Annotated in this window: 51 protein-coding genes and 1 tRNA gene (2 of these 52 running past the window's edge); 23 read left to right on the top strand and 29 right to left on the bottom strand. The window is 68.0% G+C overall.

The window, feature by feature from the left end; all coding sequences use genetic code 11:
• The 3 genes from NX774_RS17310 to NX774_RS17300 all read left to right on the top strand — a co-directional run.
• Nucleotides 1-568, top strand: partial view of a DMT family transporter gene (locus NX774_RS17310; RefSeq protein ID WP_258823510.1) — the 3' portion only. It extends 371 nt beyond the left edge of the window; only the last 568 of its 939 coding nucleotides appear in the window; its start codon lies off the left edge, out of view; the stop codon is at nt 566-568.
• Nucleotides 565-1,053 (top strand): GNAT family N-acetyltransferase, encoded by a 489-nt coding sequence (locus NX774_RS17305; RefSeq protein ID WP_258823509.1) that lies wholly within the window; start codon nt 565-567, stop codon nt 1,051-1,053. The genes NX774_RS17310 and NX774_RS17305 overlap by 4 nt, the downstream gene beginning before the upstream one ends.
• Before the next feature lie 361 nt (nt 1,054-1,414).
• Nucleotides 1,415-1,606, top strand: coding sequence for a hypothetical protein (locus NX774_RS17300; protein ID WP_258823508.1), 192 nt, complete (start codon nt 1,415-1,417; stop codon nt 1,604-1,606).
• Between the two features lie 49 nt (nt 1,607-1,655).
• Here the strand turns inward: NX774_RS17300 and hutI are convergent, their stop codons facing one another.
• The 9 genes from hutI to ada form a co-directional block, all read right to left on the bottom strand.
• A complete protein-coding gene (gene hutI, locus NX774_RS17295; protein WP_258823507.1) occupies nt 1,656-2,906 on the bottom strand; it encodes an imidazolonepropionase in 1,251 nt (416 codons plus the stop codon).
• Nucleotides 2,899-3,477 carry a HutD/Ves family protein gene (locus NX774_RS17290; RefSeq protein WP_258823506.1) on the bottom strand — a complete coding sequence of 193 codons (579 nt, stop codon included), beginning with the start codon at nt 3,475-3,477 and terminating at the stop codon, nt 2,899-2,901. Before NX774_RS17290 ends, hutI begins: the two co-directional genes overlap by 8 nt.
• On the bottom strand, nt 3,474-4,841 hold the full coding sequence (locus tag NX774_RS17285; RefSeq protein ID WP_258823505.1) for a formimidoylglutamate deiminase: 1,368 nt from the start codon (nt 4,839-4,841) through the stop codon (nt 3,474-3,476). The genes NX774_RS17290 and NX774_RS17285 overlap by 4 nt, the downstream gene beginning before the upstream one ends.
• A complete protein-coding gene (gene hutG / locus NX774_RS17280; protein WP_258823504.1) occupies nt 4,838-5,626 on the bottom strand; it encodes an N-formylglutamate deformylase in 789 nt (262 codons plus the stop codon). The genes NX774_RS17285 and hutG overlap by 4 nt, the downstream gene beginning before the upstream one ends.
• A gap of 30 nt (nt 5,627-5,656) precedes the next feature.
• Nucleotides 5,657-7,219 carry a histidine ammonia-lyase gene (gene hutH / locus NX774_RS17275; protein ID WP_258823503.1) on the bottom strand — a complete coding sequence of 521 codons (1,563 nt, stop codon included), beginning with the start codon at nt 7,217-7,219 and terminating at the stop codon, nt 5,657-5,659.
• A gap of 7 nt (nt 7,220-7,226) precedes the next feature.
• Nucleotides 7,227-8,939 (bottom strand): urocanate hydratase, encoded by a 1,713-nt coding sequence (gene hutU / locus NX774_RS17270; protein WP_258823502.1) that lies wholly within the window; start codon nt 8,937-8,939, stop codon nt 7,227-7,229.
• 117 nt (nt 8,940-9,056) lie between these two features.
• Nucleotides 9,057-10,733 carry an amidohydrolase gene (locus NX774_RS17265; RefSeq protein ID WP_258823501.1) on the bottom strand — a complete coding sequence of 559 codons (1,677 nt, stop codon included), beginning with the start codon at nt 10,731-10,733 and terminating at the stop codon, nt 9,057-9,059.
• A gap of 105 nt (nt 10,734-10,838) precedes the next feature.
• Nucleotides 10,839-11,528 (bottom strand): 2OG-Fe(II) oxygenase, encoded by a 690-nt coding sequence (locus NX774_RS17260; protein WP_258823500.1) that lies wholly within the window; start codon nt 11,526-11,528, stop codon nt 10,839-10,841.
• Nucleotides 11,525-12,592: a bifunctional DNA-binding transcriptional regulator/O6-methylguanine-DNA methyltransferase Ada gene (ada, locus tag NX774_RS17255; RefSeq protein ID WP_258823499.1), complete on the bottom strand. Its 1,068-nt coding sequence runs from the start codon at nt 12,590-12,592 to the stop codon at nt 11,525-11,527. Before ada ends, NX774_RS17260 begins: the two co-directional genes overlap by 4 nt.
• Before the next feature lie 133 nt (nt 12,593-12,725).
• On the opposite strand from ada, the gene hutC reads away from it, so the two are divergent.
• The 8 genes from hutC to NX774_RS17215 all read left to right on the top strand — a co-directional run bounded on the left by hutC (nt 12,726) and on the right by NX774_RS17215 (nt 19,293).
• Nucleotides 12,726-13,445 (top strand): histidine utilization transcriptional repressor HutC, encoded by a 720-nt coding sequence (gene hutC / locus NX774_RS17250; protein WP_258823498.1) that lies wholly within the window; start codon nt 12,726-12,728, stop codon nt 13,443-13,445.
• A 254-nt stretch (nt 13,446-13,699) separates the two neighbouring features.
• A complete protein-coding gene (trxA, locus tag NX774_RS17245) occupies nt 13,700-14,026 on the top strand; it encodes a thioredoxin TrxA (RefSeq protein WP_258823497.1) in 327 nt (108 codons plus the stop codon).
• A gap of 138 nt (nt 14,027-14,164) precedes the next feature.
• Nucleotides 14,165-15,427, top strand: coding sequence for a transcription termination factor Rho (gene rho, locus NX774_RS17240; RefSeq protein ID WP_258823496.1), 1,263 nt, complete (start codon nt 14,165-14,167; stop codon nt 15,425-15,427).
• A 349-nt stretch (nt 15,428-15,776) separates the two neighbouring features.
• Nucleotides 15,777-16,010, top strand: coding sequence for a hypothetical protein (locus NX774_RS17235; RefSeq protein ID WP_258823495.1), 234 nt, complete (start codon nt 15,777-15,779; stop codon nt 16,008-16,010).
• Nucleotides 16,011-16,132: 122 nt separating this feature from the next.
• A complete protein-coding gene (locus NX774_RS17230; RefSeq protein WP_258823494.1) occupies nt 16,133-16,390 on the top strand; it encodes a hypothetical protein in 258 nt (85 codons plus the stop codon).
• A gap of 136 nt (nt 16,391-16,526) precedes the next feature.
• Nucleotides 16,527-16,796 carry a type B 50S ribosomal protein L31 gene (locus NX774_RS17225; protein WP_091665976.1) on the top strand — a complete coding sequence of 90 codons (270 nt, stop codon included), beginning with the start codon at nt 16,527-16,529 and terminating at the stop codon, nt 16,794-16,796.
• A 118-nt stretch (nt 16,797-16,914) separates the two neighbouring features.
• Nucleotides 16,915-18,636, top strand: a complete 1,722-nt coding sequence (locus tag NX774_RS17220; protein ID WP_258823493.1) for a glycosyltransferase family protein — start codon at nt 16,915-16,917, stop codon at nt 18,634-18,636.
• A 180-nt stretch (nt 18,637-18,816) separates the two neighbouring features.
• Complete coding sequence (locus tag NX774_RS17215) at nt 18,817-19,293, top strand: hypothetical protein (RefSeq protein ID WP_258823492.1); 477 nt, start codon at nt 18,817-18,819, stop codon at nt 19,291-19,293.
• 8 nt (nt 19,294-19,301) lie between these two features.
• Here the strand turns inward: NX774_RS17215 and NX774_RS17210 are convergent, their stop codons facing one another.
• Both NX774_RS17210 and NX774_RS17205 read right to left on the bottom strand, forming a co-directional pair.
• Entirely contained in the window at nt 19,302-21,545 is a 2,244-nt protein-coding gene (locus tag NX774_RS17210; RefSeq protein ID WP_258823491.1) for a hybrid sensor histidine kinase/response regulator, read from the bottom strand.
• Between the two features lie 106 nt (nt 21,546-21,651).
• The gene (locus tag NX774_RS17205; protein WP_258823490.1) at nt 21,652-23,619 is read right to left on the bottom strand and encodes an APC family permease; all 1,968 of its coding nucleotides are present in this window, start codon (nt 23,617-23,619) and stop codon (nt 21,652-21,654) included.
• 224 nt (nt 23,620-23,843) lie between these two features.
• Here NX774_RS17205 and NX774_RS17200 point away from each other — a divergent pair.
• Nucleotides 23,844-23,928 (top strand) — tRNA-Leu (locus NX774_RS17200).
• A gap of 172 nt (nt 23,929-24,100) precedes the next feature.
• Here NX774_RS17200 and NX774_RS17195 read toward each other — a convergent pair.
• On the bottom strand, nt 24,101-24,817 hold the full coding sequence (locus NX774_RS17195; RefSeq protein ID WP_258823489.1) for a hypothetical protein: 717 nt from the start codon (nt 24,815-24,817) through the stop codon (nt 24,101-24,103).
• Between the two features lie 159 nt (nt 24,818-24,976).
• On the opposite strand from NX774_RS17195, the gene NX774_RS17190 reads away from it, so the two are divergent.
• Nucleotides 24,977-25,660: a response regulator transcription factor gene (locus NX774_RS17190; protein WP_258823488.1), complete on the top strand. Its 684-nt coding sequence runs from the start codon at nt 24,977-24,979 to the stop codon at nt 25,658-25,660.
• A 1-nt stretch (nt 25,661) separates the two neighbouring features.
• Nucleotides 25,662-27,032 (top strand): ATP-binding protein, encoded by a 1,371-nt coding sequence (locus NX774_RS17185; protein WP_258823487.1) that lies wholly within the window; start codon nt 25,662-25,664, stop codon nt 27,030-27,032.
• Here NX774_RS17185 and NX774_RS17180 read toward each other — a convergent pair.
• From NX774_RS17180 to NX774_RS17125, 12 genes are all read right to left on the bottom strand, one after another.
• Nucleotides 27,029-27,811 (bottom strand): c-type cytochrome, encoded by a 783-nt coding sequence (locus NX774_RS17180; RefSeq protein ID WP_258823486.1) that lies wholly within the window; start codon nt 27,809-27,811, stop codon nt 27,029-27,031. The genes NX774_RS17185 and NX774_RS17180 overlap by 4 nt on opposite strands.
• Nucleotides 27,808-29,412 carry a cbb3-type cytochrome c oxidase subunit I gene (locus NX774_RS17175; RefSeq protein WP_370660451.1) on the bottom strand — a complete coding sequence of 535 codons (1,605 nt, stop codon included), beginning with the start codon at nt 29,410-29,412 and terminating at the stop codon, nt 27,808-27,810. Before NX774_RS17175 ends, NX774_RS17180 begins: the two co-directional genes overlap by 4 nt.
• Before the next feature lie 16 nt (nt 29,413-29,428).
• Nucleotides 29,429-29,992: a cupredoxin domain-containing protein gene (locus NX774_RS17170; protein WP_258823481.1), complete on the bottom strand. Its 564-nt coding sequence runs from the start codon at nt 29,990-29,992 to the stop codon at nt 29,429-29,431.
• Nucleotide 29,993: 1 nt separating this feature from the next.
• Nucleotides 29,994-30,176, bottom strand: coding sequence for a hypothetical protein (locus NX774_RS17165; RefSeq protein ID WP_258823479.1), 183 nt, complete (start codon nt 30,174-30,176; stop codon nt 29,994-29,996).
• A gap of 18 nt (nt 30,177-30,194) precedes the next feature.
• Entirely contained in the window at nt 30,195-31,460 is a 1,266-nt protein-coding gene (locus NX774_RS17160) for a c-type cytochrome (protein ID WP_258823477.1), read from the bottom strand.
• Nucleotides 31,461-31,473: 13 nt separating this feature from the next.
• Nucleotides 31,474-32,151, bottom strand: a complete 678-nt coding sequence (locus NX774_RS17155) for a c-type cytochrome (RefSeq protein WP_258823773.1) — start codon at nt 32,149-32,151, stop codon at nt 31,474-31,476.
• 163 nt (nt 32,152-32,314) lie between these two features.
• Nucleotides 32,315-33,064, bottom strand: coding sequence for a substrate-binding periplasmic protein (locus NX774_RS17150; RefSeq protein WP_258823476.1), 750 nt, complete (start codon nt 33,062-33,064; stop codon nt 32,315-32,317).
• Between the two features lie 132 nt (nt 33,065-33,196).
• Entirely contained in the window at nt 33,197-34,342 is a 1,146-nt protein-coding gene (locus NX774_RS17145; protein WP_258823475.1) for a glycosyltransferase family 4 protein, read from the bottom strand.
• Between the two features lie 17 nt (nt 34,343-34,359).
• Entirely contained in the window at nt 34,360-35,493 is a 1,134-nt protein-coding gene (locus NX774_RS17140) for a glycosyltransferase family 4 protein (RefSeq protein ID WP_258823473.1), read from the bottom strand.
• A gap of 8 nt (nt 35,494-35,501) precedes the next feature.
• The gene (locus tag NX774_RS17135; protein ID WP_258823472.1) at nt 35,502-36,428 is read right to left on the bottom strand and encodes an NAD-dependent epimerase/dehydratase family protein; all 927 of its coding nucleotides are present in this window, start codon (nt 36,426-36,428) and stop codon (nt 35,502-35,504) included.
• 1 nt (nt 36,429) lies between these two features.
• A complete protein-coding gene (gene gmd, locus NX774_RS17130; protein WP_258823471.1) occupies nt 36,430-37,473 on the bottom strand; it encodes a GDP-mannose 4,6-dehydratase in 1,044 nt (347 codons plus the stop codon).
• Nucleotides 37,474-37,757: 284 nt separating this feature from the next.
• Entirely contained in the window at nt 37,758-40,070 is a 2,313-nt protein-coding gene (locus tag NX774_RS17125; RefSeq protein ID WP_307731325.1) for an NADP-dependent malic enzyme, read from the bottom strand.
• Between the two features lie 204 nt (nt 40,071-40,274).
• Here NX774_RS17125 and NX774_RS17120 point away from each other — a divergent pair, with 204 nt between their 5' ends.
• The 3 genes from NX774_RS17120 to NX774_RS17110 are packed head-to-tail and all read left to right on the top strand — an operon-like array spanning nt 40,275 to nt 42,125.
• Nucleotides 40,275-40,754 (top strand): rubrerythrin family protein, encoded by a 480-nt coding sequence (locus NX774_RS17120; RefSeq protein WP_258823469.1) that lies wholly within the window; start codon nt 40,275-40,277, stop codon nt 40,752-40,754.
• 38 nt (nt 40,755-40,792) lie between these two features.
• Nucleotides 40,793-40,957, top strand: coding sequence for a rubredoxin (locus NX774_RS17115; RefSeq protein WP_258823468.1), 165 nt, complete (start codon nt 40,793-40,795; stop codon nt 40,955-40,957).
• 1 nt (nt 40,958) lies between these two features.
• On the top strand, nt 40,959-42,125 hold the full coding sequence (locus NX774_RS17110) for an FAD-dependent oxidoreductase (protein WP_258823467.1): 1,167 nt from the start codon (nt 40,959-40,961) through the stop codon (nt 42,123-42,125).
• On the opposite strand, the gene NX774_RS17105 is transcribed toward NX774_RS17110, so the two are convergent.
• Complete coding sequence (locus NX774_RS17105) at nt 42,126-42,968, bottom strand: NHL repeat-containing protein (RefSeq protein WP_258823466.1); 843 nt, start codon at nt 42,966-42,968, stop codon at nt 42,126-42,128.
• A 131-nt stretch (nt 42,969-43,099) separates the two neighbouring features.
• Between NX774_RS17105 and thiL the strand changes: the two genes are divergently transcribed.
• Entirely contained in the window at nt 43,100-44,065 is a 966-nt protein-coding gene (gene thiL / locus NX774_RS17100) for a thiamine-phosphate kinase (RefSeq protein ID WP_258823464.1), read from the top strand.
• Nucleotides 44,066-44,155: 90 nt separating this feature from the next.
• Here thiL and NX774_RS17095 read toward each other — a convergent pair whose 3' ends face one another.
• Together NX774_RS17095 and NX774_RS17090 are read right to left on the bottom strand one after the other, a co-directional pair.
• Nucleotides 44,156-46,741: an EAL domain-containing protein gene (locus NX774_RS17095; protein ID WP_258823463.1), complete on the bottom strand. Its 2,586-nt coding sequence runs from the start codon at nt 46,739-46,741 to the stop codon at nt 44,156-44,158.
• Entirely contained in the window at nt 46,738-48,780 is a 2,043-nt protein-coding gene (locus tag NX774_RS17090) for a sensor histidine kinase, YfiR-like protein-associated (protein ID WP_258823462.1), read from the bottom strand. The genes NX774_RS17095 and NX774_RS17090 overlap by 4 nt, the downstream gene beginning before the upstream one ends.
• Before the next feature lie 282 nt (nt 48,781-49,062).
• On the opposite strand from NX774_RS17090, the gene NX774_RS17085 reads away from it, so the two are divergent.
• Genes NX774_RS17085 through NX774_RS17065 form a run of 5 tightly spaced genes read left to right on the top strand, consistent with a single transcriptional unit; the run spans nt 49,063 to nt 54,495 of the window.
• Nucleotides 49,063-49,533, top strand: coding sequence for a CinA family protein (locus NX774_RS17085; RefSeq protein ID WP_258823771.1), 471 nt, complete (start codon nt 49,063-49,065; stop codon nt 49,531-49,533).
• Between the two features lie 19 nt (nt 49,534-49,552).
• Nucleotides 49,553-50,428, top strand: a complete 876-nt coding sequence (locus tag NX774_RS17080) for a metallophosphoesterase family protein (protein ID WP_258823461.1) — start codon at nt 49,553-49,555, stop codon at nt 50,426-50,428.
• A gap of 32 nt (nt 50,429-50,460) precedes the next feature.
• Nucleotides 50,461-51,189 (top strand): P-loop NTPase family protein, encoded by a 729-nt coding sequence (locus tag NX774_RS17075; RefSeq protein ID WP_258823460.1) that lies wholly within the window; start codon nt 50,461-50,463, stop codon nt 51,187-51,189.
• Between the two features lie 6 nt (nt 51,190-51,195).
• Nucleotides 51,196-51,657 (top strand): conjugal transfer transcriptional regulator TraM, encoded by a 462-nt coding sequence (gene traM, locus NX774_RS17070; protein WP_258823459.1) that lies wholly within the window; start codon nt 51,196-51,198, stop codon nt 51,655-51,657.
• 30 nt (nt 51,658-51,687) lie between these two features.
• Nucleotides 51,688-54,495: a M16 family metallopeptidase gene (locus NX774_RS17065; protein WP_258823458.1), complete on the top strand. Its 2,808-nt coding sequence runs from the start codon at nt 51,688-51,690 to the stop codon at nt 54,493-54,495.
• Between the two features lie 16 nt (nt 54,496-54,511).
• On the opposite strand, the gene NX774_RS17060 is transcribed toward NX774_RS17065, so the two are convergent.
• On the bottom strand, nt 54,512-55,612 hold the full coding sequence (locus tag NX774_RS17060; protein WP_258823457.1) for an alpha/beta fold hydrolase: 1,101 nt from the start codon (nt 55,610-55,612) through the stop codon (nt 54,512-54,514).
• Between the two features lie 154 nt (nt 55,613-55,766).
• Nucleotides 55,767-55,804, bottom strand: the 3' end of a protein-coding gene (locus tag NX774_RS17055; protein WP_258823456.1) for a glutathione S-transferase family protein. The gene runs 571 nt beyond the window's last position; only the last 38 of its 609 coding nucleotides appear in the window; its start codon lies beyond the right edge, outside the window — the gene reads right to left on this strand; the stop codon is at nt 55,767-55,769.

Genomic DNA, 55,804 nt, shown 5'->3' with positions numbered 1-55,804 from the left:
CATAGCTGCGATCGCCGGTGTGACCATGTTGTTCTGGCAGTCGATCGGCGAAGCGCTGCACGAACTGACGCACGGCGGCACCGGCGGCTTTTTGCTGGGCGCGGCGCTGGCGGTGGTGGCCTCCATTGCCAGCTCCGCCGGCAGCGTGGTGGTGACCAAGGTGCGCGAGCAGTCGTCCAACCTGATGCTGACGATGGGCTGGTCGATGCTGTGGGGGACGATATTCGTGGCCCTCTGGTGCGTCGCCACCGGCCAGCCGTTCGTGCTGCCCGCCAAGCCGAGCTACTACGCGGGCCTGATCTACCTGTCGCTGTTCGGCTCGGTGATCGCGTTCTTCGCCTACTTCACCCTCATCAACCGGATCGGCTCGCAAAAGGCCGTGTACACCACCGTGATTTCGCCGGTGATTTCGGTGCTGCTGTCGATCCGCCTCGAACATTTCCGTCCCGGCCTCATCGAGTGGCTGGGCATCGCCGTGTGCCTGGGCAGCGTGGCCTGGGCCTTGCGCGCGCCGGCCGCCAAGCCGGTATCCATCCGTTTAGACAACGCAATCGAAACCACACCATGACCACGAACAAGTTTTCCATCCGCCCGGCCACCCCTTCCGACGTCGCCCACATTTACTCGATGATCCTCGAGCTGGCCGTGTTCGAAAAGCTCGAGCACCTGGTGGTGGCCACCGAGGCGCTGCTGCACGAGGGCCTGTTCGGCGCCAACCCGTCGTGCGAGGCGATCGTCGGCGAGGAGAACGGCCAGGTGGTGACCTTCGCCCTGTTCTTCCATAATTTCTCGACCTTCCTGACCAAGAAGGGCCTGTACCTGGAGGATCTGTACGTGCGCGAATCGCACCGCGGCAAGGGCTACGGCACGGCCATGCTCAAGCACCTGGCGCAGATTGCGGTGGAACGCCATTGCGGCCGCTTCGAGTGGTCGGTGCTGGACTGGAACGAGCCGGCGATTAATTTTTACAAGGCGATGGGCGCGGCGATCCTGCCGGATTGGCGCATCTGCCGGGTGACGGGCGAGTCGCTGACCGCGCTGGCTGCCGCCTGAGGGCTGCGCAGTCGCGCGTTGAACGCGTGGGCAGGATCTGCCCACCCTACCCGTCCGCGGATGCGGGCAAAAGAAAAGCCCACGGCGCTGTTGCTGCCGTGGGCGAACCCATTTTTTAGATGGGGAGGGGAGACTGGAATCAACAACAAGTTGTACTTTAACTGTTGGGGTCAAGCCATTCCGCTCTCTTTACATCTGGTTACCGCTTTCGCCACTACCCTTGGTTCAATAATTACTCAGCTGGAAAACTGTGGTTTGAGCGCGGTCAACTGGACAGCGCCCGTGTGGCGCGATTGAGTTAACACAAGAACAATAGCCGGCGGTAACCGAAAATGGTGGCTTCTCCACGAGGGCGACCACCATGAAATCAACCGTCAAAGCGATCACCTCACGGCTATACAAGGCATGGCAGAAAGCGGTGCTGCGTGCCCGCCTCGACAGCTACACGCGCCACCTGCAGGCCATCGCGGCCCAGCGCGAGAATGACTTCCACGCCGAGCGCATGCTGCACCGTGCGGTTTCCGCCACACGGGCCAAACTGCAATCGCTTTGATCGACGCCTGTTGCGGCGCGCCCGCGTGTCATCCACGGTTCCTTGATGCTCAGCAGGCGCCCGCCGGTACCGGCACCTGCGCCGGCCGCAGCACGCCCGCGTTGACCACCGCCTGGCACGGGTTAAAGCCGATGCCGTAGGCCAGGTCGGCCGGGCGCGCAATCTTCCACAAGGCAAAGTCGGCGCGCTTGCCGACTTCGAGCGTGCCGGCCTCGTTTTGCATGCCGAGCGCGCGCGCTGCGTGGACGGTGCAGCCGGCCAGCGCTTCCTGCGGTGTCAGGCGCCACAGGGTGCATGCCATGTTCATGGCCAGCAGGAGCGAGGTCATCGGCGAGGTGCCCGGGTTGCAGTCGGTCGCCAGCGCAATCGGCACGCCGGCCGCGCGCAGCGCGTCTACCGGCGGCACCACTGTCTCGCGCAAGAAGTAAAAGGCCCCCGGCAGCAGCACCGCCACCGTCCCCGCGTCCGCCATCGCGCGCACGCCCTCGGGCGACAGATGCTCCAGGTGGTCGGCCGACAGGCCGCCGTAGCGCGCGACCAGCTGCGCGCCCTGCTGGTCCGACAACTGCTCCGCGTGCAGCTTCACCGGCAGGCCCAGCTTGCGGGCGGTCTCGAACAGGCGCTGCGTCTGGTCGTGCGAAAAGCCGATCCGTTCGCAGAAGGCGTCCACCGCGTCCACCAGCCCCTGCCCCGCCAGCTCGGGCAGCATGTGCTCGCACAGGTGGCCGATGTAGTCGTCCGCACGGCCGGCGAACTCGGGCGGCAGCGCGTGCGCGCCCAAGAAGGTGGTGACCACCCGCACCGGCAGCAGTTCGCCGATGCGGCGCGCGGCCTGCAGCATCGCCCGTTCGCTTTCCAAAGTCAGCCCATAGCCCGACTTGATCTCGATGGTGGTCACGCCCTCGGCCAGCAAGCTGGCCACCCGCGGCAGGCTGGCGCGCACCAGCTCGTCCCTGCTCGCCGCGCGTGTGGCGCGCACCGTGGACATGATGCCGCCGCCGCGCCGCGCGATCTCCTCGTAGCCTGCCCCGTTCAGGCGCGCCTCGAACTCGTCGCTGCGGTTGCCGGCGTAAACAATATGGGTGTGGCAATCGATCAGGCCGGGCGTCATCCATGCGCCGCCGCAATCGTGCACCGTGCGCGCTTCGCCCGGCACTTGGCCGCGTGGTCCCAGCCAGGCGATGCGCCCGCCCGCCACCGCGATGGCGGCATCAACCAGCTCGCCGTAGCCATCGGTCATGGTGGCCAGGCGCACGTTGGTGAACAGCGCGTCCCAGCGCGCGCGCGGCGGTTCACTCATAGAAGATGTCAACGATGAAGATCTCGGCCTGCACTGCCTCCAGCGTCCACAGGGCGTCGCCGTCGAAGACCAGCGCGTCGAAACGCACCATGCCGATGCGCTCGGCGTCGCTTGCGACCGTCAGGCTGTCGCCCTGCGCCAGGAACAGCACGGTGATATCGCCGCGCGGCGCAAAAGTCGAGGTGCCGGCCAGCGCGCGCCGGCCGAACTCGTGGTGGCAGCGCTCGCGGCGCGTCATCACGTTGAAGTCGGTGGTGGCGCCGCGATTGAGTTTGGCGTCGACGCGGGGCTCGCCCGGGAAGGCCGCCAGCGGATCGTCCTCGCACACCAGCACGCGCTCGCCGTCCTCGAAGTCGAGCGTCACGCCATGGCCCTCCACCAGCACCAGCGTGCGGTCCACGCCCGGGAACTGCGAGAACGGCCCGTCCGCGGCAATCGTGGCCAGGCTCACGCGCCATTCGAACTCGTCGAAGCCAGCGTCAGGCGGGGCGATGGCGATCTCGGTGGTGCTGCCGCCGCCATTTTTCCACGGGACCGGTGACAGCCCTGCAAAAGGAATCAGAGTGCTCATGGGCGCACCTCGCGCAGTTGGTGGATGGCGTGGCGGTAGCGCTCGGCGATCGCGTCCTGCGCGATGTGGCGAGCGCCCTGCACGACCCAGTGGCCGCCGGCCAGCACGTCGCGCACCAGGTTGTCGTTGCCGCAGAAGATGAAGCGCCCGAGCACGTCCTCGTCGGCCACGCCTTCCAGGTTGGGATGCGCACCATCGAGCACCAGCAGGTCGGCACGCCGCCCCGCCTCGAGCGCGCCAACGCGCCGCCCGGCTGCCTGGGCGCCGCCGCGCAGCGCCTCCTGCCACAGGTATTGGCCGACGTCGGGCCGTTCGCGCGTGGCAGCGACATTGCGGCGCTGGCGCAACAGGCGCTGGCCATACTCCAGCCAGCGCAGCTCCTCGACCGGGCTTTGCGACACATGGCTGTCGCTGCCGATGCCGAACTGCCCGCCCGCCTCGATGTAGGAGGCCAGCGGGAACAGACCGTCGCCCAGGTTCGCTTCGGTCGTCGGGCACAGGCCGGCCACCGCGCCGCTTGCGACCAGCGCCTCGACCTCCTCGTCCACCAGGTGGGTGGCATGCACCAGGCACCAGCGCTCGTCCACGCCGACGCGCTCCATCAGGTATTCGACCGGGCGCTTGCCGCAGGCAGCAAGGCACTGCTCGACCTCGGCCTGCTGCTCGGCGATGTGGATGTGCAGCGGGCGGTCGTGCGGCAGCGACGCGGCGAGCTCGCGCACCTGCGCCGCGCCGGCCGCGCGCAGCGAGTGCGGCGCCGCGCCCACCTCGAACTGCCCGCCGCGCAGGTGCTCGAGGCTTTCGGCGATCCGCAGCACCAGTTCGACGTCGCTGCGAAAGCGCTGCTGTTCCAGCCGCAGCGGCTGCTCGCCAAAGCCGGCATGGCTGTAGAGCACGGGCAGCAGGGTCATGCCGATGCCGGCCTGCTGGGCCCCGGTGGCGATCCGTTCGGCCATCTCGGCCGCTCGCGCGTAGGTGGCGCCGTTGGGGTCACGGTGCAGGTAGTGGAACTCGCACACGGACGTATAGCCGTGGCGCAGGCATTCCACGTACAGCTGTGCCGCAATGGCTTCCAGCTGCGCGGGCGAGATGCGGCCCGCAAACCGGTACATCAGCTCGCGCCAGGTCCAGAAGCTGTCCGGGCCGTCGCCAAGCTTTTCGGTCAGGCCGCCCATCGCGCGCTGGAACGCGTGCGAGTGCAGGTTGACCATGCCCGGCACCACGTAGTCGGCGCGCGCCACGCCGATCTTGGGTGAGGCCCCGGCTTGCACGCGCACCAGGTCGCCCTTGCTGTCCCATTCGACCAGCACGTCGCGCCGCCAGCCCTCGGGCAGCAGCGCATGGCGCGCGAACAGGGCCATCATGTGCGCACCCATTCGAGCGCGGCGCCGACCATCTGGGCCAGCAGCGGCTGGACCCCGGCGGCGGCTTCTGGCCGCCAGGCGAACGGCGCCGCCTCGTCCATGTACAGGCACTGGCACATCTCGAGCTGGATCGCGTGCACGTTCTCGTGCGGCCGGCCGTAGTGGCGCGTGATGTAGCCGCCCTTGAAGCGGCCGTTGACCGCAATCGAGAACTTGCCGTGCGCGCGCGCCACGTCCACCACCGCTTGCTCCAGCCCCGGGTCGCACGACTTGCCTTCGGCGGTGCCGAAGTTCAGGTCCGGCAGGCGGCCCTCGAAAAAGCGCGGCACGGTGGACGCGATCGAATGCGCGTCCCACAGCAGCACGCGGCCGTGCAGCGCCAGCAGGCGGTCCAGTTCGGCGCGCAGCTGGTCATGGTAGGGACGCCAGTGGCGTGCCAAGCGCCGCTCGACTTCAGCGGTGCCGGGCTCCTTGCCGGGCAGGTACAGGCTCTCGCGGCCGAAGGTATCGACCGGGCACAGGCCGGTGGTGTCCATGCCGGGATACAGGTTGGTATCCTCGGGCGGGCGGTTCAGGTCGATGACATAGCGCGACCAGCGCGCCGACAGCACCGAGATGCCCAGCGCCTCGGCAAAGTCGTACAGCCGCGTGAGGTGCCAGTCGGTGTCTGCCAGCGCGCGGGCGCACGGCGCCAGCGCATGCGCGACCTCGTCCGGGATGTCGGTGCCCACGTGCGGCATCGACAACAACATCGGAACAGTGCCTGCCTTGAACCTGAACTCCATGGACGACTCCTGTTGTTAGCTGGGTTGCGATCAAGCGTGCAGCGCCGCGAACAGCTCCTTGCACGATGCCGACAGTTCGCCGTCGACCACCATGCGGCGCGCGGCCTCGATGTCCGGCGCGAAGAAGCGGTCCTCGTCGAAGCGCGGCACCCGCTGGCGCAGGCGCGCGTGCACGTCTTCGAGATAGGCGGAGCTGGCGAGCGGCCGGTGGAAGTCGATCCCCTGCGCCGCCGCCAGCAGCTCGATCCCGACGATGACCGCCGTATTGTGCGCCATTTGGCCCAGCCGGCGCGCCGCGAAGGTGGCCATGCTGACGTGGTCCTCCTGGTTGGCCGAGGTGGGCAGGCTGTCCACGCTGGCCGGATGTGCCAGCGACTTGTTCTCCGACGCCAGCGCCGCCGCGGTCACGTGCGCGATCATGAAGCCCGAATTGACGCCCGGCTCGCGCACCAGGAACGGCGGCAGGCCGGACAAGGTGGCGTCGATCAGCAGCGCAATGCGGCGCTCGGCCAGCGCGCCGATCTCGGCAATGGCCAGCGCCAGCGTGTCGGCCGCAAACGCGACCGGCTCGGCGTGGAAGTTCCCGCCCGAGATGACTTCGCCCCGGTCCGGCGCCCCGGCGTCGGCAAACACCAGCGGGTTGTCGGTGACGGCATTGGCCTCGATCAGCAGCGTGCGGCCAGCGTTGGCGATGATGTCCATCACGGCGCCCATCACCTGCGGTTGGCAGCGCAGGCTGTACGGGTCCTGCACGCGCTCGTCGCCGACCAGGTGCGAGGCGCGGATCGCGCTGCCGGCCACCAGCTGGCGGTAGATGGCGGCCGCGGCGATCTGGCCCGGCTGGCCGCGCACGGCGTGCACGCGCGGGTCGAACGGCGCGTCGCTGCCGCGCGCGGCGTCCAGCGACAGCGCGCCCGACACCATGCCGGCTTCCAGCAGTCGCTCGGCCATGAACAGGCCGTCGAGCGCGAGCGCGGTCGAGACCTGGGTGCCGTTGATGAGCGCCAGGCCTTCCTTCGGCCCCAGCTCGACCGGTTCGATGCCGGCGCGCTCCAGTGCCTCGCTTGCGTCAAGCAGGCGGCCGTCCACGCGCACCTGCCCGACGCCGAGCATGGCCAGCGTCATGTGCGCGAGCGGCGCCAGGTCGCCCGACGCGCCCACCGATCCTTGCGACGGAATGGCCGGCATGATGCCGGCGTTGTAGAGCGCGACCAGCGTATCGACGATCACGCGCCGCACGCCGGAGTAGCCGCGCGCCAGGCTGCCGATCTTGGTGAGAAGGATGAGGCGCACCACTGCGTCGGGCAGCAGCTCGCCTGTGCCTACGGCGTGCGACAGGATCAGGTTGCGCTGCAACTGCGCCAGCTGGTCGTGCTCGATGTGCTTTTTGGCGAGCAGGCCAAAGCCGGTGTTGATGCCGTACGCCGGGTCGCCCTTGGCAACGATGGCCTGGACCGCGGCGGCGGAGGCGTCGATGGCAGCCCAGGCGCCAGGTTCGAGCGCGAGCGTGCCGTGCGCGCCCCACGCGGCGCGCAGGTCGTTGAGGGTGAGTGCGCCGGGGCGCAGGACGAGGCTGGATTCGGATCGTTTCATGGATGCCTTACTTGATCATCGGGAGGTTCAGGCCGGCGCGTCGGGCGCAGGCCACCGCGCTGTCGTAACCGGCGTCGGCATGGCGCATCACGCCCGAAGCCGGGTCGTTGAACAGCACGCGCGACAGGCGCCGTGCCGCGGCCTCGGTGCCGTCGGCCACGATCACCACGCCCGCGTGTTGCGAGTAGCCCATGCCCACGCCGCCGCCGTGGTGCAGCGACACCCAGGTTGCGCCGCCGGCCGTGTTGAGCAGGGCGTTGAGCAGCGGCCAGTCGGACACCGCGTCGGTCCCGTCGCGCATCGCCTCGGTCTCGCGGTTGGGGCTGGCCACGGAGCCGGTGTCGAGGTGGTCGCGGCCGATCACGATGGGCGCCTTGAGCTCGCCGTTCTTCACCATCTCGTTGAACGCCAGGCCCGCCAGGTGGCGCTCGCCCAGCCCGAGCCAGCAGATGCGCGCCGGCAGGCCCTGGAAGGCGATGCGCTCGCGCGCCATGTCGAGCCAGCGGTGCACGTGGCGGTGCTGCGGGAACAGCTCCTTGATCTTGGCGTCGGTCTTGTAGATGTCCTCCGGGTCGCCGGACAGCGCCACCCAGCGGAACGGCCCGCGCCCTTCGCAGAACTGCGGGCGGATGTAGGCCGGCACGAAGCCCGGGAAGTCGAACGCCTCCTTGACGCCCTCGTCGAACGCGACCTGGCGGATGTTGTTGCCGTAGTCAACCGCGCGCGCGCCCATCTGCTTGAAGTCGAGGATGGCGCGCACGTGCTCGGCGCAGGACTGCGCCGCCGCCTTGGTCAGGCGGGCGTGTTGCGCCGGGTCCTGCTGGGCCGCGCGCCACTCTCCGATCGTCCAGCCGCGCGGCAGGTAGCCGTGAACCAGGTCGTGCGCCGAGGTCTGGTCGGTGACGAGGTCGGGCACCAGGCCGCCGGCGCGCGCACGGCGCACCAGTTCCGGCAGCACCTCGGCCGCATTGCCGAGCAGGCCGATCGAGACCGCCTCGCGCCGCGCCGTGTGCTCGGCCACCAGCGCCAGCGCCTCGTCGATGCTGGCGGCTTGCTTGTCCAGGTAGCGGGTGCGCAGGCGGAAATCGATGCGGGTCTGGTCGCACTCGACCACCAGCGACACCGCGCCCGCGAACGTGGCCGCCAGCGGCTGCGCGCCGCCCATGCCGCCCAGGCCAGCGGTCAGGATCCAGCGCCCCGCCATGTCGCCGCCAAAGTGCTGGCGCCCGGCCTCGGCAAAGGTCTCGTAGGTGCCCTGCACGATGCCCTGGGTGCCGATGTAGATCCAGCTGCCGGCGGTCATCTGGCCGAACATGAACAGGCCCTTGCGGTCCAGTTCGTTGAAGTGCTCCCAGGTGGCCCACTTGGGCACCAGGTTGGAGTTGGCCAGCAGCACGCGCGGGGCGTCGGGATGGGTGCGGAACACGCCCACCGGCTTGCCGGACTGGACCAGCAGGGTCTGGTCGTCCTCGAGCTCGCGCAGGGACGCCAGGATCTGGTCGAAGCACTCCCAGTTGCGCGCGGCGCGGCCGATGCCGCCATAGACCACCAGGCGCTGCGGATCTTCCGCGACCTCGGCATCGAGATTGTTTTGCAGCATGCGGTACGCTGCTTCGGTGAGCCAGCTCTTGCAGCTAAGCTCGCTGCCGCGGGGGGCGCGGACGACCCGGCTGGGGTCGAAGCGCGGGTCGGCGCCGGATTGGTGCGATTCTGCGGTCATGGCAACTCCCTTCGAAAGGAAACGGCGCGCGAACCCGATCGCGCGCCTTGCGATGCTCAGAGTCTAAGTTGTCTATACAACATTGTCAAACCGGCCGGACCCGGCGTGGCGCCCGAATCAACGGCCGTCTTGCTGCAGCACGGGGCGGCCGGCCACCCAGGTCTGCAGTACCCGGGTCTGGTAGATATCGTACGGCGACATCTTGAACAGGTCACGGTCGATCACGATGAAGTCCGCGTATTTACCAGGTTCCAGCGAGCCTACGTTGTTTTCCTGGTGGCCGGCGTATGCTGCGTCAAGCGTGAAGCAGCGGAACGCTTCCTTGAGCGACATTTCCTGCTCGGGATACCAGCCGGCAATCGGCTGGCCCTGGTGGTCCTGCCGGGTCACCGCCGCGTGGATGCCGTAGAACGGGTTGGGCGACTCGACCGGGAAGTCGGAACCGCAGGCGATGCGCGAACCCTGCTGCAGGAAGGTGCGCCAGGCATAGGCGCCCTTGATGCGCTCATGGCCCACGCGCTGCTCGGCCATGTTCTTGTCCGAGGTTGCGTGGGTCGGCTGCATCGACGGGATGATGCCGATCGATTTGAAGCGCGGCAGGTCGGCCAGCGCCACCACCTGGGCGTGCTCGATCCGGTGGCGCAGCGCGCCGGTCTTCGTGGCCGGGATCTCCTTGGCGAAGGTGTCGAGGATCTGGCGGTTCCCGGCGTCGCCGATCGCGTGCACGTTGACCTGGTAGCCCTTCTGCATCGCCTTCTTCATCATCGCGTCGATCTCGGCGTTCTTGTGGAACAGCAGGCCGTGCGAGGCCGGCTCGTCCGAATACGGCTGGATCAGCGCGGCGCCGCGGCTGCCCAGCGCGCCGTCGGCGTACAGCTTGACGGCGGCGAGCGCGTACATGTCGCCGGCATAGCTCTTGAGCGGGCCGTTCTTGGCCAGCTGGTCGAAGTCGGCGCCGGTGCCACCGATCATGGCGTAGATGCGCGCGGTCAGTTTGCCGTGGTCGGCGTAGTCGCGGTACAGGCGGTCTTCGGCCACGCCGATGCCGGCGTCGTGCGCGCTGGTCAGGCCCACCCGCGCCATTTCCCCGAGGGCGGCGTCGAGCTGGCGGCGTGCTTCTTCCTCACCCAGCCTGGGCACCACGCGATTGACCAGCTCCTGCGCCGCGTCCACCAGCACCCCGGTCGGGTTGCCCTCGGCGTCGCGCATGATCCTGCCGCCCACCGGGTCCGGCGTGGCCTTGGTGATGCCGGCGGCCGCCAGCGCGCGGCTGTTGGCCCAGCCGGCATGGCCGTCCACGCGCTGCAGCCAGGCCGGGCGGTCACTGACCACGGCATCGAGCTCGGCGGCCGTCGGGAAGCGCCCCAGCTTCCAGTTCTCCTGGTTCCAGCCGCGGCCATGCAGCCAGTCCCCCGCGCTGCGCGTGGCCGCGTACTGGCCGATGGCCTTGAGCGCATCGGCCAGCGAGGAGGTGGCGGACAGGTCGAGCTGGGTCAGCATGCCGCCCAGGCCGAACACGTGTCCGTGCGCGTCGATCAGGCCCGGCAGCACGGTCTGGCCATGCAGGTCCACGTGCTTTGCGCCCGGCGCCCGGGCCGCCACCTCGCTGGCAGCACCCACCGCGATGATGCGGCCCTTGTCGTCGAACGCCATCGATTCGAACTGCACCAGGTCGCCCTTGGTATTGAGGGTGTAGCCGTTGGCGCGGTCGATCACCGTATCGGCATGGGCCAGGCCGGCGAAGCCGACGGCGGCGAGCAAGGAACACTGCAGGGGAATCTGGCGCAGGCGCATGGGATGTTTTCTCCGTTCTTGTGATGGAGGACCCCATTCGGGATCCGGGGGCAAGAAGCAGAGTGTATAGAAAATTGCGGAATGGTCAAACCGCAGCGGATGGGGTCAGGCAGCGTCGTGGAAGATGATGCCCAGCGTGTGCCGGGTGCCGCTGCGCACGCGGCTCACGCCGTGCCGCATATTGACGCGGTAGGGCCCGCGCGTGCCGCCCACCGGCCGCTGGCTGACGGGGAAGATCACGGCATCGCCCTGCGCCAGCGGCACCACCTCGACGCGCGACTGCATGCGCGGGCGCTGCTCGGTCAGCACGAATTCGCCGCCGGTGAAATCGGCGCCGGGGCGCGACAGCAGCACCGCCACCTGCAGCGGGAAGACCAATTCGCCGTACAGGTCCTGGTGCAGGCAGTTGTAGTCGCCCGCGCCGTATTGCAGCAGCAGCGGCGTCGGGCGCGTCTGGCCGGCGGCATGGCAGCGCGCCAGGTATTCGGCATGGGTGGGCGGAAAGCGCCCGGTCTCGCCCAGCGCCCGCTGCCAGCCGTTGGCGATGCGCGCCAGCGGCTCGTAGAGCGCGCCGCGCAAGGCGGCCAGCCCTGGCGGCAGCGGATACGCAAAGTACTGGTACTCGCCGCGCCCGAATTGAAAGCGCTCCATCACCACCCGGCTGCGAAACAGTTCGGGCCGGGCATAGCTTTGCGCGTAGCCATCGCATTCGGCGGGCGACAGCAGGCCCGGGATGACGGCGCAGCCGAACCCGTCGAGCTCTTCGCGCACGCGCTCCCAGTCGTGCGCGATCATCGGCTGCCCTCGCGTTCGAGCAGCGCCTGCTTGCGCTCCACGCCCCAGCGGTAGCCGGACAGCGCGCCGTCGTTGCGCACCACGCGGTGACAGGGAACGGCCACCGCCAGCGCATTGGCGGCGCAGGCGCTGGCCACGGCGCGCGCGCCCTGCGGCATGCCCAGGCGCTGCGCCAGTTCGGCATAGCTCACGGTCTGCCCGGCCGGGATCTCGCGCAGGGCCTGCCACACGCGCTGCTGGAACGCGGTGCCGCGCACGTCCAGCGGCAGGTCCAGGCCGATGCCGGGCGCCTCGACAAAGCCGACCACCAGTGCCACCGTGCGCTCGAACTCGGCGTCGCCGCCCTGCAGCTCGGCGCGCGGGAAGCGGTCCTGCAGGTCGCGCACCAGGAGCTCGGGGTCGTCGCCGATCAGGATCGCGCAGATGCCCTTGGCGGTGGAAGCGACCAGGATCGCGCCGAGCGAGCAGCCGCCGACGGCGAACCGGATCGACTCGCCGCTGCCGCCGGCACGAAAGCGGGTGGGCGTCATGCCCAGCACCTCGTTCGAGGCCGCGTACAAGCGAGCGCTCGAATTGAAGCCGGCATCGTAGGCGGCGGTGGTCACGGTCGGCGCCTGCGCCAGCTCGTGCTTGAGGCGCTCGGCGCGGCGTGCGGCGGCATAGGCCTTGGGCGTGATTCCGGTGTGGGCCTTGAACACGCGGTGGAAGTGGAACCGGCTCATGCCGGCTTCCTGCGCCAGGCTGTCCAGGTCCGGCTGTTCCTCGGCTTGCTCGATCAGGCGGCAGGCGCGCGCGACCGCGGCGGCCTGACGCTCGGCCAGCGGCGGCTGGTCCGGGCGGCAGCGCAGGCAGGCGCGAAAGCCGGCGGCCGCCGCATCCGCGCAACTGTCGTGGAAAGCGACGTTCTCGCGGCGGGCCGGGCGCGACGGGCACGATGGCCGGCAGTACACGCCGGTGCTCCTGACCGAATAGACGAACAGGCCGTCGGCGGCGGCGTCGCGTGCGCGCACGGCGGCCCAGCGCTCATCATTGGTGTCAAATCGCTTGCTGCTTGGTGCTTGCATGGCACGCTCCTCTGGTTGGCATTGGGACCATCGTAGTGGACCGCCGCCGCGCCGGCACTCCGACTCTTGCTGTCGAATTGGCGGTAGAATCCGGCTATGCCCGGCCGAGAAGCCGGGAACTTCGGAGAGTAGTTTGGAAGAACACAGCGCGCAAGACAACACCCCGATCTTCCAGCGCATCAAGGACTACCTGGTCGCCGAAATCGCCAGCGGCCGCTGGAAGGAGGGGGACCTGGTGCCGTCCGAGCAGGCGCTGGTGCGCCAGTTCGGGGTATCGCGCATGACGGTCAACCGTGCCGTGCGCGAGCTGACCGCCGAGCAGGTGCTCACCCGCCGCCAGGGCGCCGGTACCTTCGTCGCCCCCCAAAAGTACCAGGCCACGCTGGTCGAGATCCGCAATATCGCCGACGAAATCCGCGCCCGGGGCCACGCCCACCGCAGCGATTGCCGCCTGCTCGAACGCGCCCCGGCCAGCGAGACGCTGGCGGCCCGCTTCGGGGTGGAGCCCGGCACGCCGCTGTTCCATTCGGTGGTGGTGCACCTGGAAGACGAGGTGCCGATCCAGGTCGAGGACCGCTGGGTCAATCCGGCCTGCGCACCAAACTACCTGGAGCAGGACTTCTCCAGCATCACCCCCAACGAACACCTGATGCAGGCCGCCCCGCTGTCCGGCGCCACCTACCGCATCGAGGCGCTGCCGGCGCCCGCGGAGGTCGCGGCCATGCTCGAGATCGAAGCGAAGGCCTGCTGCCTGGTGCTCAAACGCCAGACGATGTCGCGCGGCCTGGTCGCCACGGTCGCGACGATGTGGCACCCCGGCCACCTGGCGCAATTCTCGGGCAGCGTGGGCTAGGCGCGCCGGGTTCGGCAAAGCCGTTGCGCACCCGTCGCGCATGTTGAGATTTTGTACAAACGCCGGAACACTTTTCTGGAAAATCGGTTATTATTTCGACTAATCCCCGCCTGACTCCCTCTAGCCGCCCTCCAGATATTGAATATCGCACACCGTGTCTCCACCATTGTGTGCGCCGGCCTGGCAGCCAGGCGGCAGCCGGTTGATCGATCGACGGGCAAGGCATTAATTGACTACCTCACTTGAGGAACATAATGAGCGAAAACATCAAACACATCAGCGATGCCTCTTTTGAAACCGACGTGCTCAAGTCCGAGCGCCCGGTCCTGGTCGACTTCTGGGCCGAGTGGTGCGGCCCCTGCAAGATGATCGCCCCGATCCTGGAAGAGGTCGCGAAAGAATACGACGGCAAGATCGTGGTCGCCAAGATGGACGTGGACGCCAACCAGACCGTGCCGGCCAAGTTCGGCATCCGCGGCATCCCGACCCTGATCCTGTTCAAGAACGGCGTGGCTGCGGCCCAGAAGGTTGGCGCAATGGCCAAGGGCCAGCTGACCTCGTTCATCGACAGCAATATCTGATACCATAGGCGGCGGCAGCGCGCCCGCGCTGCCGTCATTTCCCAAACGGGCACCGGGGCAGTAGCTCCAGCCCAGTTTAACGAACCCGCGTAGTTCCCTCCCCTACCTTTACTTTCCCGCCACGGGACACCCACACACATGCACCTCTCAGAACTGAAGGCAATGCACGTCTCCGCCTTGCTGGAGATGGCGATCAGCCTCGATATCGACAACGCAGCGCGCCTGCGCAAACAAGAACTCATGTTCGCGATCCTGAAAAAGCGCGCGAAACAGGGCGAGCAGATTTTCGGCGACGGCGCGCTCGAAGTGCTGCCCGACGGCTTCGGCTTCCTGCGCTCGCCGGACGCGAGCTACATGGCCTCGACCGACGACATCTACATCTCGCCGTCGCAGATCCGCCGTTTCAACCTGCACACGGGCGATTCGATCGAGGGTGAGGTGCGTACGCCGAAGGACGGCGAGCGCTATTTCGCGCTGGTGAAGGTGGACAAGGTCAACGGCGAGTCGCCGGAAGCGTCCAAGCACCGCATCCTGTTCGAGAACCTGACGCCGCTGCACCCGAACGTGCCGCTGCGCCTCGAGCGCGACATGAACGGCGCCGAGAACATCACCGGCCGCATCATCGACCTGATCGCGCCGATCGGCAAAGGCCAGCGCGGCCTGCTGGTGGCCTCGCCCAAGTCGGGCAAGTCGGTCATGCTGCAGCACATCGCGCACGCGATCACGGCCAACCACCCGGACGTCACGCTCATCGTGCTGCTGATCGACGAGCGCCCCGAGGAAGTGACCGAGATGCAGCGTTCGGTGCGCGGCGAAGTGGTGGCATCGACCTTCGACGAGCCGGCCACCCGCCACGTGCAGGTTGCCGAGATGGTGCTCGAGAAAGCCAAGCGCCTGGTCGAGATGAAGAAGGACGTGGTGATCCTGCTGGACTCGATCACCCGCCTGGCGCGCGCCTACAACACCGTGATCCCGGCATCGGGCAAGGTGCTGACCGGCGGTGTGGACGCCAACGCGCTGCAGCGCCCGAAACGCTTCTTCGGCGCCGCGCGTAACGTGGAAGAAGGCGGCTCGCTGACCATCGTGGCCACCGCGCTGATCGAAACCGGCTCGCGCATGGACGACGTGATCTACGAGGAATTCAAGGGCACCGGCAACATGGAGGTGCACCTGGAGCGCCGCCTGGCCGAGAAGCGCGTGTACCCGGCGATCAACCTGAACAAGTCGGGCACCCGCCGCGAAGAACTCTTGATCAAGCCGGACCAGCTGCAAAAGATCTGGATCCTGCGCAAGCTGTTGTACTCGATGGACGAGATCGAGGCGATGGAGTTCATCCTCGACAAGATGCGCGCGACGAAGAACAACGTGGAGTTCTTCGACATGATGCGCCGGGGCGGGTAACCCCTCCCGCGACAAGTGAGGCGCAGGGAGCTTGGCCAAGCATGGCCAAGCCGTTTCGCAGGCATGGGGCGGTGCCCCATGAAACCCCTGCTTCACCGCCGGGGCGGGTAACCCCTCCCGCGACAAGTGAGGCGCAGGGAGCTTGGCCAAGCATGGCCAAGCCGTTTCGCAGGCATGGGGCGGTGCCCCATGAAACCCCTGCTTCACGGTCGGGGCGGCTAAGCTCGCTTAGCGCACCAGGAAAGGCGGCCGTGTGCCGCCTTTTTTATTTGTCCGGTAGTATGGGCACGTCACTGTGCAGGTGGCTGGATGCTGCAACAATCTCTGCTTAGACTTGGAGAGAGATCACATGGCGACCGAAACAACACAGATGGGCGCCAGACCAGACGATCCGTACCAGCTGGACCGCCGGCTGACGATTCTTGAGACACGTTTCGACACGATCCTCCCAACGCTCGCAACCAAGGCCGACGTGGCCGAGCTCAAATCCGAGCTGAAGACGCTACTGCTCGGTTACTTTTTAACGATGGTGCTAGGCTTCGCTGGCGTCATCGGTACCATGATCGGCCTTTTGCGCCATTGATCAGCTTACCGGAACCACAGACGGCGGCCGTGTGCCGCCTTTTCTATTTGTCCGGTAGTATGGCCGCATCAATGCGCTGGCGGCCCGGCCTGCAAGAATGGGCCTTTTCGCATGGAGTGGGCATGGCTACCGAATCGACCGAGACAACGGCCAATCGACACGACGACCCTTACCAGCTCGACAGAAGGCTGACGATCCTGGAAACGCGATTTGACACGATCTTGCCGACGCTCGCGACCAAAACCGACTTGGCGGAGCTGAAAGCCGAACTACGGGCGGAGTTTGGCGGTGTATCGCGCTGGATGTTTGCACTCCTCGTCACCATGGTCCTCGGCTTCGCCGGCATGTTTGCCACCATACTGACCCTGTTGCGCCATTGATATTGCCTCCTTCTCCCGGCAGGCTGTATAATCGCCGGTTCAGTATTCAACCCCAGGCAAGTGATCAGCAATCGGGTCAAGAAGCAAGGCGACCGACGAAGTGCTGGTTGGCTACCAAACTAACCGAGGCAAAACCATGAAGACCGATATCCATCCGGATTACCGCGAAGTTGTGTTCCACGACCTGTCGTGCGACTTCAAATTCATCACCCGTTCGACCATCGCCACCCGCGAAACCATCAATTTCGAAGGCAAGGAATACCCGCTGGTCAAGATCGAGGTGTCCGCTGAATCGCACCCGTTCTTTACCGGCAAGCACAAGATCGTCGACACCGCTGGCCGCGTCGAGAAGTTCCGCCAGAAGTTCGGCTCGGTCGGTTCGAAGACCTCCGTCGCCAACGGCTAATTTCGTGCACGTATCCCGGAAAGCCTGTTGGCTTTCCAACAAGAAAGGAAGCCCCCGGCTTCCTTTCTTTTTTTCGCGGCTATACTACGCGACTAATATCGAATTGCTTCCGCTATAGATGAAACCCGTCCGCCTTCCCGCCGCCGCCACCCTCGCGCTGCCACGTTGGGCGCTGTTTGCGCTTGGCCTGCTGTACATCTTGCCAGGGCTGATCGGGCGGGACCCGTGGAAGGACGATGCCGCCAGCTTCGGCATCATGTGGACCATGGCGCACGGGAACATCAGCGACTGGCTGCTGCCGAACATCGCCGGCCTGCCGGCGCCCGAGGAAGGACCGCTTGCGTTCTGGCTGGGCGCCCTGTGCATCAAGCTGTTCGGCTGGCTGCTGGGCGACGTGCTGGCCGCGCGCCTGTCCACCATCGCCATTTTTGTCGCCGGCACCGCTTCGCTGTGGTACACCGCCTTCCACCTGGGCCGCCGCGCCGAGGCGCAGCCGTTGCGGCTGGCGTTCGGCGGCCAGCCCGAGCCGGACGACTACGGCCGCACGCTGGCCGACACCGCGGTGCTGATCTACCTGGGCTGCCTGGGCCTGCTCGCGCTCAGCCACGAGACGCTCGCGGCCACCCTGCAAGGCTCGCTGCTGGCCTATTTCCTGTATCGCGCGGTGCGCTATGTCGAGCTGCCGTCGCCGCGCAACGCGGCCCTGATCGGCCTGTCGCTGGGGGCGCTGGCACTGACCCGCGGCTACGCCTCGCCCCTCGTGCTGGTGCTGGCCCTGTTCCTGTGTACCCGCTTTCTCAAGATGCCCGCCAGCCCCACCCTGCGCGAGCTGGCACTGGCCCTTGGCGTGGGCGTAGGCATCACGCTGGTCTGGATGGTGCCGGCGCTGCTGGCCCACCCGTACAACGGCGCGCCGATCGCGGGATGGAACGCGTGGAACCTGTCGCAACTCGCCCTGCCCGGCTGGTTCTCGGTCAAGACCTTCTTCCGCGTCGGCGTGTGGTTCTTCTGGCCGGCCTGGCCGTTTGCGTTCTGGGCGATCTGGGCCTGGCGGCGCCAGGAAAAGCTGCTGCACATCGTGCTGCCGCTGTACTTCGTGGCCGCGCTCACGGTGCTGATCGTGTGCGACCCGCTGCCGGAAAACGGCGACATGCTGCGCCTGCTGCCGCCGCTCGCGCTGATGGCCGCGTTCGGCCTGCCGACCATGAAGCGCGGCGCGATCAACGGCATCGACTGGTTCTCGGTGATGGTGCTGACCACGCTGGGCGCGCTGGTCTGGCTGTTCTGGATCGCCAAGCTGACCGGCTGGCCGGCGCAGCTGGCCAAAAACGCGCTCAAGCTGGTGCCGGGCTTTCATCCGGAGTTCGGCCTGGTCGCCTTCGTCGTCGCGCTGGCGGCCACGATCGGCTGGTTCTTCCTGGTCCACTGGCGCATCTCGCGCCAGCCGTCGGTGCTGTGGCGCGCGGTGGTGCTGTCGTCCGGCGGCCTGATCCTCTTGTGGGTGCTGGTGATGACGCTGTTCCTGCCGGACCTTAACTACAGCAAGAGCTACGCCAGCGTCGCCCAGCAGATCGCGGCGCGCCTGCCGGCCGAGACCAACTGCATCGACACCAATGTCGGCCCCGCGCAGCGCGCCTCGTTCGCCTACTTCGGCCACCTGCCGTTCGCCGGCGTGGAGAACGCCGGCCGTTGCGACTACCTGCTGCTGCAGGACAGCGTGCGCCTGAAGGATGAACGCCAGATGGCGCAGCAGTTCGGGCTGCGCGACTACACCATGCTGTGGGAAGGACGGCGCCCGTCCGACCGCGACGAGCGCTTCCGGCTCTACCGCCGGCGCTGACCAATAGCCCCGCCCGCGCGGGGCTTTTTTTCGTCCGCGCCGCCCCAAGGCATGCATGCCGCATGCGCGCATTGTTTTATTGCAAATTGCTCCACTTTTGAGCAAAATCAAGCGCCAAGCGAGCCGGACCGGGACACAATGCCGGCAAGTAGCGCAGCTTTGCCGCCAAGGAGTTCGAGGATGAAAAGCGTCAGTTTTTCGGAAGTGGTCTATGCCCATGAGGTCGCGCCCTGGCTCAGCCCGCACCGGCCGCGCCGGCGCCTGGCTACGTTCGCGCTCGTCATGGTCCTGGGCCTGGCCGGACTGGTCGTGCTGTTCCGAAAGCTCGACCCCACGGCGCCGCTGGCCTACATCGTGATCCCGGTGCTGGCGGGCGGCCTGCTGCCGCTGTTCGCGCTCATGCCGGCGCGGTTCGAGGCCACCACGCGCTTCGAAGCGCGCCACCTGCTGCGCACGCTCGAGGAGGGCTTGGCCGCGCTGGGCTACGAACGCATCCCGATGCCGCCGGGCTTCCTGCGCTACCGGCCGCGCGGCGGCTTGCGCTGGCCCTCCAGGGACATCGAGGTCACGCTGCGCGAACACGTGCTGGCCATCACCGGGCCGGCGATCACGCTGCACGCGCTACGCAAGTGCCTGGGCGCCGCCCCGCAGGGCTGAGCGCGGCTTCAGGCTGCCAGCGCCTTCCCGACCGCCGCCACCAGCTGCGCCAGGTCCACCGGCTTGGCGAAGTGCTGCGCGAAGCCGGCCGCGAACGCCGCCTCGCGGTCTTTCTGCTGCCCGTACCCGCTGACCGCGACCAGCAGCGCGCCGCGCGTTGCCGGGTTGGCCCTCAGGCGACGCGCGAGCTCGTAGCCGTCCATGCGCGGCATGCCAATGTCGAGCAAGCACACATCGGGGCAATCGACGGCGGCCGCCGCCAGCGCGGCGAACGGATCGGTGTACACGATCACCTCGTAGCCGCACTGCTCGCGCAGGAACATCCCCATCATTTGCGCCGCATCGGCATTGTCGTCCACGACCATCAGGCGCAGTGCGTGCGGCGCGCCGGCGGCCGCCGCGCCAGGCGCCGGCGCGGCCACCAGCCCGGGGGCAGCGATGCGCGGCAACTCCACCACAAAGGTGGCGCCCTGCCCTTCGCCGCCGCTGGCCGCCTCGACCCGGCCGTCGTGCAGCTGCACCAGGCCGCGCACCAGCGGCAATCCCAGGCCCAGGCCGCCTTGGGCGCGGTCGAGCGGGCGCTCGGCCTGGGTAAACAGCTCAAAGACCCGCGGCAGCAGCGTGGGCGCAATACCGATGCCGTCGTCCTGCACCGTGATCCTGACGCTGCCTTCGCCGGCCGCCACCGCCAGCGTGATGTGGCCGCCGGCGGGCGTGAACTTGGCCGCGTTACCCAAAAGGTTGACCAGCACCTGCACGATGCGCGTGGGATCGGCCAGCACCCAGGCCGGCTGCGCGCACGCTTGCACCGACAGCTGCAGGCCTTGGGCGGCGACCTGCTCCTGCACCTGCTCCACCGCCTGCGGCAGCAGCGTGTTCACATCGACCGGCTCGCGCCTTAACGCCACCAGCTTGCGCGTGACGCGCGAGACGTCGAGGATGTCGTCCACCAGGCGGCGCAGGTGGTCGGCCTGGCGCCGCACGATGGCCGACAGCCTGGCCACGGCGGCGTCGGCGCCGGCCTGGCGCTGCAGCAGTTCGGCGGCCGAGCAGATCGGCGCGAGCGGGTTGCGCAGCTCGTGGCCGAGCATGGCGAGGAATTCGTCCTTGGCGCGGCTGGCCTCCTCGGCCGCAAGACGCGCCTGGCGTTCCTGGCGGTGCGCTTCGCGCTCGCTCGCCAGCAGGCGCGCGCGCTCCTCGTGCGCCTGCGCCATGGCTTCCCCGACCTTGCGGATCTCCGGGATGTCGGTGCCCGGGATGTCCGGCGCCGCGCCGCGTCCCATCGCGTCGGCCGACTCGCGCAGCTGCAGCATCGGCCGCGTGACCGAGCGCGCGAACGCCAGCGCCACCCCAAGGCCGAGCAGCGACGCGATCAGGATCGAACCGGCCAGCAGGCGATAGGTGCGGCGCACCGGCGCGTCGATCGCGTCCACCGGGATGCCGATCACCGCGGTCCAGCCGGTCACCGGGGAGCGCTTGTACACCGCGTACACCTGCGCCCCTTCGAGCGTGGTGGTGACCGCCCAACCTTCGTCGCGGCCTTCGCGCAGCACCTGGCGCAAGGTGGGCGACAGCGGCTTGCCGATCAGTTCGGCCCCGTTGAGCGAGCGCGCGACGATGTTGTCGTTGCGGTCGGCGATGGAGACGAGCGCGCCGTCGGGCACATCCTGGCGGCGGATCAGGTCCTGCAGCGAGGACGGCAAGGTCGGCGCGGCCAGCACGTAGGCGCGCTGCGGCCCGTCCAGCCGCACCGGCACGTACACCGCGAACGACGGCTTTTTCAGCAGCGGGCCGACCACGATGTTGCCGACGCCGGGCTGCGCGCTGCGGCCGACCCGCTCGACGCCCTCGGGATCGACCCGGCTGGGCAGCGCCGAGCCGAACGGCCGCCGCGTGTTGAGGACCTGGCGCGCGTCGGGCGTGGACAGCACGATGTTGGCCCAGTTGGGATGGCGCCGCAGCAGCTCGCGCGCCTCGGCGTGGAAACCGGCCATGTCGCCGGCCTTCAGGCGCGCGCTGGTCGCCAGCGTGTCCAGCGCCGCCTGCGACACCTGCAGCTCGGCGTCCACCGCCATGGTCAGCGCGCGCATCGTGTGCTGCACTGCGGCGATCAGCTCGCGCTTCTGGTGTTCGGCGTTGGCCGACAGCGTCAGGTAGGACAGCAGCACCAGCGGCGCGAACCCGGCCAGGATGCTGGCGAACACGCGCCTGTGGAGCACTCCACGCTCGAAGCTGATCGACGTGCGCAGCATGGAGATGGGCTCCCGGCGAATGACAAGCTGGTCATTCTACGCCGGGATTGCGCTGTCGAGCGCCAGGAATCTGCCGCTGTGCACGGCAGGCGACACCCGGCCCGGGCTACACCTTCATTGGCAAGATCACCATCTGCAGGCCTTCCAGGTGCAGGCGGCGCTGCACCGCGAGCGCGGCCTGGTTGTGCAGCAGGCGGATCAGCCAGTTATCGGACGCGAACACCAGCTTGCTGGTGAAGAAAATCGAATTCGGGAATTCGTTGCTGATGCGCTCGCACATGCGCGTGATCTCCTCGACCGCATCGGTGCCGAACCCGATGTACGAGGCGGCCGCCATGCCGTGGCTGTGGCAGAAGTCGACGAAGAACTCGAGCGTTTCGGCAGCATCCTCGCGCATCTTTTCCATCGCGCCCTCGCCACCGTACACGTGCGAGTCCACGGTGCGCGCATTGACGAACAAGAAGTTCTTGAAGTGGCCGGGGAACATGCGCTGCACCCACAACAGCGCGTGCAGGCCGCCGCCGCGCGAGTTCCCGACGATGAACACCGCGGTCTGCGCCTGCGGGTCCGGTTCGATCGGCTCTGTGCCTGGGCCGAACGGCTGGCTTGCGAACACGCTGTCCACCGAATGGATGGCGCGCTTGGTTTCGCGGTAGTGGTTGCGGATGAAAATGCACAGGCAGGCGATGGCGGCGATGATGACCGCGGTGGCCCAGCCGCCGTCGGCAAAGCGCTTGACCAGCAGGATCGCGAGGATGCCGGCGCAGATGATGAAGCCGACCAGCGACAGCAGGAAGCGGCCGATCCAGCGCGCGCCCTCGGGGCCGCCGCGGTTGCGCCACCAGTACACGCACAGGCCGAACAGCGAAATGGCGAAGGTGAGGAACACCGACAGCGAATACAGCACCAGCAGCATGGTGACCTGGCCGCCGGTCCAGAACAGGATCGCGAGCGCGGCGATGCCCATCACCAGGATGCCGTTCTGCGTGACCAGGCGCGAGGACAGGTAGCGGAACTGGTGCGGCACCCACGAGTCCGACGCCATGTTCGACAGCACCGACGGGCCGCCCAGAAAGCCCGTGTTGGCGGCCACGAACAGCAGCCCGGCCTCGAACAGCAGCACCACCGCGAGCATGACCTGGTTGAGCACCGGCCCGCCCAGTCCCATGTTGGCGATGATGACCTTGAAGGTGGAAGCGTTCAGGGTCTGGCCTTCGACCGGATGCGCGTCCCACAGCAGGTAGAGCATGATGATGCCGCCCGCCGTGATCGCGAGCGACACGGCCATGTAGAACATCGTGACTTTACCGGTGCGAACGCGCGGCTCGGCCAGCATGTTCACGTTGTTCGACACCGCCTCCAGGCCGGTGTAGGTGCCGCCGCCCTGCGAGTAGGCGAACAGCAGCATGCCGGCCACGCTGGACCAGCCGATACCCTGCGCCAGCGAGGTGGTTTCGGCGATCGTGGCCGGAATCAGCAGCGGCAGTTGCGAGGCGTGCGCCACGATCCCGTACACGATCAGGACCAGGTGGGTGGCGACAAAGCCGAGGAAGATCGGCAGCAGGATGCGGATCGCCTCCTTCAGCCCGCGCAGGTTCATCATGATCAGCGCGGCGATGAAGAAGGCCTCGGCGGCCAGCTTGTACGGCTGCACCCAGAGCGGCAGGAAAGACGCTAGCGCATCCACCCCTGACGCGACCGAGATCGCGATGGTGAGCACGTAGTCGAGGATCAGCGCACAACCGGAGACCAGCCCGAGGTAGGGCCCGACCAGCTTGGTGGCGACGCGGTAGCCGCCACCGCCGGTGGGGAACAGTTCGATCACCTGGTTGTAGGCCAGCGCGATGATGAACACGGTGGCCGCGGTGGCCAGCGCCATGTACAGCCCGAGGTGGGTGTGCGCGCCGAGCGCGCGGAAGGTCTCCTCCGGTCCGTACGCGGACGAGGACAGGCCGTCGGCACCCAGTCCCACCCAGGCCAGGAAGGCCACCAACGCCATCGAATGGCGCGTCTCGCTCTTCATCGGATCCAGGGCTTTGCCGAGGATAATCTCGCGTATCTTCTTGTTTTTCATCGTGTCCGCCACCGCCGGGATGGCTCTGTTTCTGAAGGGAAGCGAGATCATACGCTGGAACCCGGCAAAAGCACACAATGGCGCTATCACCGGTGGGGAAACCGCTACGACGCGTAAATGCGATCTTGTTTTCCCCTTATCGGCATCTCCCCGGTCGGGGGCGGCATCGCCGTAGGCTGGTCAGTTGCCAAAACGGTGTGCTAATATGCGTGCCTCCCTGCAGTGCCTCTGTGGCGGAATTGGTAGACGCACTTGACTCAAAATCAAGCGCCGAAAGGCGTGCCGGTTCGATTCCGGCCGGAGGCACCAATAGCCTGCGCCCCTGTCATTCGGCCGGTTGCCCGCGAATCGCACCCGGTACAACAGAAGGCGTGACCGGGCTGTTGTTCAAACAACGACTCCCCCTGCTGCACCCACTTTTACAAGAGCAAAGCGCCCACCTTGTTCCGAGGGCGCTGCCTTAAGTTGCCCGATTCTCGCGTTACGCGGTGGTATTGACGGCGTTACCGGCCGGGTGAACGGCGGCCATCTTGCTCTGCAGGCTCTGCAGGAAGCTGTTCAGCTTGTCGTTGCTGCCGTCGGTGGACACGCCCAGCGTGGACAAGAGATTCTTGAAGCTGTCCTGCAGGGCGCTGGTGGCGCTGTCGCTTGTCGCGCTATCGCTCGTGGAGCTGTCCGTCGCGGTGCTGCTGTCGCTCGTGGTGCTGGTGCTGGCCGTGCTGCCGGAGGCCAGCTTCTGGACAAGACTTTGCAAATCCGATTCCATGCGCCCCGGGCCGCCCTGGCCCATGCGCGGGCCGCGCGGACCATCTCCATCGCCGTCCGGATCGCCGCCGCCGGTGCCGCCCGACGTGCTTGCACCCGCGCCCTGCGCGTGCAGGGCCGACATCAGCGACTGCATGAAGCTGCCCAGCGCCTGCTGCGCGCTGGCCACATCGGTGGTGCCCGAGGTGCTGTCGGTCGTGCTGGTGCTGCCGTCGGTGGCGCTGGTGCTGCCGGAGGACGAGGTGTCGATGCCGAGCGTGTCGGCCAGCGACTGCATCACGGCCTTGCCCAGGCCGCCCCCGCCATGCGGCCGCGGCGGCGGACCGCCCTGCACTTGCTGCGCCTGCCCGTCGGCGGATGCCCGGCTGGCACTGCCTGCCTGGCTGGTCTGGGTCAACGAATAGAGGGAACTGGAGATGCTGCTGATGGACATGTTGCTTCCTTGTTGGTTGAGTGACACACCGTGCAGTGTGGCGGCCAAGGTGGTAAATCGCAGTAAAGCCGGGGTAAATTTACGTAAAGTAATGTGACCCGTTGAATACGTCCGCGCGGGGGCCGTTATCATCGGCGTTCTGGTCACGGAAAAATACGCATGGCAAAAGTGTTATTGATCGACGACGACGTGGAGCTCGTCGAAATGTTGAAGGAATACCTGGAGCAGGACGGCTTCGAGGTAGCGGCGGTGCACAACGGCGCCGACGGGCTGGCGCAGGCCGCGGGCGGCGAGTTCGCGATCGCGGTGCTGGACGTGATGATGCCGCGCATGCAGGGCATGGAGACGCTGCGCCAGTTGCGCACGCGCAGCCAGATGCCGGTGCTGATGCTGACCGCGAAGGGCGATGACGCCGACCGCATCCTGGGCCTGGAGCTGGGCGCGGACGACTATGTGTCCAAGCCGTGCACGCCGCGCGAGCTGTCGGCGCGCATCCGCGCGATCCTGCGCCGCACCCAGCAGCTGGCCAGCGGCGACAGCAACCAGTTCGTGGTCGGGCGCCTGACGATGTGGCCGGAGCAGCGGCGCGTGCAGTGGGACGGCAACGCGGTGGCGCTGACCAGCACCGAGTTCAACCTGCTCGAGGTGCTGGTGCGCCAGGCCGGGCATACCGTCAGCAAGCAGGACCTGTCGGAGAAGGCGCTGTTTCGCCCGCTGGCGCGCTTCGACCGCAACGTGGACGTGCACATGAGCAGCCTGCGCCACAAGCTGGGCACGCTGGCCGACGGCCGCTCATGCATCCAGACCGTGCACCGGCAGGGCTACGTGCTGGTCAAGGACTGACATGGGCCGCCTGTTCTGGAAGTTCTTCTTTGCCACCTGGCTGGTGCAGGCGCTGGCGGTGCTGGCGATCAGCACCGGCATCTGGTTCAAGGACCGCAACGCGGCGCACCGCAGCGCGCGCGTGGACTTTGGCCCGCCGGGCGTGTTCGCGGTGGATGCGGCGGCGCAGACGCTGCGCTTCGGCGGCCTGCCTGCGCTGCGCGCCCTGCTCACCCAGCATGACGGGATGCAGTTGTATGCCGTGGATGCGGGCGGCCACGAGCTGCTCGGCCGGCCCACCGACGCCGCGCTGCTGCAGGAGCTGCGCCAGCTGCATGCGCGCGATCCGGCCGCGCACGCACTGCAGACGGTGAAGGCGGAGGGTAACGACTGGCTGCTGTTCGCCGCGCGCAGCGAGCAGCGCGGCGCGCGCAAGCGCGGCTACGGCCTGGGCGGCCACCGGGCGCCGCGCGACGGCTATTTTCCGCTGATGCCCATGCTGCTGGCGATGCTGGGCAGCCTGGTGTCGGCGGCGCTGCTGGCATGGCATTTCGCCAAGCCGATCCGCAAGCTGCGCGCTGCGTTCGATGCGGTCGCCGCCGGCAAGCTCGATACCCGGATCGGCGCCCCGGCCAAGCGCGGCGACGAGCTGACCGACCTGTCGCGCGACTTCGACCGCATGGCGCAGCGGCTGGAAGACGAGCATGCGGCCCAGCGGCGCCTGCTGCACGACGTGTCACACGAAATGCGCTCGCCGCTGGCGCGGCTGCAGGCGGCGATCGGCCTGGCGCGCCAGCGGCCGGACCGGGTCGGCACCTGGCTCGACCGGATCGAGCGCGAGAGCACGCGCATGGATGCGATGATCGGCGAGGTGCTGGCGCTGGCGCGGCTCGACGCCGGCGTGGGCGGCGCGCTCGCGGACGAGGTGGTGATCGAGGAGCTGGTGGCCCAGGTGGTGGATGACGCGCGCTTCGAGGCCCAGGCCAGCGGCAAGTCGGTATCGCTCAGCGCCACCGGCGCCAGCGTGGTGCGCGGCGGCGCCGAGATGCTGCACAGCGCGATCGAGAACGTGGTGCGCAACGCCGTCAAGCACACCGAGGACGGCACCGCGGTGACGGCCAGCGTCACGCTTGATGCGCGCGCCGGGCAGGTGCGCATTGCGGTGTGCGACCACGGCCCCGGGGTGCCGGACGCGGAGCTGGAACTGATCTTCCGCCCGTTCCAGCGCGGCAGCCAGAACACCGGCCTGCCGGGGCACGGGCTGGGCCTGGCGATCGCCCAGCGCGTGGTGCGCAGCCACGGCGGCCAGATCCGCGCGCGCAACCGCGATGGCGGCGGGCTGTGCGTGGAGATCGTGCTGCCGCTGGCGCCCGGCTCCGGCGCGCCGCGCTAGCGGCTGGCGTAGTAGCGCACCAGTTCGTCGATTTCCTGCGCCGTCAGCTGGTGCGCGGCATTGCGCATCTGGCGGTTGATGTCGTTGGCGCGGGTGCCGGCATGGAAGGCGCGCAGCTGGGTGCGCAGGTAGTCGGCGTTCATGCCGTCCAGGTTCGGGGTGGCCGGCCGCTGCACGTTGGGGCTGTGGCAGGTCGAGCAGGCGCCGATGTTGCGCATCGGGTCGCCGTTGCGCACCAGGCGCGGCGTGGCCGGACTGATGCGCGCCGGGATCGGCCGGTCGCGCTTCTGGCTGGCGTAGTAGGCGGCCAGGTCGCGCATGTCCTGGTCGGACAGGTTGGCCACCATCGGCTGCATGATCACGCTCGGGCGGTGGCCTGACTTGAAGTCGGCCAGCTGCTTGTAGATGCTCGATGCCTGCTGGCCGGCCAGGTGCGGCGTGCCGGCCGGGCTGGTGCCCGTGGCGCCGTGGCACATGGTGCAGGCCAGCGCCAGCGTGGCGCCGCGGCCGACCTCTTGCTGGGTCAGTGGCCCCATCATGTCGGCGCTGACCACCACGGTGCTGGGGAACACCGCCTTTTCACCGGGCAGCGCGGCGTTCTGGAAGCGCGCCGGGGCGCCGGCGGCGCTGCAGATCGCGTCCCACAGGCTGGCCGCGCCGGCGTTGTGCGTGCGCGGCAGCCAGACGAAACCCACCAGCGCGGCCGCCACCGCAATGACGACCAGGATGCCGACGCTGCGCGTGAACCAGGGGTTGCGGGTGCTGAACAGTTCGCTCATGGATGGCCTCCGACCGGCACCGCCGGCACCGACGTTTCCTTCAGCGGCAGCAACTGGGCGATTGGGTAGCCGTAGTTGACCACCGACAGGCCGACCATCAGCGCCAGCCACAGCGCGAAGCTGTTGAGCGCGACCGGCAAGCGCCCTGTCGCATGCACCGGCTGGCTGAAGCGGAACTCGGGCAGGCGGATGGCCTCGGACATGTGGCCGCGCAGCAGCACCAGCAGGAACAAGAGGCCAGAGACGACCAGCAGCAGCCCGCCGATGAAGCTGATGATGACGGTGATCGCCTGCGGCGCCAGCTCGGGGTTGCTGTAGTCAAAGTAGGCCATCCGGCGCGGCATGCCCATCACGCCCACCACGTGCCACGGGAAGGTCAGGACGATCATGCCGACGAACCACAGCCACAGCTGGGCCTTCATCATGCCGCTGCTCTCGAGCTGCTTGCCGGTCAGGTGCGGCCACAGGTCATAGGACAGCGCGAAGTACATGATGACGATGGCGCCGGCGAAGATCAGGTGGAAGTGGCCGGTGATCCATTGCGTGTTGTGCACCGCGAAGTCGAGCTGGTAGCTCATGTTGATGATGCCGCCGGCGCCGCCGAAGCCGAGCAGGATGAACGAGAACGCGACCGCCAGCATCATCGGGTTGTGCCAGGGCAGCGCGCGGATCCAGCCGAACGCCCCTTTGCCGCCGCGCAGGCGCCCGGCGATCTCGACCGAGGCGGTGATGGTGAAGATGGTCAGCAGCGTGGGCACCGAGACCATGCCGGTGAACACCGCGTGCAGGAACTTGACGCCGGAGCCGACCTGCGGGTCCTGGAACAGGTGGTGCACCCCGATCGGCATCGAGAACACGAGGAACAGGATGAAGGCCAGGCGCCCCATGGTGTCGCTGTACAGGCGGGCGCCGATTGCGCGCGGCACCAGGGTGTAGAACGCGATGTAGGCAGGCATCAGCCAGAAGTACACGATGGCGTGCAGCGTCCACGAAAAGAACACGCGCGCGAGACCCGCGTCGATGGTGGTCTTGAACCCGAGCGCGACCGGCAAAATGAGGAACAGGATTTCGATCGCGGCGCCGAGCGAGGTCCAGGCCCACAGGTAGGCGCCGGCCACGTTGGCGAACATCGGCAGCGGCACCGCCACGCCCGGGTTGGCCTTTTTCCACACGCGCAGGTTGACCGACATGAGCGCGACCCAGATCCACGAACCGACCACCACGAACACCACCCCGATGTAGTAGGCCGGGTGGCCGATCAGCGGCGGGTAGAAGGTGTACAGCACCGAGGACACGCCCGCCGACACCGGCGCCATCGCCACCACCACCCCGAGCAGCAGCAGGAAGAAGCCGCCCCAGGCCCAGCGCTTGCCCACCAGCGGCTGCTTGAGCGAGAGCTCGACGATCGCGTAACCGAAACCCATCGCCACCAGCGTCGGGAACACGTAACCCATGGCCGAGCCGTGCGCGGTGACCGAGCGGTAGTACAGCTCGGGATTGCCGATCCAGTCGCGCAGCGGGCTGCGGATGTACATCTGCCACTCGCCCAAGAGCAGCGCGACGAAGAAGGCGATGAAGGCGATCCAGAAATGGGCCAGCACCAAGCGCCGGGTATCGTTACTTAACACAGCTTAGCCTCCTGGCGGTCGCGGCGCGCCGCATGAACTCGCCCTTGTCGATGATCTGCACGTGCGCCCACATCGAGGCGTGCCCGGTGCCGCAGTATTCGTGGCACGGCATCAGGTGCTCGCCCGGCTCGCTGAACCGGGTGCGGAAGTTGGAGATGTAGCCGGGCACCAGCATCATGTTGACGTTGGTGCTGGCGATCGAAAAGCCGTGCACCACGTCGGCGGCGGTGGCGCGGATCGTGACCGGGGTGTCGGTGGGCACCACCACGCACTGCGGGGTGAACGAATACTGGTTGGCCACCACCCGCACCGTCACCGCGCCGTCGGGCTCGAGCGCGGTGCCCAGGTTGCCCTCGACGAATTCGCCGGCGATGTGCAAGGTGCTCGGGTCGATGGTCTCGGTGCGCACCGGCGGCATCGCCGCCCAGTGCAGGCTCATGTAGGCCGTCATCGCCAGCAGGAACAGGATGATGGCGCCGACCACCATCGCCCAGCGCGACTCGGCGGCGGCGGCGACGTGGGCGCCGTGGTCGTGGATGTCGCTGGTGGCCATGTCAGTTCCCGCCGCCGCGCGCGACGAACACGCCGAAGAAGAACACCAGCCAGATCAGCAGCACGAGGGCGGTGGCCACGCCCGCCAGCGCGAACGCCCCGCGCGGCCCGCGCGCCACCACCGCATCGACCTGGCGCTGGGCCTCGGCCGGGTCGCGGTCCACATCAGTTGGTTCGTAGAACATGGATTCTCCAGTCAGGTCTCATTCGACGACGGTGGCCGAGCGCAGGCGGTTGACGTCGCGCACCGTCACCGGCCCGCCGCGGTTGCCCCAGGCGCTGCGGATGAAGGTGACGACGGCGGCGATGTCGTCGTCCGACAGCACCTGGGCGAACGGCGGCATTCCGTACGGCATGGGATTGCGGCGGGTGCCGGGCGGGTAGCCGCCGTTGAGCACCATCCGGATCGGGTTGACCGCCGAGGTCATGTTGATCGACTGGTTGGCGGCCAGCGGCGGGTAGTGCGGCAGCTTGCCGCGCCCTTCGGCGCCATGGCAGCTGGCGCAGCGGTCGGCATAGATGCGGCGCCCGGTATTGAAGGCCACGCCGGCGCGCAGCGGCGAGGCGCCCACGTCGGCGGTGACCGGCTGGTCCGCCGGCAAGGCCTTGAGGTACACCGCCATGGCGCGGATGTCCTCGTCGCTCATGAACTGCAGGCTGTTGTAGGTCACCTCGGCCATCGGGCCGTACACGGTGCCGCGGTTGGACACGCCCATCTGCAGCAGGTCCACGATGTCGCGGATCTCCCAGTTGCCAAGGCCGGCCTCGCGGTTGGAGGTGAGCGAGGGCGCGTACCAGTTCTGCATCGGGATCAGGCCGCCCTGGAAGGCCTGCTCGGCCGAGGAGCCGCCCAGCGCGTTGATCGGCGTGTGGCACATGGCGCAGTGGCCCAGCCCCTGCACCAGGTAGGCGCCGCGGTTCCACTCGGCCGACTTGCTGCGGTCGGGCTGGTACTCGCCTTCCTGGAAGTACAGCGTGCGCCAGCCGATCAGGAGCGCCCGGTTGTTGTACGGGAAGCGCAGGTCGTGCGGGCGCGACTGCTGGCGCACCGGCGGGACCGAGCGCAGGTAGGCGAAGATGGCGTCGCAGTCGGCGCGCGTGACCTTGGTGTAGGACGCGAACGGCATGGCCGGGTACAGCAGGTCGCCGTTGCGCGAGCGGCCGGTGTGCATCATGCGGTAGAACTCGTCGGCGGTCCAGCGGCCGATGCCGGTCTCGGGGTCGGGCGTGATGTTGGGCGAGTACAGGGTGCCGAACGGCGTGGGCATGGGCCGGTTGCCGGAAAAGATCCTGGCGCCCGGGATCGTGTGGCAGGCGATGCAGTCGCCGGCCTGGGCCAGGTAGCGCCCGCGCTCGACCTGCGACTGCGCGGCCGGGGCGCGGCTTGGCGGCTGCGCCAGCGCCGCGCTGCCCAGGCCGGCGGACAGCGCCAGCAGCGCAACGAGTTTGGACAGGAAACGGACGGACATCGGTGCTCCCCTTCTATTGCGGTTGGCTGCCGCAGGCCAGCGGCAGGCGCGCGCCGCCGGCCTTGGCCGGGCGGTTGCCCGACACCGGCAGCGACGCCAGGTAGGCGGCCACCGCGGCAACCTCGGGTTCGGACAGGCTGGAAGCGACGAACTGCATGCAGTCGGGCGCAAGCGCGGTACGGGTGCCGTAGCGCCATGCGCCGAGCTGGGCGCTGACGTAGTCGGCGCGCAGGCCCAACAGGCCCGGGATGCCCGGTTCACGCCCGGTCAGCTCGGGGGTGTGGCAGGCGATGCAGGCGGGGATTTTTTTGCCGGGCACGCCCTGGGTGACGATGCGTTTACCGTCCGCCAGCAGCGCCGGCGGCGCGTTGGTGGCCGGCTGCACCAGCGGCGGCGGGTTTTGCGCGGCGAAGTACTCGGCCATGCGCATCAGGTAGCTGTTGGGCAGGTATTCCAGCAGGTAGTTCATCGGCACGTACCTGCGGCGGCCGTCGCGGAACGCCACCAGCTGGTTGTACAGGTAGCCGGCCGGCTTGCCCGCCAGCCGCGGGAAATAGACGTTGGCCACGCCGCGCCCCTGCAGGCCATGGCAGCCGACACAGGCGGCCACCCGCGCTTCCATGGTGTCGGGGATGCGGTCGGGCGCACGCTGCTGCGCCATCGCCGACCCGGCCAGCACCACTGCCCCCATCGCCAGACTCAGGAAAATCTTCAATTGATTCCTCTCCTGCAACAAGGCCGTGGCCGGCCTCTCTCGCCACCGTCAATGTGGAGCGAAAGTTAGCATGATCGCCACAAGTCCGACGCACGCTTCGGACCGGATGGCGGCAGGAGAATCGGGAAAAGCGGCGAGCCTACTCGGGCGTGCCGGGCGGGACCCAGGTTTCGTACTTGCGTTCGATGCGGCGCATGGTGCCGTCGCGCGTCATCGCCTCGACCGCGGCATTCATGCGCGCCACCAGCTCGTCGGGCACGCCGCGGTTGCAGGCCAGGTAGACCCGCTGGCGGTTGAAGGTCAGCACCGGCGCGATCTGCTTGTCCCAGCCGTGCTGGCCGAGCACGCTGCTGCCGTGGCGCCAGGCGGCGGCCCACAGGTCGATGCGGCCCATGATCAGCTTGCGCGGATTGATCAGGTCGTTGGGGGCGGGGTCCACCTGGAAGCCGCGCTCGCGCAGGTACTGGTCGCGTGCGTCGCCGTTGTAGGTGCCGATGCGGTACTTGCGCGCGTCCTCGAGCGTGTTCAGGTGGATGCCGCTGCCGATGCGCGCCGCCAGCACCCACTGCGCCTCGTCGGTCGGGCCGACCCACTTGAACAGCGCCTCGCGCTCGGCGGTGCGGGTAGTGGAGAACACGCAGGCATCGGCGCGCTCGAGCGCGGCCATGTAGGCGCGCTTCCACGGCAGCAGGTCGATGGTGTAGTCGATGCCGGCGCGCGCCATGATCTCGCGCACCTTGTCGGTGCCGATGCCGGTGACGCGGCCGCCTTCGATCATGCTGGAAGGGGCCGAGGTTTCGGTCGTCAGGTACAGCTTGGGCCGGCCCTGCGCGGTCGCCGTGGCGCAGAGCGCAAGCAGTACCGCTATCGCAGTTGATTTCGTCGACATTGGCTAACCCCGGGGTGCGCCGCTTGCGGTGGCGTCGGGTTCTAGCATAACCGCAAGGATGTCCGAGCAGCAAGAACGCGTCGCGCCGACGAAAAACTGCTGTTTGCGCGCAACAGTCGCCCCCGCGGCGGCTCAGGCCTTGGCCGTGGCCAGTGCCTGCCCGGCGTGGCGCGCCACCAGTTCGCGGTACAGCGCGGTATAGCTGGCGGCCATTTGTTCGGACGTGAACAGCTCGCGGTAGCGCTGGGCGGCGCGGCGTCCCATGTCGGCGGCCAGCGCCGGGTTGTCCCACAGCTTGCGCATGGCCTCGGCCAGCGCCTGCGGGTTGGAGGGCGGCACCACCAGCCCGGTCTCGTTGTCGATGTTGATGTAGGTGGTGCCGGTGCCGATTTCGCTGGAAATCATCGGTTTGCCGAACATCGCGCCCTCCAGCAGCGAGATGCCGAACGCCTCCGAACGCAGGTGCGACGGGAAGGCCACCGCGTAGCACAGCTTGAGCAGCGCCACCTTGTCGGCGTCGTCCAGTGCGCCAACGAAGTGCACGTGGGACAGGCCCAGGCGCGCGGCGTGCGCCTTGAGCTCCTGCTCGATCGGGCCGGCGCCGACGATGACCACCGGGTAGTCGAGGTGCTCGACCGCGTCCAGCAGGATGTGCAGGCCCTTGTAGTAGCGCAGCACGCCGACGAACAGGAAGAACTTGTCGCCGACCCGCGCGCGCCACTGGTCCAGCAGCTCGGGCGCCGGCTCGGGGTAGGTGTCGCGGTCCAGTCCGTAGGTGATGACGCGGGTCTTGTCGCGGTAGCGGTCCAGCACGGCGGACGAGGCCATGTAGTTGGGCGAGGTGGCCACGATCGTGTCCACGCTGTTCAGGAAGCGGTGCTTGAGCGGCTGGTACAGGCGCAGCAGGTGCTTCTGGCGCACGATGTCGGAGTGGTAGGTCACCAGGCTCGGCTTGTTCACGCGCGCCATGAAGTGGGCCAGGTCCATGAACGGCCACGGGAAATGGTAGTGCACCACGTCGGCCTCGCGCGCCATGCGTGCCAGCTGCCCGATCGCGGCCAGCGAGCAGGCGTTGGAGGCGATCTCGAAGTCGAGCGGCACGCGGTGCACTTCGGTGCCCTCGAACAGGTACGGTGCCAGGTCCTTCTGGCGCGACAGCGACAGCACCTGGTTGGTCACCCCCAGCCGACCGGTGCCCACGCACAGCTGGCGGATCACCTGTTCGATCCCGCCCAGCGAGTCGGGGTAGTAAGTCTTGTAGAAGTGGAGGACGCGCATCGGTGCTGCCTGGCTCATCAGTTAAGGACGCTATGGTACACGGCTGCGGTCTGGCGTGCCGTTTCGTGCCAGGTCAAGCGTGCGGCGCGCGCGCGCCCGGCTGCGGCGCAGCGCGCGCGCAGCGCCGTATCGCGCGACAGCGCCAGCATCGCCTCGCCCAGCGCGCCGGCGTCGAGCGGATCGACCTCGAGCGCGGCGCCCTGCGTCACTTCGGGCAGCGAGCTGGCATTGGAGGCCACCACCGGCACGCCGGAGGCAAACGCTTCGACGATCGGGATGCCGAAGCCCTCGTACAGCGAGGGGAACACGAACACGCCGGCGCCCGCGTATACGTGGCGCAGCTGGCGGGGGTCGGTCAGGCGGTCGAGCCAGACCAGGTTCTCGCCGTCGGCCTGGGCGGCGCGCAGGCGCGCGACCAGCTGCTCGCAGCGCCAGCCGGGCGTGCCGACGATCACCAGCGCGCGCTCGGCGCGCACCGCCTGCGGCAGCGCCAGCCAGGCCTGCAGCAGGCGCTCGACGTTCTTGCGCGGCTGCAGCGTGCCGACGAACAGGAAATAGCCCGGCTGCAGCTGGAGCGCCGCCAGCGTGGCCGCCACCTCGGCGGCATCGGGCGGCTGCAGCCATTCGTCGTCCACGCCGCACGGCACCACCGAGACGCGGCGCTCGTCCACGCCGAAGCACTGGACCAGCTCGTCCACCGCGAAATGCGACAGGGCGATCACGTGGTCGGCCTTTTGCGCCGCCTTGCGCTGCAGCCAGTTCTTCAGCTGGCGCAGGCGCGGGCTGCACCATTCGGGGTATTTGATCGGCAGCGCATCATGCAGGGTCGCCACCACCGGGCAATCCATGCGCACCACCCGGTAGTCGGTGACGTGGAACAGGTCGGCCGGCATGTGCACGCGGTGCACGCGCGGGGTCACCAGCTCGACCAGCGAGGCGGCCTCGAACGACTGCGGCATCGGCTGGCCGATGCTGATCGCCTCTGCGGCGGCACTGGCGGAGAGCGGCCGCGGCCAGGAATACGGCGCCACCTGGCAGCCGGCACGCGGCAGGTGGCGCAGCAGCGCCTGGGTGTACACCCCGATGCCATCGAGGCGGCCGCCGGTCAGCCCCGGCTCGATCATGTTCGTGCCCAGGCCGACGGTAAGCATTGCCGCACTCACGCCTGGAACATCCAGCGCAGGGTGTCGGCCAGCGGGATCGGTTCGACCGGCCCGATCGCACGCGCCAGTTTGGCGTTGCTGCCCATGAGATTGAGCACGTCGTTGGCGCGTACGAACGCGGGATTGACGCGCACCTCGATGCGATAGCCGGCGATCGCTTCCATCATCTCGATGAGGCTGGCGAGCGAATGCGAGCGGCCGGAGCAGACGTTGAAGACCTCGCCGGCCGGGCCGGCGGCAAGCAGGCGCCGGTAGCACGAGGCCACCATGCGCACGTCGGAAAAGTCGCGCGCGATGGCCAGGTTGCCCAGCTCGATCTGGCGCGCGCCGCGCCGGAAGTGGCCGACGATCTTGGGAATCAGGAAGCTTTCGGTCTGGCCCGGGCCGGTGTAGTTGAACGGGCGCGCGATCACGATCGGCAAGCGGTCCATCCACAGCCGCGCCATGTATTCCATGGCCAGCTTGCTGACCGCGTAATCGTTGGCCGGGCTGGGCGAGACCACCTCGTCGATGACCTCGACGCTTGCATTGCCGTAGATATTGGCGGAGGAAGCCAGCAACACGCACTCTGGCCGGTGGCCGCAGCCGGCCAGGGCGGCCAGCAGGTTGCGCGTGCCGACCACGTTGACCTGGTAGATCTGCCCGGCGTCGCCATGCCCGACGAAGGCGATGCCGGCCAGGTGCGCGACGACGTCGGGCTGCACCTTGGCCACCATCTCGGCCACTGCGGCCTGGTCGAGCAGGTCGACCGCGAAGGTGTTGGCGGCGGCCGGTTCGCCCGGCAGCACGGTGCCGAACACCTGGTAGCCGGCCCGTTCCAGCTCTTGCTGCAGATAGTAGCCAGTGAAGCCGCGCAGCCCGGTGACCAGGGCACGCTTGCCCGCACCCTCTTGCGGGCCGGCTTCGATGGCGTTCGGGTTCATGTCAGAACGAGAAACCCTGTTCGTTGCGGCGCAGGTCGGCGTCCACCATCATCTGGCACAGCTGCTCGAGGGTGGTGTCGGCCTGCCAGCCCAGCTCGCGGCGGGCCTTGGCAGCGTCGCCGATCAGCAGGTCGACCTCGGCCGGGCGGTAGAAGCGCGGGGACACCCGCACCAGCTCGCGGCCGGTCTTGCCGCACAAGCCGCGCTCGGCCTCGCCGCTGCCGGTCCATTCGACCGTGATGCCGGCTCCCTTGAACGCCATGTTGACGAAGTCGCGCACGGTCTCGGTGCGGTTGGTGGCCAGCACGAAGGTGTCAGGCTGGTCGGCCTGCAGGATGCGCCACATGCCTTCGACGTATTCGCGCGCATAGCCCCAGTCGCGCTTGGCGTCGAGGTTGCCCAGTTCGATCACGTCCAGCTTGCCCAGCACGATCTTAGCCACGCTGTCGGTGATCTTGCGGGTGACGAACTCGCGCCCGCGCAGCGGCGACTCGTGGTTGAACAGGATGCCGGACGAGCCGAAAATGCCGTACGACTCGCGGTAGTTCACCGTCATCCAGTGCGCGTACAGCTTGGCCACGCCATAGGGGCTGCGCGGGTAGAACGGGGTTTCCTCGACCTGCGGAATGGTCTGCACCTTGCCGAACATTTCTGAGGTCGAGGCCTGGTAGAAGCGGATCGCCGGGTTGACGATGCGGATCGCTTCGAGCAGGTGGACCGCGCCCATGCCGGTGATCGACGCGGTGGCGATGGGTTGCTCGAATGACACGCCGACGAAGCTCTGGGCGGCCAGGTTGTACACCTCATCCGGTTCGGCGGTCTGGATCAGGCGCAGACTCGAGGACAGGTCGGTCAGGTCGTACTCGACCAGGGACAGGTTGGGGTGCGCGGCAATGCCGAGCTCTTCGATACGCCAGAAGTTGACCGAGCTGGACCGGCGATAGGTGCCGGTCACGTGGTACCCTTTTTCCAGGAGCAGCTCTGCCAAATATGCGCCGTCCTGTCCGGTAATGCCGGTGATCAGGGCTCTCTTCGTTGTGTGCATGTTCGTGGTAATTCTAGGTGGTGATCGCGCAAGCCGGCGCGTTGATGCTGATAACCTGCCATTGTAACAGAGCCATTGCCCGCACCTTTGTACAAAAGAAAACGGTGACAGTGTGAGAACAATTTCTGACAATTATCCCGGCAAACGCGATCGGAACTCAGCCTCGAAACGAATTGTTACGTGAATTCAGGCGTCGCGGCAGGCGTGTTCACGATGATGTGACACGAGTCAACGCCGAGTGAAGACGGCCGAACTTTTGCAAGCCCGGCCGTAAATACGCTACTTCAGCGCCCCGTGACAGCGTCGACCACGCACAGCGCGGTCATGTTGACGATGCGGCGCACGGTGGCCGAGGGGGTGAGGATGTGGACCGGACGCGCGCAGCCGAGCAGCACCGGGCCGACCGCGATGCCGTTGCCGGCGGCGGTCTTGAGCAGGTTGTAGGCGATGTTGGCCGAGTCCAGGTTGGGCAGCACCAGCAGGTTGGCGTCGCCCTTGAGGGTCGAGTCCGGCATCGTCTTCAGGCGCAGCTTGGTATCCAGCGCGGTGTCGCCGTGCATCTCGCCGTCCACCTCCAGCTCGGGCGCACGCTGCTGGATCAGGGCCAGCGCGTCGCGCATCTTGCGTGCCGACTCGCTGCTCCCCGAGCCAAAGTTCGAGTGCGACAGCAGCGCCACGCGCGGGCGGATGCCCAGGCGTTCCAGCTCCTGCGAGGCCATCACCGTGATCTCGGCGATTTCCTCCGCGTTCGGGTTTTCGTTGACGTGGGTGTCCACCAGCGCCAGCTGGCGGTCCGGCGTGATCACGAAGTTCACCGCCGCGTACACCTTGGCGCCCTCGCGCTTGCCCAGGATCTGGTCGATGAAGTTCAGGTGCAGGTGGGTCGCGCCGATGGTGCCGCAGATCATGCCGTCGGCGTCGCCCTTGTGCACCAACATCGCGCCGATCAGCGTGTGGCGGCGCCGCATTTCGAGCTTGGCCCAGTCCTGGGTCACGCCCTTCCTGCAGGTCATCTCGAAATAGCTCTGCCAGTAGTCTCGGTAGCGCTCGTCATGCTCGGGGCTGATCACGTCGTAGTGGCGACCGGCCTTCAGGCGCAGGCCGAAGCGCTCGATGCGCTGTTCCAGTACGTGCGGGCGGCCGACCAGGATCGGGCGCGCCAGGTTTTCGTCCACCACCACCTGCACCGCGCGCAGCACGCGCTCCTGCTCGCCCTCGGCGAACACGATGCGCTTCAGTTCCTTGGGCGCCTTCTTGGCGATCGCGAACAGCGGCTTCATGAAGCTGCCCGAGCGGTACACCAGCTGCTCCAGGCTTTGCGCGTAGGCGGCCAGGTCGGCGATCGGGCGCGAGGCCACGCCGCAGTCCTGCGCCGCCTTGGCCACCGCCGGGGCGATGTGGGTCAAGAGGCGCGGGTCGAACGGCATCGGGATCAGGTAGTCCGGGCCGAACGACAGGTTGGAGATGCCATAGGCCGAGGCCACCACGTCCGACTGCTCGGCGTGCGCCAGCGCGGCGATGGCGTGCACCACCGCGATTTCCATTTCACGCGTGATGGTGGTCGCGCCGCAGTCGAGCGCGCCGCGGAACATGTACGGGAAGCAGAGCACGTTGTTGACCTGGTTCGGGTAGTCCGAACGGCCGGTGGCGATGATCACGTCGCTGCGCACGGCCTTGGCGTCTTCCGGCAGTATCTCCGGGGTCGGGTTGGCCAGCGCCAGGATCAGGGGATTGGGCGCCATCTTGGCGACCATCTCGGGCTTGAGCACGCCGCCGGCGGACAGGCCCAGGAAGATGTCGGCATCGGGAATCACCTCGGCCAGCGAGCGCTTGTCGGTCTCCTGCGCGAAGCGTTCCTTGTCCGGGTCCATCAGCTCGGCGCGGCCCTTGTACACCACGCCGGCCAGGTCGGTCACCCAGATATTTTCGATCGGGAAGCCCAGGTCCACCAGCAGGTCCAGGCAGGCCAGCGCCGCGGCGCCCGCGCCCGACACCACCAGCTTGCACTGCTTCAGGTCCTTGCCGACCACTTTCAGGCCGTTGAGGATGGCCGCACCGACGATGATCGCGGTGCCGTGCTGGTCGTCGTGGAAGACCGGGATCTTCATCTTCTCGCGCAGCTTGCGCTCGATGTAGAAGCACTCCGGCGCCTTGATGTCTTCCAGGTTCACGCCGCCAAAGGTCGGCTCGAGCGAGGCGATGATGTCAACCAGCTTGTCCGGGTCGTTTTCGTTGATCTCGATGTCGAAGACGTCGATGTTGGCGAACTTCTTGAACAGCACGCCCTTGCCTTCCATGACCGGCTTGGAGGCCAGCGGGCCGATGTTACCCAGGCCCAGCACCGCGGTGCCGTTGCTGATCACCGCCACCAGGTTGCCGCGCGACGTGTATTTATACGACGCGGCCGGGTCCTTGACGATTTCTTCGCAGGGCGCGGCCACGCCCGGCGAGTAGGCCAGCGCGAGGTCGCGCTGGTTCAGCAGCTGTTTGGTCGCCGTGACACTGATCTTGCCCGGCTGGGGAATCTGGTGATAGTCGAGCGCTGCAGCACGCAGTTGTTGACGTATTTCTTCTTTTTTGTCCAATGACGAATCCATGCTTTGCAGCCTTCCTGAACTGACGGGGGGACCTTTGATTTTAGCAGAGGCAAAGCCCTCCGCACTCCTACGTATTTTTCCTTACTGCCCATAACAATAAAACCTATTGATCCGATCCGAACAATCAATTTCATTTATTGATCGCTGATCTCTATCATTCAATCCATACCGATTAACGCAGTAAATCACACCAGGAGAACAGCGATGTCCAACCAGACCCAGTCCGTGACGATTCAAAACCTCGAAGCCGCCTTCGCCGGCGAATCGATGGCCCATATCAAATACCGCTATTTCGCCAAGCTGGCGCGCGCCGCCGGCGCGATCGAAGTGGCCGAGGCGTTCGAAGCGACCGCCGACCAGGAAGTGGCGCACGCATTCGGCCACCTGGACCTGCTGTACCCGAAGGACAAGCTCACCCCGGCCAAGGCGCTCGAAATCGCGATCGAGGGCGAGACCTACGAATACACCGAGATGTACCCGAAGTTCCGCCACCTGGCCGTGGAGGAAGGCAACGCGGCCGCAGTGGCCGAGTACGACGAGCAGATCGCCGAATCGAAAGAGCACGCCGGGCAGTTCAAGCGCACGCTCGAAGTGGCCGCCAAGCGCTTCGCCGCGCTGGCCAAGGTGGAAGAACGCCACGCCAACCACTACCAGGCCGCGCTGGACAAGCTGAACGCCGCCTGAACGACAGCCCCGAATTCAACATACATACAAGGAACACCATGAAGACCTACCAATGCATCGTATGCGGTTTCATTTATGACGAAGCGGCCGGCATGCCGGAAGAAGGCATCGCGCCCGGCACCCGCTGGGACGACATCCCCGCCGACTGGGAATGCCCGGACTGCGGCGTGGCCAAGGCCGACTTCGAGATGGTCGAGATCTGAGATGGGCGAGCCGATCATCATCGTCGGCGCGGGCATGGCCGCCTACAGCCTCGCACGCGAGTTCCGCAAGCTGGACCAGGCCACGCCGCTGATGCTGGTCGCGGGCGACGCCGGCGCGGCGTACGCCAAGCCGATGCTGTCGAACGCCTTCGCGCTCGGCAAGGACGTGCCCCGGATCGTGTCGAACGACGCGGCCACGATGGCCGCCACGCTCAAGGCCGAAGTGCTGACCCACACCCGGGTGCACGTCATCGACCCGGCCACGCGCAGCATCGACACCGACCAGGGCAGCTTCGCCTATGGCAAGCTGGTGCTGGCCCTTGGCGCCGACCCGATCCGGCTGCCGCTGGCCGGCGACGGCGCGGGCGAGGTCCTCTCGGTCAACCACCTGGAAGACTACCGCATGCTGCGCGAGCGCCTGGCACAGGCCGGCCCCGGTGCGCGCGTGGCGATCATCGGCGCCGGCCTGATCGGCTGCGAATTTGCCGACGACCTGGCTTGCGCGGGCTACCAGGTCACGCTGGTGGACCCGAACCCGCGCCCGCTGTCGGCACTGGCCGCGCCCGCCCTGTCCGATGCGCTGGTGCGCTCGTGGTCCGGGCAGCCGATCAGCCTGCGCCTGGGCACCACCGCCACCAGCGTCGTGCACGGCCGCGCCGGGCTCGAACTGAAGCTGGCCGATGGCGGCGTGGTCGATGCCGACGTGGTGCTGTCCGCGGTCGGGCTGCGCCCCTCCGTGGCGCTGGCGCAGCAGGCGGGCCTGGTCACCCGGCGCGGCATCGTGGTCGACAGCCTTGGCCAGACCAGCGCGCCGGGCGTCTATGCGCTGGGCGACTGCGCCGAGTACAGCGTGGGCGGGGCCGCCGTGGTGATGCCCTACGTGGCGCCGATGATGGCCGCCGCGCGCGCCATCGCCGCCACGCTGGCCGGCACCCCGTCGGCCATCGCCCACCGGCAGGAGGCGGTGATCGTCAAGACGCCGAGCTGCAAGCTGGCGCTGCTGCCGCCGCCGCCGGGCACGCCTGGCGCGTGGATCAGCGTTGCGGACGGCGAGCGGATCGTGGCGCGCTTTCGCGACGAGGACGGCGTGCTGCGCGGCTTCGGGCTGTCGCAGCATACGCCGGCGCTGCGCAGCCAGCTGCTGTCCGAGCTGGGCAAGCGCGCGTAGCTAGCGCTCGCCGCGCGCGATCCGGAGCACCCGGTCGTGGTCGAAGTCGGACACGTACAGCGCATGGTCCGGGCCGAACACGAACCCGAGCCCGGACGCCTGGCTGGAATCGAAGCCGGTCCCGATGACGGTGCCCTTGCCGTTCGCGCTGAACCGCAGCAGCGTGCCGCCCGACAGCACGTACAGGAACCGGCCGAAGCCGCCCGCGCCTTCGCCGAACACGATATAGGTGTTCAGGCCCGTTGCCAGGCTTGATGCAAATGTGCCGGCCAGTGTGCCGCTGCGGTTGTACACCCTGATCGTGCCGTCGCTCAGGGCCACGAAGATGCGGTTGTCCGGGTCGATCGCAATGCTGCCCGGCCGGCTGGGCGTTGCGAACAGCACGAACGGCGGGCCGCCCGCGCTGGCCAGCACCTGCGGCGCGTCGTCCGAAAAGATGAGCCGGCCGCTGCGGTCGAACTTCATGTCATCCACGTCGCTGAAGCCGGCGTCAAACAGCTCGGCCGACGAGCCATCCGGGAAAACCGCCGCAAGGATGCCGTTGCCGCCCACCAGCACCGAGCGCTTGACGCGGCTGATGCGGCCACACGCATCGAACAGCACCGCATCCGGATCCTGTTGCGGCGGCCCGAACGGCGCCGACGCGCCGCCCCCGGGCGGCACGCACCGGATCCGGTCCACGCTGCCGCCCTGGCCCACGTACAGCGTGCCGTCAGGCGCGAAGGTCAATTTTTCCGGCCCTGGCACGCAGGCGTACACCGTGATGTGGAAGCCGCGTATCACCCGCGGCAAGCCTGGCGCAGGCGCCGCCTGGCCGGTCAGCCAGCCCGATTCGTTTTTCATGTCCGGCTCCCCGAAGTGGATCGATGCATGCTTCATGTTAGGAGCGGCGCGCGGCGGGCCCATGCGTGCCATCAAGCGGACACGACCGTGCTTTGCCGAAACAGCGGACGATGCCAAGGTACAATCGGCGCATGCTTTCCGAATTCGACCTCATCAAGCAATATTTCACGCGAGCAAAGGGCGGACGCGCGGTGCTCGGCATCGGCGACGACTGCGCCCTGCTCGCCCCGGCCGCCGGCATGCAGCTGGCGGTATCCACCGACATGTTGGTCGAGGACCGCCACTTCTTTGCCGGCGCCGACGCGCGCAAGCTGGGGCACAAGAGCCTGGCGGTGAACCTGTCCGACCTGGCCGCGATGGGCGCGCGCCCGCTGGCGTTCACGCTGGCGCTGTCGCTGCCCGAGGCCAACCGCGACTGGCTGGCCGGCTTCTCCGAAGGACTGTTCGCGCTGGCCGACGCCCATGGCTGCGAACTGGTGGGCGGCGACACCACGCGCGGGCCGCTCAACATCTGCATCACTGTGTTCGGCGAGATCGAACCGGGCCACGCCTTGCGGCGCGACGCGGCGCGCGCCGGCGACGACATCTGGATTTCCGGCACGCTGGGCGACGCCCGGCTCGCGCTGGCCGGGTACCGCCACGAACTGGCGCTGGACGAGGACAGCCTGGCCCAGGCGGCCAGGCGCATGCACACGCCGGTGCCGCGCGTGGCGCTCGGGCGCGCGCTCGCGCAGGCGCGGCTTGCGCACGCGGCGCTCGATATTTCGGACGGGCTGGTGGGCGACCTTGGGCACATCCTCGCCGCGTCGCGCGTTGGCGCCACGCTCGACCTGGACGCCCTGCCCGCCGGTGCGGCATTGGCGCGGCAGGACGTGGCGCTGCGGCGCCGGTTCACGGCGGCCGGAGGCGACGATTACGAGTTGTGTTTTACCGCAGCGCCGTCGCAGCGCGAGGCGATCGTTGCTGCCGGTCGTGCGACTGGCACGCCGGTCACGCGGGTTGGCAGGATCGAGGCAGAACCGGGGCTGCGCATGGTGGATGCGAACGGCGCGCCGCTCGACCTGCGGCTGGCCGGCTGGGACCACTTCGCCTCGTAGGGTGGGCAGGTTTCATGCCCACGCGTTCAAGCAACGCATCCGCCGCCTGGACGCGTGGGCGGGGAACCCGCCCACCCTACAAAAACAAGATCACCGCTCGCTCGGCGCCGGCCCGTCGCCCATGCGCGGCGCCTTGCGGTCGTCGTACGGCCCGTGCTGCAGCCAGTAGTGGCGAAACGCCAGCCGCACGTTGTCGCGCAGCTGGTCGTCGTCCCACGGCTTGGTATAGAACCGGTAGATCGCGCCGCGGTTGATCGATTCGAGCACCGTCCCCACTTCCGTGTAACCGGACAGGATGATGCGGATCGTGTCCGGGTACATCTCCTTGACCCGGCTGAGGAATTCGGTGCCGCTCATCACCGGCATGCGCTGGTCGCACAGGATCACCTGCACGTTGTGCAGCGCCAGCAGCTCGAAGCCCTCGGCCGGCGAGGACGCGGTCAGCACGCGGTAGTTGTCGCGCCTGAACAGGCGGTGCAGCGAACCGAGCACGTTGACGTCGTCGTCCACAACCAGCAGCGTCTGCATGTTGCGCTCGTCACTGGCCGGCGCATCCGGCTGGCTGCGGTTCTCCTGCACCATCTGCGCCAGCTCGGCGGGCGGCAGCGAGCGCGAGAAATGGAAGCCCTGGATCTCGTCGCAGCGGTGGCGCCGCAGGTAGGCCATCTGCGCGCGCGACTCGACCCCTTCCGCAATCACCAGCATGTGCAGGCTGTGCGCCATGCTGATGATGGCCTGCGCGATGGCCGCGTCGTCGGGATTGGTGATGATGTCGCGGACAAAGGCGATGTCGATCTTGAGCTTGTCGATCGGGAAGCGCTTGAGGTAGGCAAGGCTGGAGTAGCCGGTGCCGAAGTCGTCGATCGCGATCCGGATGCCGAGCAGCTTCAGGCTCGCCAGCACCTCGATGGTCTGCTCGGCGTTGGACATCAGCGCGCTCTCGGTCAGCTCCAGTTCCAGCAAGCCCGGCTCCACGCCGTGGCGCTCGATCGCTGCGCGCACCACCTTCTCCAGGTCGCCCTCGACGAACTGGCGGCTGGACACGTTGACCGCCACCCTCAAATCGCGCACGCCCTGCGCGTTCCACTCGGCGACCTGGCGGCAGGCCTCGTCGATGATCCATTCGCCGACGCGCACCACCAGCCCGGTCTCTTCCATGACCGGCACGAATTCGGCCGGGTACACCAGCCCGAAGCCGGGCCGGTTCCAGCGCAGCAGCGCCTCCACGCCTGACACGCGGCCCGTGTTCAGGTCCATCTTGGGCTGGTAGTGCAGCACGAACTGGCCCTCTTCCAGCGCGCCGCGCAACGCCAGCTCCAGGTCGAGCCGCGCCAGCACCTGCACGTTCATGCCGGCGGTGAAGAAGCGGTAGCCGTCGCGCCCCGCCTCGCGCGCGCGCACCATCGCGGTGTCGGCGTAGCGCACCAGGGTGCCCGGGTCGGTGGCGTCGTCCGGGTACATGGCGATGCCGATGCTGGCGGTGAGCGCGGCGTGCTGCCCGTGCAGGTCGAACGGCGCGCGCAGCGCCTCGCGCACCTCGTTGGCCACGTGCGCCGCCTCCTGCTGCTCGCGCGCCATGGTCAGGATCAGCGCGAACTCGTCGCCGCCCAGGCGCCCGACCGTGTCGCGCAGGCGCACGCAGCGCACCAGGCGCGTGCTGAACTGGCGCAGCAGCTCGTCGCCCAGCGCGGGACCGAGCGAGTCGTTGATCATCTTGAAGCGGTCCAGCGAAATGAACAGCACCGCCACGCGCCAGTGCTTGTCGCGCGCCAGCTCGATCGCATCGCGCAGGTTCTGGAAGAACAGGCTGCGGTTGGGCAGGCCGGTCAGCCCGTCGTAATGCGCCAGATGCTTGAGCCGCTGCTGCGCCTGCAGCCGCTCGCTGATGTCGCGCGCGACCGCGATCAGCATGCGGCCGTGGTCGTCCGCCAGCCGCTGCCAGCCGATTTCCACCGGCACCGCGCCCTGCCCGCCGGCGCGCAGCAGGTCGGTCTCGACCACGTCGTGCTCGCGCGGGGTGCCGTCATCGACCAGCAGGCGTTCGAGCTGCTCGCTGGTGGCCAGCCCCAGCGCGACCGGGTCGATGCGCAGCAGCGCCTCGCGCGAAAAGCCGAGCATGCGGCAGGCGCCGTCCGAAACGTCCACCATCGCCATGCGCTCCGCGTCGATCAGGAAGATCGCGTCGGCAGTGGCGTCCATCGCGCCGCGAAAGCGCGCCAGCTCGGCGGTGCGCTCGCGCACGGTCTGTTCCAGTTGCGCGCCATGCTCGCTCGACTCGCGGTGCAGCAGGCGTACCTCGAGCAGGTTGCGGATGCGCGCCAGCACCTCGACCGTGTCGAACGGCTTGCTGATGAAGTCGCGCGCGCCGGCCTTGAGCGCGGCCAGCTTCTTGTCCGGCTCGGCCGTGACCACCAGCACCGGCAGCCAGGCCCCCTGCTCGATCGGCGCCAGCTGCTCCATGACCTCGAAGCCATCCATGCCTGGCATGTGCAGGTCCAGGATGATGAGGTCGTAGTGGTTGGCGCGGTGCAGGTCCGCGACCTGGCGCGGGTCGGTGCAGTTGTCGACGTTTTCGTAGCCGGCGGTCATGAGCAGGTAGTCGAGCAGCTGGATGTTGACCGCCTGGTCGTCCACCACCAGGATGCGCGCGCGCCGGATGTCTGCCTGCGTGATCATGCGGCGCCCTCCCCGGCGTGCCGCGCGCGGACGTGTTCAAGGGTGCGGTCGATGGCTTCGTTGAACATCACGATGTCGATCGGTTTGGTCAGGTAGCGGAAGAACCCGGCGCCGATGCCGCGCTCGACGTCGCTCGGCATTGCGTTGGCGGTCAGGGCAATCACCGGAATGCCGGCAGTGTCGGGCGTCTCGCGCAGCACGCGCAAGGCCTCCACGCCGCTCATGCCGGGCAGGTTGATGTCCATGAGGATGAGTTCGGGATGGTGGGAGCGCGCCAGCTCGATCCCCATGCGCGCGTCCGGCGCCGACAGCAGGCGCAGGTCGGCGCGCAGGCGCACGAGCTCCTCCACCAGCTTCAGGTTGGCCGGGTTGTCCTCGACGTACAGCAGCAAGTGCGCCGCGCCCTCGGCCGCATCGTGCGAAGCGGCGGGCCGCCAGGCGGGTTCTGGCGCGCCCAGCGTGGCCGGCGCGGCCGACGCCAGCGCGATCGAGAACACGCTGCCCACACCGGGACTGCTGGTCACGCCGATCTCGCCGCCCATCAGTTCGACCAGCCGGCGCGTGACGACCAGGCCGATGCCGGTGCCCTCCTGCGTGCCGTTCTCCTGCCCCAGCCGGTTGAATGGCTGGAACAGCGCGTCGATCTGGTCCTGGCGCAGGCCCATGCCGGTGTCCTGCACCGACAGCCGCAGCCGCCCGGACGGATCCGGCGCGCATGCCAGCACCACCGCCCCGCCCTCGCGGTTGTACTTGACCGCGTTGGACAGCAGGTTGAGCAGCACCTGCTTCAGGCGCGTGCGGTCGGCGCGCACCATGGCCCCCGTGTGGTCGGGGAACAGCACGCGGATGCCGCGCTTGTGCGCCTGCGCGTCGATCATGCTGCGGCACTCGGCCAGCACGTCGTCGATGCCGACCGGCTCCATCGACAGCGTGACCGCGCCCGATTCGATCTTGGCCAGGTCGAGGATTTCGTTGATCAGGGTGAGCAGGTGGCGCCCGGCCTTGACGATGTGGTCGGCGAACTCGCGCTTTTGCTCGTCGCTGGCCGGCAGCGCATCCGAGTTCAGGATCTGGGCAAAGCCAAGGATCGCATTGAGCGGCGTGCGCAGCTCGTGGCTCATCGACGACAGGAACGCGGACTTGGCCTGGTTGGCCTTGCGCGCCTCCTCGATTGCGCGCACCAGCTCCTGGTTGGCCAGCTCCAGCTGCAGGGTGCGCTCGTGCACGCGCTCTTCCAGCTCCTCGTTCAGCCGCATCACCTCCTGCTGGGCGCGGGCACGCTCCTGCGCCTCGTGCGCGATCTCCTGGTTCGAGCTTTCCAGCGCCAGCGTGCGCTGCTCGATCTCGCCGAGCATGGCGTTGAACGAGTCCGCCAGGTCGGCCGCTTCGTCCTTGCTGATGCGCTCGGCGCGGCGCGAGTAGTCGCGCGTGGCCACCACGTCGCGCGCGATCCCGGTGATGGCCACGATCGGCGCCGTGATCACGCGCCCGATGCGGCGCACCACCAGCCACGACGTGGCCAGCGCCAGCAGGGTGACGCCGGCCGCGATCAGCAGGTAGTCGAGGATGCGCTGCAGCAGCCGGTTCTCGGCGCGCAAGTACACCGTGCCGAGCAGGTCGCCGTTGTCGACGATGGGCTCGGCCAGCACCAGGTAGCGCCCCTGCGTATGCGGCTTGCCGGGTTCGGGACGCGGCGGGAATTCGGCCGGCTCGCCCGGCGCCGCGTAGGACGCGACCAGCTTGCCGGCGGCGTTGTAGATCGCGCCGGCGCGCACCAGCGGCCGGGCGCGCAGCAGCGCCAGGTTCTCCTGCGCCAGCCGCGCATCATCGAAGTTGAGCGCGGCGGCGGTCATCCGGCCAAGCAGCTCGGCCTGGGTCACCAGGTCCGACTTGAGCGCGTGCTGGTAGCTGCGCAAGTCGTAACCGATCACGGTGCCAACCGACACCAGGGTCGCGGCAAGAGTGGTGGACATCACGACCGCCATCAGCTTGGTGCGGATCGAACGCAGCCGGATCACAGCCGTGCCGGCCGCTGGCATGCAAATCTTGGGTGCGGCATCGCGGGTCGGGTTGATGGTTGGAAAATGCCTTCGGTGCAGGCGATTGCAGGATAGCAGCATGCGTACCGGGCATGGCGCACGGAACACTTGCGACAACTGATCCTAGTCAATACGCGCGGCACGCGGCCATGGCATGTGGCACGATGTTCATGAATGTTTGCAACACCCATTCACGGCGCTGCGCGCTAGAATGGCCCTTATGCGCGGCGTGCACGCCGGCCGGACCAGCATAGACCAAAGGAGACAAATGTGAGCACTGACATGATCGACCTGGCCACCCGGGTAGGCCGGGCGCTGGAAGCCAAACGGCTGATGCTGGCCACCGCCGAGTCCTGCACCGGCGGCGGCGTGGCGCAGGCCATCACCGAGATCGCCGGGTCCACCGGCTGGTTCGACGCCGGTTTCGTCACCTATTCCAACGCTTCCAAGACCGGCATGCTGGACGTGCCGGCGGCGCTGATCGCGCAGTTCGGCTCGGTGAGCGAGGAAGTGGCCGCGGCGATGGCCGAAGGCGCGCTGGCCAACAGCAATGCCGACGTCGCCGTCTCGACCACCGGCATTGCCGGGCCCACCGGCGCGGTGCCGGGCAAACCCGTGGGCACGGTGTGCTTCGGCTGGTCGCGCGGCGACACCACCTACACCGAACGGCTGGTATTTGCGGGCGACCGCCACGCGGTGCGCGAGCAGACCGTCGCGCACGCGCTGCAGGGACTGCTGCGCTTCGTCGAATAACCCGGTGCGCCGCGCCGGGATGAGATTGGCTTTCGCGCTCGCCGCGGCCTTTGTTGCCGCCGGCGCGCACGCGGCCCCGGCACCGACCGTGTATGCGGCGGGCGACATCGCGCGCTGCCCGCACCCGGACACCCGCTTTTCCGGCGCCGCCGAGACCGCCGCCGTGGTCGCCGCGGGACTGGCGGCCGATCCTGGCGCGGTGGTGCTCACGCTGGGCGACCACACCTACCCGCGCGGCCGGCCCGAGGAATACTCCGCCTGCTACGGCCCGACCTGGGGCCGCTTTCGCGACCGCACCTACCCGGCGCCGGGCAACCGCGAGTACGCCACCGGCCGCGGCAAGCCCTACTTCGACTATTTCGGCCAACGCGCCGGGCGCGGCTACTACAGCTTCGACCTGGGCGGCTGGCACCTCGTCTCCCTCGACAGCGACCTGTCCGGCGCGGCCATGGCGGCGCAGCTGGCGTGGCTGCGCGACGACCTGGCCGCCCATCCGGCCCGCTGCACGCTCGCCTATTGGCATCACCCGCTGTATAGTTCTGGCGGGCACGGAAATGTTGCCATAATGCACGACGCCTGGAACCTGCTGTACAAGGCCGGCGCCGAGCTCGTGCTGTCCGGGCATGACCACGACTACGAGCGCTTTGCGCCGCAGGACGCCGATGGCCGCCTGGACCAGGCGCGCGGCATCCGCCAGTTCGTGGTCGGCACCGGGGGCGCGTTTGCGACGCCGTTCCTGTGGCCGGCCGCCAATAGCCAGTTCCGCGAGAACAACCGCTACGGCGTGCTGCGCCTGCGGCTGTTTGACGGCGGCTACGAATGGCGGTTCATGCCGGTGGCCGGCACGCAGGAACAGGGCCCGGAGCCGGACCACGGCAGCGGCACCTGCCACTAGGGGGCGGGGAAGAATAACGATTGGAGCATTGGATGCAAAACACGGTTCACTTCATCTTGCAGGGCAAGGGCGGCATCGGCAAGACCCTGGTCTCGACCATCCTGGCGCAATGGCTGGCGCAAAAGGACGACAAGCCGCTGCGCTGCTTCGACACCGACCAGGAAAACCCGACCTTCTCGCGCTACAAGGCGATGAACGTGAAGCACGTGCCGGTGATGACCGACACCCGCACCATCGACCCCAAGCGCTTTGACGCGCTGATGATCGACATCCTCGAGGAAGACGGCAACTGCGTGATCGACAACGGCGCCAACAGCTTCACGCCGCTGATGGCCTACCTGCTGGAGAACGACTGCTTCGCGATGCTGGAAGAAGCCGGCCGCAAGGTGTACATCCACACCATCGTCGGCGGCGGCGACACGCTGCACGACACCGCCACCGGCTTTGCCGCCACCGCAAAAGCGACCCATGTGCCGCTGGTGTTGTGGGAGAACGAGCACTTCGGCCGCCTGGCTTCGCCCAGCGGGAAGCTGTTCACCGAATCGCAGACCTACCTCGAACACGCGGCGCGGGTGCGCGGCCGGGTGGTGCTCACCGCGCGCAACCCCGACACCTTCGGCGCCGACATCAAGAAGATGAACATGGGCCGCCTGACGCTGGACGAGGTGCGCGCGAGCGACCGCTTCAACGTGATGGAGAAGCAGCGCATCAAGGTCGTGTTCCGCGACCTGTTCGAGCAGCTCGACAAGGTCAACTGGTAGGCCGCCATGGACCAGCAAAAACTGCGCACCCTCGTGTTCGAAAAGACCGGCGTCAAAATCGACGTCGATGACCCGGTGTTCGCGCTGGTGGCCCTGAACGAGGCGGTGCTGGAAGAAGCGGTCGAGCGCCACGTGGCGCTGCTCAATGAGGCCAGCGACGAACTGGCCGCGCAGCTGTCGGTGCTGCCGGGCCGGCCGGCCGTCGCGGCGACTGCTCCCGCGCCCGGCATCGACAGGCGCCACGCGCTGATGCTGGCCGGTGGCGCCGCCGCGCTCGCGGCCGTGCTGGTGCTGGCCGGCCAGGCGCTGTTCTTGCGCAGCGCGCCGGCGCCCGCCGTGGTGCAGGCGAAGGAACTCACGCCCGAACAAACCGCGGCCATCGCCAAGGGCGAGAAGCTGGCGAAGATCGTCGAGAAGCTCGACCGCAAGACCAGGAGCGCCATCGAGGCCGAGATGCAGAAACCCTAGCGCGGCAGCCAAGCCGCATTGGAGCGCAACATGAAGCCACGCTTGCTGTTTGCCGTTTCCGCCCTACTGGCCGCGCTCGGCGGCCCCGCCATCGCGGCCGACGCCCCCACCGCGCCCGCCCCGGCCGTCGTCAACATCAACTACCAGAAGACGGTGCTGCCCAACGGTCTGGAGGTGATCCTGGTCGAGGACCACCGTCTTCCCATCGTCGCCGTCAACATCTGGTACCACGTCGGCCCCGCCAACGAAGCGCCCGGCCTGACCGGCTTTGCGCACCTGTTCGAGCACATGATGTTCGCCGGGACGAAACACGTGCCGCGCGGCGAAGCCGATCGCCTGCTCGAGGGCGCGGGCGCGACCGACAGCAACGGCAGCACCGACTTCGACCGCACCAACTACTACGACACGGTGCCGTCCAACCAGCTGGAGCTGGCACTGTGGGTGCACGCCGACCGCATGGGCTACCTGCTCGACGTGCTGGACCAGCAGGCGCTGTCGAACCAGCAGGACGTGGTGCGCAACGAGCGGCGCCAGAGCATCGAGAACCAGCCCTACGGCATCGTCGAGGAAGCGCTGTACCACACGCTGTTCCCGAAGGAGCACCCGTACTATGCGTCGGTGATGGGCTCGCACGCCGACATCCAGAGCGCGAAGCTGGCCGACGTGCGCGCCTTCTTCACCCGCTACTACGGGCCGAACAACGCCAGCATCGTGATCGCCGGCGACATCGACAAGGCCAGAACGCTCGCGCTGGTACGCAAGTACTTCGGCGGCTTCAAGCGCAGCGCGCCGGTGGTGCACCCGAAGGTGGTCACGCCGCCGATCACGCGCGAGCGCCGCGTGGTGGTGCCGGACCGGATCGAACTGCCGCGCGTGTTCATGGGCTGGCTCACGCCGCCGGCCTACCAGAACGGCGACGCCGAGCTCGAGGTACTGGCGCAGATCCTCGCCGGCGGCAAGTCGAGCCGGCTGTACAAGTCGCTGGTGTACGAGCGCCAGATCGCGCAGGACGCCAACGCCGCGCAGAATTCCTACGCGCTCACCTCCACCTTCGTAATCGACGTGACCGCCCGGCCGGGCCACACGCTCAAGGAGATCGAGGACGCGGTGGACACCGAACTGGCGGCGCTGCGCGACTTCGGCCCGTCCGGGCGCGAGGTCGAGCGCGCGCGCAACACCATCGAAACGCGCAAGCTGGCCGGCATCGAAAAGCTCGGCGACAATGGCCTGGCGAACCTGGTCAACCGCTACAACCAGTACCTTGGTGACCCCGGCTACCTGCAGAAGGACCTGGAGCGCCTGCGCCGTGTCGGCGCCCAGGATGTGCAGCGCGCCGCGCGCGCCTGGCTGCAGCAAGGCACGCGCGCGGTGATCGAGGGCGTGCCCGGGCGCCAGCAGCTGCCGCCCGACGTGGCGGCGCCACCAACCAAAGCCGGCAAGACCACGACGGCCGGCATCAACCGCGACGAGGCATGGCGCTACAAGGCGCCCAAGGCTGGCCCGGCTCCCCGCCTGACGCTGCCGCGCGCCGACGCCTTCCAGCTCGCGAACGGACTGACCGTCATCCACCAGTACAACCCGGCGCTGCCGCTGGTGGCCGCGCGGCTGGTGGTGGCGAGCGGCGCCGACGCGAACCCGGACGACGCACCCGGGCTCGCGAGCTTCAGCGCCGCCATGCTGGATGAAGGCACAGCCACGCGCAGCGCACCGCAAATCGCGGACGAGGTTGCGCAACTGGGCGCCTTCCTCCACACGGACAGCAATGCGGACGCCTCCTTCGTGTCGGTGTTTTCGCTGCGGTCCAAGTTCGCGCAGGCGCTCGACCTGCTGGCCGACGTGGCGCTGAACCCGGCATTTCCAACGGCCGAAGTGGAACGGCAGCGCGCCAGCCGCCTCGCCGAGCTGGTACAGCAGCGCGACGAACCGGAGGCCGTGGCCGCGGTGGCGGCGGCCGGCGCCCTGTACGGCGCGGATCACCCATACGGCTACGGGCGGCTCGGCACGGAAGCTGCGATCCGTACGGCCACGCGCGAGGACCTGCTCGGCTTCTGGCGCAGCCATTACGTGCCGGCGAACGCCGCGCTGGTGGTGGCGGGCGATATCACGCGTGACGAACTGAAGGCGCTGGCCGAAGCGAAGCTGGCGGCGTGGCCGCGCGCGGCAGCGCAATCGAGTGCACCGGGCATGCCAAAGACAACGCGCGCGCGCCTCGTGATGGTGGACAAGCCCGGCGCGGCGCAGACGGCTTTGCGCGTGACCGCGATCGCCGCCGAGCGCAGCACGCCCGACTATCCGGCGCTGGAAGTGATGAACGCCGCGCTCGGCGGCCTGTTCTCGAGCCGCATCAACAACAACCTGCGCGAACAGAAGGGCTACAGCTACGGCATGTTCTCGCAGTTCCGCTACGACCGCACGCCCGGCCCGTTTTCGATCGCCGGCAGCGTGCGCACGGACGTGACGGGGCCATCGGTGTCCGAGATCTTCAAGGAAGTGGCGCGCATGCGCGCCGAACCGATGGCAGGTACGGAGTTGGCAGGCGCGCGCAACTCGCAGATCCTGTCGCTGCCGGTGCAGTTCGAGACCAATGAAAGCATCGGCGCCAGCCTGGCGGACCTGTTCGTGTTCGGCCTGCCCGCCGACTACTACCAGCAGCTGCCGGCCCGTTACGCTGCCGTGACGGCGCAGCAGGCGCAGGAAGCTGCGCGCAAGTACCTGGTGCCAGAAAAAATGGTGGTGGTGGCAGTGGGCGACCGCGCGAAGATCGCGCCGCAGCTCGATGCGCTCAAGCTGGGCGCGCCGGAACTGCGCGACAGCGACGGGCAGCCGCTGACGCCGTGACGGCGCCGAGCGCCCGCTATTTCGCGAGGGGGAGCACCTCGGCCTGCAAGGTCACCAGGGTCTTGCCCGGCTCCTCGTCGAACACGCCATGCGCGGAGTCTTCAAACCAGACCAGCTTCTTGACCGGCGCCTCCAACTGCCGGAGCCAGCGCTCTGCCAGCTGCGCGTTCACGTTCAGGTCGTGGCGCCCCTCGAACAGGATCACGGGGCAATCGATGCGCTTCACCGAAAACAGGTTGACCTTGGTGATTTCGCCCCACAGGCCCGCGAGATTGAGGTCCAGGCCGCGCTCGCGGTCCGTCCAGTCGGCCGCAGTGTAGTCGGGACTGATCATTCCGGCGGCGTCCACCGCGGCTTCGGTGTTGCGCCAGACCGCGCCGCCGTACCTGGCAAGCCATTTGCGCTCGCGGCCAAGGTGGGCCAGGTCGGCCGCCGGATCCTGCGACGGATAGGGGGCGATCTCCTTCAGGTCCTTGATCGCCTCGGTGTCGTTGGCCGCCAGCGCTGCCGCCAGGGTCGCCTGGTAGCCCATGGTTTCGCTGGCGCGTGCATCCGTCGCCTGGCCGATACCCACGTAGGCATGGAACCAGTCCGGGTGCAGCTGGGCCAGCTTCACGCCGAGGATCGAGCCCCAGGAATGCCCCAGCAGGACGATCTTCTGCCGGCCATACGTCTTCCTGACATAGGCAGCGACTTCCTCCGCGTCCTTGAGCGCGCGCTCGATGCTGAGCGATGCCGGCTGCAGGCCGGGATTGCGGCCGAAGGTCTTGCCCGCCCCGCGCTGGTCCCACTGGACGACGTTGAAGTACTCCTGCCATTCCGCGGTGTAGAGGTAGCTGTTCGGGATCGACGTGAACCCGGGGCCGCCGTGGAGGAACAGCAGGAACGGCGCGTCGCGGTGACGGCCGCGCACGCTGATCCACTGGTCGATGCCGCCGATCGGTACGAACTTGTCGTCCTTGACGGCATCGGGAGCCAGGAACTGGCGCGCCTCGCGCAAGACCGCGCGCGGGTCAACGAGATCATCGGCTTGCGCGCACGGCATGCATATCACGGACGCGGCCAATGCGGCGATCAGCGGCGCGGTTGACCGAATGCGTTCGAATCGGTTTTTCATGTTGGCGGTTCCCTTGCTTCTACATCCTGTTTGGATATGGCAGGTTCGAGCGCAGCCCCCGCCGCACGTTGCGCCGTCTGCTTGTGGCAAAGCGCGCCATCGATTATAGCTGTGCTTGCCCGAGGACACCGGCCGCCACCTGCGGCGTCGCCGTTCAGGCCGGCGCTTCCAGTGCATTGACCCTTTGCACGC

Origin of the sequence: Massilia agilis, assembly GCF_024756255.1 — a bacterium.
Taxonomy (GTDB): domain Bacteria; phylum Pseudomonadota; class Gammaproteobacteria; order Burkholderiales; family Burkholderiaceae_D; genus Telluria; species Telluria agilis.
The sequence above is the reverse complement of the archived record's forward strand: the minus strand, read 5'-3'. Positions and strand labels throughout refer to the sequence as shown.

Excerpts from the sequence above, each read along its gene's own strand:
- trxA (WP_258823497.1), top strand. The coding sequence starts at position 13,700 with ATGAGCGAAAACATCAAACACATCAGCGATGCCTCTTTTGAAACCGAC.
- NX774_RS17140 (WP_258823473.1), bottom strand. The coding sequence starts at position 35,493 with ATGCTTACCGTCGGCCTGGGCACGAACATGATCGAGCCGGGGCTGACC.
- NX774_RS17135 (WP_258823472.1), bottom strand. The coding sequence starts at position 36,428 with ATGAACCCGAACGCCATCGAAGCCGGCCCGCAAGAGGGTGCGGGCAAG.
- NX774_RS17170 (WP_258823481.1), bottom strand. The coding sequence starts at position 29,992 with ATGGCCACCAGCGACATCCACGACCACGGCGCCCACGTCGCCGCCGCC.
- NX774_RS17095 (WP_258823463.1), bottom strand. The coding sequence starts at position 46,741 with ATGATCACGCAGGCAGACATCCGGCGCGCGCGCATCCTGGTGGTGGAC.
- NX774_RS17190 (WP_258823488.1), top strand. The coding sequence starts at position 24,977 with ATGGCAAAAGTGTTATTGATCGACGACGACGTGGAGCTCGTCGAAATG.
- NX774_RS17230 (WP_258823494.1), top strand. The coding sequence starts at position 16,133 with ATGGCTACCGAATCGACCGAGACAACGGCCAATCGACACGACGACCCT.
- hutI (WP_258823507.1), bottom strand. The coding sequence starts at position 2,906 with ATGAGTGAACCGCCGCGCGCGCGCTGGGACGCGCTGTTCACCAACGTG.
- rho (WP_258823496.1), top strand. The coding sequence starts at position 14,165 with ATGCACCTCTCAGAACTGAAGGCAATGCACGTCTCCGCCTTGCTGGAG.
- gmd (WP_258823471.1), bottom strand. The coding sequence starts at position 37,473 with ATGCACACAACGAAGAGAGCCCTGATCACCGGCATTACCGGACAGGAC.
- hutG (WP_258823504.1), bottom strand. The coding sequence starts at position 5,626 with ATGGAGTTCAGGTTCAAGGCAGGCACTGTTCCGATGTTGTTGTCGATG.
- NX774_RS17285 (WP_258823505.1), bottom strand. The coding sequence starts at position 4,841 with ATGATGGCCCTGTTCGCGCGCCATGCGCTGCTGCCCGAGGGCTGGCGG.
- NX774_RS17165 (WP_258823479.1), bottom strand. The coding sequence starts at position 30,176 with ATGTTCTACGAACCAACTGATGTGGACCGCGACCCGGCCGAGGCCCAG.
- NX774_RS17075 (WP_258823460.1), top strand. The coding sequence starts at position 50,461 with ATGCAAAACACGGTTCACTTCATCTTGCAGGGCAAGGGCGGCATCGGC.
- NX774_RS17115 (WP_258823468.1), top strand. The coding sequence starts at position 40,793 with ATGAAGACCTACCAATGCATCGTATGCGGTTTCATTTATGACGAAGCG.
- NX774_RS17090 (WP_258823462.1), bottom strand. The coding sequence starts at position 48,780 with ATGCCAGCGGCCGGCACGGCTGTGATCCGGCTGCGTTCGATCCGCACC.
- NX774_RS17225 (WP_091665976.1), top strand. The coding sequence starts at position 16,527 with ATGAAGACCGATATCCATCCGGATTACCGCGAAGTTGTGTTCCACGAC.
- NX774_RS17120 (WP_258823469.1), top strand. The coding sequence starts at position 40,275 with ATGTCCAACCAGACCCAGTCCGTGACGATTCAAAACCTCGAAGCCGCC.
- NX774_RS17185 (WP_258823487.1), top strand. The coding sequence starts at position 25,662 with ATGGGCCGCCTGTTCTGGAAGTTCTTCTTTGCCACCTGGCTGGTGCAG.
- NX774_RS17155 (WP_258823773.1), bottom strand. The coding sequence starts at position 32,151 with ATGGGGGCAGTGGTGCTGGCCGGGTCGGCGATGGCGCAGCAGCGTGCG.
- thiL (WP_258823464.1), top strand. The coding sequence starts at position 43,100 with ATGCTTTCCGAATTCGACCTCATCAAGCAATATTTCACGCGAGCAAAG.
- NX774_RS17235 (WP_258823495.1), top strand. The coding sequence starts at position 15,777 with ATGGCGACCGAAACAACACAGATGGGCGCCAGACCAGACGATCCGTAC.
- NX774_RS17265 (WP_258823501.1), bottom strand. The coding sequence starts at position 10,733 with ATGCGCCTGCGCCAGATTCCCCTGCAGTGTTCCTTGCTCGCCGCCGTC.
- NX774_RS17060 (WP_258823457.1), bottom strand. The coding sequence starts at position 55,612 with ATGAAAAACCGATTCGAACGCATTCGGTCAACCGCGCCGCTGATCGCC.
- NX774_RS17085 (WP_258823771.1), top strand. The coding sequence starts at position 49,063 with ATGATCGACCTGGCCACCCGGGTAGGCCGGGCGCTGGAAGCCAAACGG.
- hutH (WP_258823503.1), bottom strand. The coding sequence starts at position 7,219 with ATGAAACGATCCGAATCCAGCCTCGTCCTGCGCCCCGGCGCACTCACC.
- NX774_RS17160 (WP_258823477.1), bottom strand. The coding sequence starts at position 31,460 with ATGTCCGTCCGTTTCCTGTCCAAACTCGTTGCGCTGCTGGCGCTGTCC.
- NX774_RS17105 (WP_258823466.1), bottom strand. The coding sequence starts at position 42,968 with ATGAAAAACGAATCGGGCTGGCTGACCGGCCAGGCGGCGCCTGCGCCA.
- NX774_RS17290 (WP_258823506.1), bottom strand. The coding sequence starts at position 3,477 with ATGAGCACTCTGATTCCTTTTGCAGGGCTGTCACCGGTCCCGTGGAAA.
- NX774_RS17305 (WP_258823509.1), top strand. The coding sequence starts at position 565 with ATGACCACGAACAAGTTTTCCATCCGCCCGGCCACCCCTTCCGACGTC.
- NX774_RS17215 (WP_258823492.1), top strand. The coding sequence starts at position 18,817 with ATGAAAAGCGTCAGTTTTTCGGAAGTGGTCTATGCCCATGAGGTCGCG.
- NX774_RS17125 (WP_307731325.1), bottom strand. The coding sequence starts at position 40,070 with ATGGATTCGTCATTGGACAAAAAAGAAGAAATACGTCAACAACTGCGT.
- NX774_RS17065 (WP_258823458.1), top strand. The coding sequence starts at position 51,688 with ATGAAGCCACGCTTGCTGTTTGCCGTTTCCGCCCTACTGGCCGCGCTC.
- ada (WP_258823499.1), bottom strand. The coding sequence starts at position 12,592 with ATGCAAGCACCAAGCAGCAAGCGATTTGACACCAATGATGAGCGCTGG.
- NX774_RS17210 (WP_258823491.1), bottom strand. The coding sequence starts at position 21,545 with ATGCTGCGCACGTCGATCAGCTTCGAGCGTGGAGTGCTCCACAGGCGC.
- NX774_RS17180 (WP_258823486.1), bottom strand. The coding sequence starts at position 27,811 with ATGAGCGAACTGTTCAGCACCCGCAACCCCTGGTTCACGCGCAGCGTC.
- NX774_RS17080 (WP_258823461.1), top strand. The coding sequence starts at position 49,553 with ATGAGATTGGCTTTCGCGCTCGCCGCGGCCTTTGTTGCCGCCGGCGCG.
- hutU (WP_258823502.1), bottom strand. The coding sequence starts at position 8,939 with ATGACCGCAGAATCGCACCAATCCGGCGCCGACCCGCGCTTCGACCCC.
- NX774_RS17195 (WP_258823489.1), bottom strand. The coding sequence starts at position 24,817 with ATGTCCATCAGCAGCATCTCCAGTTCCCTCTATTCGTTGACCCAGACC.
- traM (WP_258823459.1), top strand. The coding sequence starts at position 51,196 with ATGGACCAGCAAAAACTGCGCACCCTCGTGTTCGAAAAGACCGGCGTC.
- NX774_RS17260 (WP_258823500.1), bottom strand. The coding sequence starts at position 11,528 with ATGATCGCGCACGACTGGGAGCGCGTGCGCGAAGAGCTCGACGGGTTC.
- NX774_RS17205 (WP_258823490.1), bottom strand. The coding sequence starts at position 23,619 with ATGAAAAACAAGAAGATACGCGAGATTATCCTCGGCAAAGCCCTGGAT.
- NX774_RS17300 (WP_258823508.1), top strand. The coding sequence starts at position 1,415 with ATGAAATCAACCGTCAAAGCGATCACCTCACGGCTATACAAGGCATGG.
- NX774_RS17220 (WP_258823493.1), top strand. The coding sequence starts at position 16,915 with ATGAAACCCGTCCGCCTTCCCGCCGCCGCCACCCTCGCGCTGCCACGT.
- NX774_RS17145 (WP_258823475.1), bottom strand. The coding sequence starts at position 34,342 with ATGCGCGTCCTCCACTTCTACAAGACTTACTACCCCGACTCGCTGGGC.
- NX774_RS17150 (WP_258823476.1), bottom strand. The coding sequence starts at position 33,064 with ATGTCGACGAAATCAACTGCGATAGCGGTACTGCTTGCGCTCTGCGCC.
- NX774_RS17110 (WP_258823467.1), top strand. The coding sequence starts at position 40,959 with ATGGGCGAGCCGATCATCATCGTCGGCGCGGGCATGGCCGCCTACAGC.